The organism is Vibrio sp. RM-69-4, assembly GCF_024743775.1.
Taxonomy (GTDB): domain Bacteria; phylum Pseudomonadota; class Gammaproteobacteria; order Enterobacterales; family Vibrionaceae; genus Vibrio; species Vibrio anguillarum.
This window is the reverse complement of the sequence record NZ_JAMQXI010000051.1, coordinates 1-48,359: the sequence shown is the minus strand read 5'-3', so window position 1 is coordinate 48,359 and position 48,359 is coordinate 1. Positions and strand designations below refer to the sequence as shown.

General features: G+C 45.5%; 42 protein-coding genes and 8 tRNA genes. 11 read left to right on the top strand and 39 right to left on the bottom strand.

The window, feature by feature from the left end; all coding sequences use genetic code 11:
• Window positions 1–123: 123 nt before the first annotated feature.
• The 8 genes from fusA to fkpA all read right to left on the bottom strand — a co-directional run bounded on the left by fusA (window position 124) and on the right by fkpA (window position 6,149).
• The gene (fusA, locus tag NB504_RS07785) at window positions 124–2,220 is read right to left on the bottom strand and encodes an elongation factor G (protein ID WP_010318928.1); all 2,097 of its coding nucleotides are present in this window, start codon (window positions 2,218–2,220) and stop codon (window positions 124–126) included.
• 75 nt (window positions 2,221–2,295) lie between these two features.
• Window positions 2,296–2,766, bottom strand: a complete 471-nt coding sequence (gene rpsG / locus NB504_RS07780) for a 30S ribosomal protein S7 (protein ID WP_013857921.1) — start codon at window positions 2,764–2,766, stop codon at window positions 2,296–2,298.
• Window positions 2,767–2,862: 96 nt separating this feature from the next.
• The gene (gene rpsL / locus NB504_RS07775) at window positions 2,863–3,237 is read right to left on the bottom strand and encodes a 30S ribosomal protein S12 (RefSeq protein WP_010318930.1); all 375 of its coding nucleotides are present in this window, start codon (window positions 3,235–3,237) and stop codon (window positions 2,863–2,865) included.
• Window positions 3,238–3,419: 182 nt separating this feature from the next.
• Window positions 3,420–3,695 (bottom strand): sulfurtransferase complex subunit TusB, encoded by a 276-nt coding sequence (gene tusB / locus NB504_RS07770; protein WP_010318931.1) that lies wholly within the window; start codon window positions 3,693–3,695, stop codon window positions 3,420–3,422.
• A gap of 9 nt (window positions 3,696–3,704) precedes the next feature.
• Window positions 3,705–4,061, bottom strand: coding sequence for a sulfurtransferase complex subunit TusC (tusC, locus tag NB504_RS07765; RefSeq protein WP_013857923.1), 357 nt, complete (start codon window positions 4,059–4,061; stop codon window positions 3,705–3,707).
• Window positions 4,058–4,462: a sulfurtransferase complex subunit TusD gene (tusD, locus tag NB504_RS07760; RefSeq protein WP_010318933.1), complete on the bottom strand. Its 405-nt coding sequence runs from the start codon at window positions 4,460–4,462 to the stop codon at window positions 4,058–4,060. The genes tusC and tusD overlap by 4 nt, the downstream gene beginning before the upstream one ends.
• Complete coding sequence (locus tag NB504_RS07755) at window positions 4,456–5,175, bottom strand: transcriptional regulator (protein ID WP_013857924.1); 720 nt, start codon at window positions 5,173–5,175, stop codon at window positions 4,456–4,458. The genes tusD and NB504_RS07755 overlap by 7 nt, the downstream gene beginning before the upstream one ends.
• 185 nt (window positions 5,176–5,360) lie before the next feature.
• The gene (gene fkpA / locus NB504_RS07750; protein ID WP_010318935.1) at window positions 5,361–6,149 is read right to left on the bottom strand and encodes an FKBP-type peptidyl-prolyl cis-trans isomerase; all 789 of its coding nucleotides are present in this window, start codon (window positions 6,147–6,149) and stop codon (window positions 5,361–5,363) included.
• 139 nt (window positions 6,150–6,288) lie between these two features.
• Here fkpA and NB504_RS07745 point away from each other — a divergent pair, with 139 nt between their 5' ends.
• Complete coding sequence (locus tag NB504_RS07745) at window positions 6,289–7,269, top strand: WD40 repeat domain-containing protein (protein WP_026027456.1); 981 nt, start codon at window positions 6,289–6,291, stop codon at window positions 7,267–7,269.
• Window positions 7,270–7,271: 2 nt separating this feature from the next.
• A complete protein-coding gene (locus tag NB504_RS07740; RefSeq protein WP_010318937.1) occupies window positions 7,272–7,499 on the top strand; it encodes a SlyX family protein in 228 nt (75 codons plus the stop codon).
• A 64-nt stretch (window positions 7,500–7,563) separates the two neighbouring features.
• Here the strand turns inward: NB504_RS07740 and NB504_RS07735 are convergent, their stop codons facing one another.
• From NB504_RS07735 to tsaE, 9 genes are all read right to left on the bottom strand, one after another.
• The gene (locus NB504_RS07735; protein WP_094499552.1) at window positions 7,564–7,752 is read right to left on the bottom strand and encodes a DUF2065 domain-containing protein; all 189 of its coding nucleotides are present in this window, start codon (window positions 7,750–7,752) and stop codon (window positions 7,564–7,566) included.
• Between the two features lie 71 nt (window positions 7,753–7,823).
• On the bottom strand, window positions 7,824–8,804 hold the full coding sequence (gene hflC / locus NB504_RS07730) for a protease modulator HflC (protein WP_013857929.1): 981 nt from the start codon (window positions 8,802–8,804) through the stop codon (window positions 7,824–7,826).
• Between the two features lie 2 nt (window positions 8,805–8,806).
• The gene (gene hflK, locus NB504_RS07725) at window positions 8,807–10,000 is read right to left on the bottom strand and encodes an FtsH protease activity modulator HflK (protein ID WP_013857930.1); all 1,194 of its coding nucleotides are present in this window, start codon (window positions 9,998–10,000) and stop codon (window positions 8,807–8,809) included.
• Window positions 10,001–10,045: 45 nt separating this feature from the next.
• Window positions 10,046–11,335 carry a ribosome rescue GTPase HflX gene (gene hflX / locus NB504_RS07720; RefSeq protein ID WP_010318941.1) on the bottom strand — a complete coding sequence of 430 codons (1,290 nt, stop codon included), beginning with the start codon at window positions 11,333–11,335 and terminating at the stop codon, window positions 10,046–10,048.
• A 41-nt stretch (window positions 11,336–11,376) separates the two neighbouring features.
• Complete coding sequence (gene hfq / locus NB504_RS07715; protein ID WP_013857931.1) at window positions 11,377–11,643, bottom strand: RNA chaperone Hfq; 267 nt, start codon at window positions 11,641–11,643, stop codon at window positions 11,377–11,379.
• Window positions 11,644–11,824: 181 nt separating this feature from the next.
• The gene (gene miaA, locus NB504_RS07710; RefSeq protein ID WP_026028407.1) at window positions 11,825–12,772 is read right to left on the bottom strand and encodes a tRNA (adenosine(37)-N6)-dimethylallyltransferase MiaA; all 948 of its coding nucleotides are present in this window, start codon (window positions 12,770–12,772) and stop codon (window positions 11,825–11,827) included.
• Between the two features lie 15 nt (window positions 12,773–12,787).
• Entirely contained in the window at window positions 12,788–14,770 is a 1,983-nt protein-coding gene (gene mutL, locus NB504_RS07705) for a DNA mismatch repair endonuclease MutL (RefSeq protein ID WP_258428594.1), read from the bottom strand.
• A 2-nt stretch (window positions 14,771–14,772) separates the two neighbouring features.
• A complete protein-coding gene (locus tag NB504_RS07700) occupies window positions 14,773–16,494 on the bottom strand; it encodes an N-acetylmuramoyl-L-alanine amidase (RefSeq protein ID WP_017043316.1) in 1,722 nt (573 codons plus the stop codon).
• The gene (tsaE, locus tag NB504_RS07695) at window positions 16,488–16,952 is read right to left on the bottom strand and encodes a tRNA (adenosine(37)-N6)-threonylcarbamoyltransferase complex ATPase subunit type 1 TsaE (protein ID WP_010318946.1); all 465 of its coding nucleotides are present in this window, start codon (window positions 16,950–16,952) and stop codon (window positions 16,488–16,490) included. The genes NB504_RS07700 and tsaE overlap by 7 nt, the downstream gene beginning before the upstream one ends.
• A 220-nt stretch (window positions 16,953–17,172) precedes the next feature.
• On the opposite strand from tsaE, the gene queG reads away from it, so the two are divergent.
• Window positions 17,173–18,303 (top strand): tRNA epoxyqueuosine(34) reductase QueG, encoded by a 1,131-nt coding sequence (gene queG, locus NB504_RS07690; RefSeq protein WP_064624229.1) that lies wholly within the window; start codon window positions 17,173–17,175, stop codon window positions 18,301–18,303.
• A 659-nt stretch (window positions 18,304–18,962) separates the two neighbouring features.
• Here the strand turns inward: queG and NB504_RS07685 are convergent.
• From NB504_RS07685 to orn, 9 genes are all read right to left on the bottom strand, one after another.
• Window positions 18,963–19,039: transfer RNA gene (locus NB504_RS07685), tRNA-Met, on the bottom strand.
• 153 nt (window positions 19,040–19,192) lie between these two features.
• Window positions 19,193–19,268 (bottom strand) — tRNA-Gly (locus NB504_RS07680).
• A gap of 33 nt (window positions 19,269–19,301) precedes the next feature.
• Window positions 19,302–19,378: transfer RNA gene (locus NB504_RS07675), tRNA-Met, on the bottom strand.
• A gap of 153 nt (window positions 19,379–19,531) precedes the next feature.
• Window positions 19,532–19,607, bottom strand: a tRNA-Gly gene (locus NB504_RS07670).
• Between the two features lie 33 nt (window positions 19,608–19,640).
• A tRNA-Met gene (locus NB504_RS07665) sits at window positions 19,641–19,717 on the bottom strand.
• 161 nt (window positions 19,718–19,878) lie between these two features.
• Window positions 19,879–19,954 (bottom strand) — tRNA-Gly (locus tag NB504_RS07660).
• A gap of 33 nt (window positions 19,955–19,987) precedes the next feature.
• Window positions 19,988–20,064, bottom strand: a tRNA-Met gene (locus tag NB504_RS07655).
• Window positions 20,065–20,121: 57 nt separating this feature from the next.
• Window positions 20,122–20,197 (bottom strand) — tRNA-Gly (locus NB504_RS07650).
• 176 nt (window positions 20,198–20,373) lie between these two features.
• Entirely contained in the window at window positions 20,374–20,919 is a 546-nt protein-coding gene (orn, locus tag NB504_RS07645) for an oligoribonuclease (protein WP_010318948.1), read from the bottom strand.
• Window positions 20,920–21,073: 154 nt separating this feature from the next.
• On the opposite strand from orn, the gene rsgA reads away from it, so the two are divergent.
• The 7 genes from rsgA to NB504_RS07610 all read left to right on the top strand — a co-directional run bounded on the left by rsgA (window position 21,074) and on the right by NB504_RS07610 (window position 30,971).
• Window positions 21,074–22,135 (top strand): small ribosomal subunit biogenesis GTPase RsgA, encoded by a 1,062-nt coding sequence (rsgA, locus tag NB504_RS07640; protein WP_013857936.1) that lies wholly within the window; start codon window positions 21,074–21,076, stop codon window positions 22,133–22,135.
• A 175-nt stretch (window positions 22,136–22,310) separates the two neighbouring features.
• Window positions 22,311–23,168, top strand: coding sequence for an archaetidylserine decarboxylase (asd, locus tag NB504_RS07635; RefSeq protein ID WP_170899763.1), 858 nt, complete (start codon window positions 22,311–22,313; stop codon window positions 23,166–23,168).
• Window positions 23,169–23,381: 213 nt separating this feature from the next.
• Window positions 23,382–24,797, top strand: a complete 1,416-nt coding sequence (locus NB504_RS07630) for an SLC13 family permease (RefSeq protein WP_258428593.1) — start codon at window positions 23,382–23,384, stop codon at window positions 24,795–24,797.
• A 297-nt stretch (window positions 24,798–25,094) separates the two neighbouring features.
• The gene (locus NB504_RS07625) at window positions 25,095–26,975 is read left to right on the top strand and encodes a methyl-accepting chemotaxis protein (RefSeq protein ID WP_047688356.1); all 1,881 of its coding nucleotides are present in this window, start codon (window positions 25,095–25,097) and stop codon (window positions 26,973–26,975) included.
• Between the two features lie 112 nt (window positions 26,976–27,087).
• Window positions 27,088–27,975 carry a DMT family transporter gene (locus tag NB504_RS07620; RefSeq protein ID WP_013857940.1) on the top strand — a complete coding sequence of 296 codons (888 nt, stop codon included), beginning with the start codon at window positions 27,088–27,090 and terminating at the stop codon, window positions 27,973–27,975.
• A gap of 156 nt (window positions 27,976–28,131) precedes the next feature.
• Complete coding sequence (gene gpmM, locus NB504_RS07615) at window positions 28,132–29,664, top strand: 2,3-bisphosphoglycerate-independent phosphoglycerate mutase (RefSeq protein ID WP_258428592.1); 1,533 nt, start codon at window positions 28,132–28,134, stop codon at window positions 29,662–29,664.
• Between the two features lie 221 nt (window positions 29,665–29,885).
• Entirely contained in the window at window positions 29,886–30,971 is a 1,086-nt protein-coding gene (locus tag NB504_RS07610; protein WP_231140426.1) for a murein hydrolase activator EnvC, read from the top strand.
• A 37-nt stretch (window positions 30,972–31,008) separates the two neighbouring features.
• On the opposite strand, the gene NB504_RS07605 is transcribed toward NB504_RS07610, so the two are convergent.
• The 4 genes from NB504_RS07605 to nudC all read right to left on the bottom strand — a co-directional run bounded on the left by NB504_RS07605 (window position 31,009) and on the right by nudC (window position 35,044).
• On the bottom strand, window positions 31,009–31,971 hold the full coding sequence (locus NB504_RS07605) for a DHH family phosphoesterase (protein WP_258428591.1): 963 nt from the start codon (window positions 31,969–31,971) through the stop codon (window positions 31,009–31,011).
• A gap of 89 nt (window positions 31,972–32,060) precedes the next feature.
• Window positions 32,061–32,699 (bottom strand): TetR/AcrR family transcriptional regulator, encoded by a 639-nt coding sequence (locus tag NB504_RS07600; RefSeq protein WP_017043942.1) that lies wholly within the window; start codon window positions 32,697–32,699, stop codon window positions 32,061–32,063.
• Between the two features lie 101 nt (window positions 32,700–32,800).
• Complete coding sequence (gene hemE, locus NB504_RS07595) at window positions 32,801–33,868, bottom strand: uroporphyrinogen decarboxylase (protein ID WP_010318957.1); 1,068 nt, start codon at window positions 33,866–33,868, stop codon at window positions 32,801–32,803.
• A 249-nt stretch (window positions 33,869–34,117) separates the two neighbouring features.
• On the bottom strand, window positions 34,118–35,044 hold the full coding sequence (gene nudC / locus NB504_RS07590; RefSeq protein ID WP_258428590.1) for an NAD(+) diphosphatase: 927 nt from the start codon (window positions 35,042–35,044) through the stop codon (window positions 34,118–34,120).
• A gap of 39 nt (window positions 35,045–35,083) precedes the next feature.
• Between nudC and NB504_RS07585 the strand changes: the two genes are divergently transcribed.
• Entirely contained in the window at window positions 35,084–35,578 is a 495-nt protein-coding gene (locus tag NB504_RS07585; RefSeq protein WP_019282811.1) for an Rsd/AlgQ family anti-sigma factor, read from the top strand.
• Between the two features lie 90 nt (window positions 35,579–35,668).
• On the opposite strand, the gene rpoC is transcribed toward NB504_RS07585, so the two are convergent.
• The 9 genes from rpoC to NB504_RS07540 all read right to left on the bottom strand — a co-directional run.
• Window positions 35,669–39,871: a DNA-directed RNA polymerase subunit beta' gene (gene rpoC, locus NB504_RS07580; RefSeq protein ID WP_013857949.1), complete on the bottom strand. Its 4,203-nt coding sequence runs from the start codon at window positions 39,869–39,871 to the stop codon at window positions 35,669–35,671.
• A 79-nt stretch (window positions 39,872–39,950) separates the two neighbouring features.
• Window positions 39,951–43,979 (bottom strand): DNA-directed RNA polymerase subunit beta, encoded by a 4,029-nt coding sequence (rpoB, locus tag NB504_RS07575; protein ID WP_010318961.1) that lies wholly within the window; start codon window positions 43,977–43,979, stop codon window positions 39,951–39,953.
• A 252-nt stretch (window positions 43,980–44,231) separates the two neighbouring features.
• Entirely contained in the window at window positions 44,232–44,597 is a 366-nt protein-coding gene (gene rplL / locus NB504_RS07570; protein WP_010318962.1) for a 50S ribosomal protein L7/L12, read from the bottom strand.
• A gap of 60 nt (window positions 44,598–44,657) precedes the next feature.
• Window positions 44,658–45,146 (bottom strand): 50S ribosomal protein L10, encoded by a 489-nt coding sequence (rplJ, locus tag NB504_RS07565; RefSeq protein ID WP_026027617.1) that lies wholly within the window; start codon window positions 45,144–45,146, stop codon window positions 44,658–44,660.
• Between the two features lie 288 nt (window positions 45,147–45,434).
• Window positions 45,435–46,136: a 50S ribosomal protein L1 gene (gene rplA / locus NB504_RS07560; RefSeq protein WP_013857952.1), complete on the bottom strand. Its 702-nt coding sequence runs from the start codon at window positions 46,134–46,136 to the stop codon at window positions 45,435–45,437.
• Window positions 46,137–46,140: 4 nt separating this feature from the next.
• Window positions 46,141–46,569 (bottom strand): 50S ribosomal protein L11, encoded by a 429-nt coding sequence (gene rplK, locus NB504_RS07555; RefSeq protein WP_010318965.1) that lies wholly within the window; start codon window positions 46,567–46,569, stop codon window positions 46,141–46,143.
• 133 nt (window positions 46,570–46,702) lie between these two features.
• Window positions 46,703–47,251, bottom strand: coding sequence for a transcription termination/antitermination protein NusG (gene nusG, locus NB504_RS07550; RefSeq protein ID WP_013857954.1), 549 nt, complete (start codon window positions 47,249–47,251; stop codon window positions 46,703–46,705).
• A gap of 12 nt (window positions 47,252–47,263) precedes the next feature.
• The gene (gene secE / locus NB504_RS07545) at window positions 47,264–47,644 is read right to left on the bottom strand and encodes a preprotein translocase subunit SecE (protein ID WP_026027616.1); all 381 of its coding nucleotides are present in this window, start codon (window positions 47,642–47,644) and stop codon (window positions 47,264–47,266) included.
• A gap of 253 nt (window positions 47,645–47,897) precedes the next feature.
• Window positions 47,898–48,359 (bottom strand): EF-Tu/IF-2/RF-3 family GTPase (locus NB504_RS07540; protein ID WP_249339401.1); only part of this gene is annotated, 462 nt, incomplete at its 5' end.

Genomic DNA, 48,359 nt, shown 5'->3' with positions numbered 1-48,359 from the left:
GATCGTGTTCCTTCCTAGTTATGATTCGTCTTGAGTCACATATAGCTCAAGACGCGCCAGAAATTGCTATTTTATGCGCCAACTCTCATCAGCGCAATAGATTCGTTATTAAACAAATAACAGTTAACCACGTTCTGCAATGATTGCTTCTGCAACATTTTTTGGCACATCAGCGTACTCTGCAAACTCCATGGAGTAAGAGGCGCGACCCTGAGTGGCAGACCGTAAGTCTGTTGCATAACCAAACATTTCCGATAGAGGGACTCTAGCATGGATAATCTTAAGGCCTGCATGGCCTTCATCCATACCTTCAATCATGCCGCGACGACGGTTTAAGTCACCCACAACATCACCCATCCAATCTTCTGGAGTAGTTACTTCAACTTTCATCATTGGTTCAAGAAGAACAGGCTGCGCTTCTAAAGCACCTTTCTTGAACGCCATCGAACCAGCAATCTTAAACGCCATCTCGCTTGAGTCGACATCATGATATGAACCATCGAATAATGTCGCTTTCACATCCAGAATCGGATAACCAGCTAACACACCGTTGTTCATTTGCTCTTCGATACCTTTCGCAACCGAGCTGATGTATTCCTTAGGAATCACACCACCAACGATTTCGTCGACAAAGACAAAGCCTTCACCGAGTTCCGCAGGTTCAATCTTAAGCCAAACGTGACCATATTGACCACGACCACCAGATTGACGAACGAACTTGCCTTCTACTTCCGCTTTTCCACGGATAGTTTCGCGGTAAGCCACTTGTGGTTTACCAACGTTACAGTCCACACTGAACTCACGCTTCATGCGATCAACAATGATGTCTAGGTGAAGCTCACCCATACCAGAGATCAACGTTTGACCTGTTTCCTTATCGGTTTCGACACGGAAAGATGGGTCTTCCGCCGCCAGTTTACCTAGCGCAATACCCATTTTTTCTTGGTCAGCTTTAGAGCGAGGCTCTACCGCAATTTGAATCACTGGCTCAGGGAATTCCATGCGCTCAAGAACCACTTTGTGGTCTGGGTTACACAGCGTATCGCCTGTCGTGACATCTTTTAAGCCGATCGCAGCCGCAATATCGCCAGCACGAACTTCTTTAATCTCTTCACGTTTGTTGGCATGCATCTGTACGATACGACCAAAACGTTCTTTTTTCTGTTTCACTGAGTTGTAAACGGCATCGCCAGAGTTCACCACACCAGAGTAAACACGCATGAAAGTCAATGTCCCAACAAATGGGTCAGTGGCAATCTTAAATGCAAGTGCCGAGAAAGGTTCGTTGTCGTCAGCGTGACGTTCTACTTCGTTCTCGTTTTCATCCACGCCTTTAATGGCTGGTACATCTACCGGTGAAGGCAAATATTCAACAACTGCATCCAATACCGCTTGTACGCCTTTATTTTTAAAGGCACTACCACAAGTGGCCAATACGATTTCATTGTTAATGGTACGAGTCCGTAGCGCTTGTTTGATTTCCGCTTCTGTCAGCTCGCCGTCTTCAAGATACTTTTCCATTAACTCTTCACTAGCTTCCGCTGCCGCTTCTACTAGGTTGTTGTGCCATTCTTCGGCCAACTCAAGCATATCTTCTGGAATGTCTTCGTAAGTAAACGTCATGCCTTGATCGGCTTCATTCCAGTTGATGGCTTTCATCTTGATAAGGTCGATGACACCTTTGAACTCTTCTTCCGCACCAATATTTAATTGAATAGGAACAGGAGTCGCACCAAGACGATGTTTAATTTGGTTTACAACGCGTAAAAAGTCTGCGCCAGCACGGTCCATTTTATTAACGAACACCATGCGAGGAACACCGTATTTGTCAGCTTGACGCCATACAGTTTCAGACTGGGGTTCAACACCAGATGAGCCACAGAATACAACCACAGCACCATCAAGCACACGAAGTGAACGCTCTACTTCAATTGTAAAGTCAACGTGTCCTGGGGTATCAATGATGTTTACGCGATGATCTTGGAACTGTGCTTCCATACCACGCCAGAAGGTTGTCGTAGCAGCAGAAGTGATAGTGATACCACGTTCTTGCTCCTGCTCCATCCAGTCCATGGTTGCAGCACCATCGTGAACTTCGCCGATTTTGTGAGAAAGGCCAGTGTAGAACAGAATACGCTCAGTAGTGGTTGTTTTACCTGCATCTACGTGAGCACAGATACCGATGTTGCGGTAGCGCTCAATAGGAGTTTTCCGAGCCACGATTGTATCCTCTTACTAAGGTAATCCTTAGAGTATGAAAATGTGCTGCGAGAGAACCTCGCAGCACAGAAGGTATTACCAGCGGTAATGAGCGAATGCTTTGTTCGCTTCTGCCATACGGTGAACGTCTTCACGTTTCTTAACAGCAGTACCTTTATTTTCTGACGCGTCTAGCATTTCAGCAGCTAGGCGAGCAGCCATAGATTTTTCACCACGCTTACGCGCAGCATCAACTACCCAACGCATAGCAAGTGCGTTACGGCGAACCGGACGTACTTCTACTGGCACTTGGTAAGTTGAACCACCCACGCGGCGAGATTTAACTTCGACCGCTGGACGTACGTTTTCAAGAGCTTCTTCAAATACAGCTAAGTGACCTTTGCCAGATTTCTCAGCCATAGTGTCTAGTGCAGTGTAAACAATTTTCTCTGCAGTAGATTTTTTACCGTCAACCATAAGAATGTTAACGAATTTTGCCAGCAGTTCAGACTTGAACTTTGGATCTGGAAGGATCTTACGCTGACCAATAACGCGACGACGTGGCATGGATATTCTCCGTTGTCTTTTTCAGGTTATCCAAAACTTTTCAGTTTCTTCAAAAATTAAATAATTTAGTGTTTGGCCTTACTTAACGGAAATCCATTAAGATTTAGGACGTTTCACACCGTATTTAGAACGAGCTTGTTTACGGTCGTTTACGCCTGCACAGTCAAGTGCACCACGGATTGTGTGGTAACGCACACCTGGAAGGTCTTTTACACGACCGCCACGGATAAGAACAACTGAGTGCTCTTGAAGGTTGTGACCTTCACCGCCGATGTACGAAGTCACTTCGAAGCCGTTCGTTAGACGAACACGACATACTTTACGAAGTGCTGAGTTAGGTTTTTTAGGTGTAGTAGTGTAAACACGTGTACATACACCACGTTTTTGTGGGCACGCTTCTAGTGCTGGCACGTTGCTTTTAACAACTTGCTTTACACGAGGATTGCGGACCAACTGGTTAATAGTTGCCATTAACTAGCTCCTGAATTTACTTAAAGTAAGCTTTGTGAAAAATCTAGTCCCTAGTGCACTTAGTACAAATAGGGACGCAAAATTCTATGCAGCAGTGAGAGGTGTGTCAAGAAATATACAGATCTTTTTTAACCACCATAAGTAAAGGGTGGGTAATAGAGGGGTAATAGTGATAAGAAAATCTACCAAGTGATTGATTTTTCATGGTTAGTAGTAAGTTCAACCAAACCAGAGAAATCCACTTTGGTAATTTGTACTGAGCAGAGATCCTGCACCCCACGCGCGCAGAGATCCTCAAGTAAGACATAAACCCTGTTCAGATCGTTGAGTAGTAAAAAAGAGCCCGCACTAGGGTTACTCATATAAACTGCTTCTTCAACCAAGATAATACTATCCTCAGCCAAACAATAACGCTGCGCTAAGGCCAGTTTTGCCGTGTCTTTTACAATATGCAGCATAGGTACACCTTAGAAAGTTAGTACTTGATCGCACTCGTGAAGTAACTGAGCGATTTGCTGAGGCGATTTTTTTTCAACATCAATTACCCATTGAGCCGATGCTAACCCCAACTCTTCAACGCTTTGCTCACACAGATAAAGGTGTTCAATATCGTATAACTCAAGCAGTTTAAACGCACTGATATAATCACGGCTAAGCAGTTGTTGCGGTGATTGGTTGGCGACGATTTGCGTCACGCCAAGCCCAACAAAAAAGAGTGAGATCGCATCACAATAGGCAGAGGCTGCCAGTACAGCATCCAGCCCTTCTCTTCCAGCCGAACTAGAATGAGGCGAAGAATGAAAAACAAAACCGATTTTTTTCAAAACTGTACCACTCGATCTTGAGTTAATAACGCTTCAGCTAAGCTTCCTAACCCAGTTTGTGCAAAACCTTGTGCCAAATTATGCGCAGTGAGCTGGTGTTGCTGAGCTTCATTTTCACTGATAATGCCACGACGTAACGCTGCAGCAACACAGGTTTCTAAGCGTACATGGTGTTCAGTAGACAGCTTCTGCCATGCTTTCACAAGATCAAACTCATCGTTCGCAGGCGCGGTGATCGCAGAGCCATTGAAAACACCATCTTGATAAAAAAATACTTGCTTGAGTGAATGCCCTTTTTCTAACAATGCACAGGCAAACAGATAAGCACTACGCGCTGCCTGTGTGCCATACACTGAGCCATTGACCAATAATGTGTAACTCAATACTGGCTCCACTAACATTCATCTCCGGTCTTGCGTTGGCGAATGTAGAGATAGACAGTATGTTTAGAGATATTGAGCCGATCAGCTACGCGGTTAATCGCATCTTTGATGTCAAAAATGCCTTTGTCATACAGCTCCATCACGATCTGACGGTTCTTGGTATTGTTAGACACTGATTTATCGGCGTTGATCTCTTCAATTGTACGCTCTACCGTCTGATCCACCAGCTCTTCAACATCACTGGCAAAGTTAACCGATGAGGCGGCTTCCTGAGCTTCCTGAGTCGGCATGAATGATTGCAGAACTTGTGAGAACGGAGCATCTAAATTGACGTTGATACAAAGTAAGCCAATGACTCGGTTATCACCATTACGAATCGCGACCGTAATCGATTTCATCAACACACCACCCTTGGCGCGAGAGAAATACGATCGTGAGAAGTTACGCTCCGATCCTTCAATATCTTTCAACATACGCAGTGCAAGATCGGTGATCGGGGAACCCACTTGACGTCCCGTGTTTTCACCATTGGCAATTTTAATCGCCGAGGTATTGAGATCTTCCAATGAGTGCAGAACGATCTCACAAAAAGGACCAATCAGGCTGGCGATACCGTCAACCACAGCTTCATAAGATCGAAGAATGATTTTATCGTGATCACTAAATGGCATCACGTGCACGGATTCCATTTCAAGCAACATATCCGCGTTTAGAGTTTCTGTCGTTGTCACTGTTATCTAGCCTTAGAGCGAAAAATCAACAAATTGACGTAAGTTTATCAGAAAATTTTAATCGAAAACTCTGTTAAGTCACTAACAAGTGATTTAGAACAACTAATTAGTGAGTCGTTAGAGACAGAAAAGGCCTGATTCATCAGGCCTTTGAGCTGGTTACAACGGTTCAACAATGGCTGATATTATTTAGCCGCATCGCTACCGTTATCAATTTTTAGTAACTCCACTTCAAACACAAGTGTTGAGTTTGCTGGAATAGTCGGCGTATCTTGCTCGCCGTAAGCCAGTTGCGGCGGGATAACAAACTTGTATTTTGCTCCCACTTGCATCAGTTGCACACCTTCTGTCCAACCAGGAATAACCCGATTGAGTGGAAATGTCGCTGGCTCACCACGATCATACGAGCTATCAAATTGAGTACCGTCAGCCAGTGTCCCTTTGTAATGAACTTGAACAGTATCGGTCTCTTTTGGTGACTCACCTTTTGCTGGCGTCAGTACTTGGTACAGTAAACCAGATTCAGTTTTCTTTACGCCATCTTGTTTTTCAAATTCAGCGCGGAATTCGTCACCAGCTTTTTCAGCAGCAGCCGCTTTTTCAGCGGCTTTCGCTTGCATGGTTTCAGAAACGCGTTTATCTAGAGCTTCTAGCGCTGCGCGTGTCTCTTCTTCACTCAACTCAGCATTGCCCGCGAAGACATGTTCAATCCCTTTTAGAACCAGATCTTTATTCAGATTGATACCAATTTCGGCTGGTTTTTCAATGCTGGTGCTGAGGTAATTTGCAAAAGAGACGCCAATCGCGTAAGCCGCTTTGTCATCTTCTGTTTTAAAGTGAACCGTTTTTCCCGCTTCCGTTTGTACTTGTTCTGCTGCAGGTGCTGCTTCAGTTTTCGGGGCTTCATCTTTCTGGCAGCCAACTGCAAGCATGACGGTTGCCGCAAGCAGTGACACTTTAAACAATGATTTCATTTATTTCTCCAATTTGTAGGCAAACCTTTTGTTATTACGCACAAATTTCAGTGAAAAACTGGTGCGCTAAACAGAGTTGTACCAATATAGCGATATGTTGATAGATTGTCTTTACACTCAAAGCGGATAATTAGACTTGATGCGAATAATTTCTCATTCAATCCTAGGTTGCATTGTCATCTTGATGTTAAATGGCTGTTTTTTCTCTAACAGCGATGTACAACGTTGGGATATAGAACCAAACGGTTCGACCAGTTTCGGTTTAAGCCGCGATGGTCGTTTTGCGCTACTCTATTCCAAACAAAGACAACTCGTTCTATGGGATCTTGAACAAAACAAAACCTTAGCCGAATTGGGACCTCAAGACCCACAAGCCAATACCGTTTCTCATATTCGACTCTCCGATAATGGCCGTTTTGCCGTGACCGCTAGCCAAATTAACTTTGCTGTATGGGACTTAGGTTGGACACAAGCTCAAGGTTTGTGGTCCATCTCCGATGGGCTGATCCGAGACATTGACATTGCCAATAACGGAAAACAAGTTCTACTCGGTTTATCCAATGGTAAAGCGATTTACGTCGATTTAGTCACTGGACGTCGACTAGAGTTCCTTGCTCATCGAGAAAAAGTGAATTCTGTCGCCCTATCGCCCAATGGCCGCTTTGCTCTGACGGGAGGTAATGATTATTTTGCCTACCTTTGGGATACGCAAAGTGGGCAAATTTTACGATCGTTTGAACATGAGCAGCGGGTGAATCGAGTAGCGCTGCAGCGAGAGGGAAAATTAGCCTTTACCTCCGATGGTGGTAATCAATCCATTATTTGGGATCTCTCCTCGGGTAAGGAACAGGCGAAATTGCGCAGTTTTTCACGACAATTGATTTTCTCTACGGCGCGTTTTTCCGATGATGGCAGATTGCTTGTGACAGGGAATCCTTCAAGCCAAGTCGCGGTTTGGGATACTCAAAGTGGTAAAAAACAGCAAGGATTCGAAGTAGAACCGCTAAAAGATGCTCGCCCACCCACTGCGGTGGTGTATGATGCGGCCTTTGATCATCAGCAACGAATTATTACCGGAAGCTCTGCAGGTATTGCTCAAGCTTGGAAACTCGACGATTAGTTATGAACGATAAGTATATTCAGCAATTAGAACAGCGTGTTAGTGACTTGGAATGCCAACTTGCTTTCCAAGAACAAACCATTGATGAACTCAATCAAGCATTATCAACACAGCAGCTCATGCTGACGAAAATGCAAGACCAAATGAAATATGTGGCTGGTAAAGTCAAAAATATGGATGCCTCACATTTAGCGGATCCATCAGAAGAGACTCCACCACCTCACTATTGATAGTGATGATACTGATAGTGATAAACTGATCATAATAAATCGGTTACCACGCTATTGTGCATCACTATCGTGCGAAGTAGTACGCAATGATGCCCCCAGCAACGACGAGACAACCACCGATGCGGCGCAGTTGATGATCGGGCTGCTGGCTGAGCTCCGACACCATCTTTCTCCAGCCATTAGGGGCGATTAACGGTCCAATACCTTCTGCAATTAACACCAGCCCCACAGCAAGCCAGATTGAATTCGACATAGTGCCTTCTCTCTTAAAGCCAATAAACGACAAAGGCTCCCTGAAGGAGCCTTTGAATAAACAACGGTCAATTATTTCGTTGTCAAACCTTTGGTGTTATTCATGTACTTGAAGAAATCACTCTTAGGATCAAGCACCAAGATATCACTCTTCTCGCTAAATGATTTCTCATAGGCTTTCAGCGAACGTAAGAACCCGTAAAACTCAGGATCTTTACTGTACACATCTGAGTAAATCTTCGCTGCTTTAGCATCAGCATCACCGCGAGTTACGCGAGCCGTTTTATCCGCTTCCGCTAAGATAGTCGCCACTTCAAGTTCAGCTTGAGCACGAATGACTTCGGCTTTTTCACGACCTTGAGAGCGGTGTTTACGAGCTACTGACTCACGTTCAGCACGCATACGACGATAGATAGACTCACTGATCTCATCTGGGAGGTTGATTTTCTTAATACGGAAATCAACCACTCTCACGCCTAAATCTTTCAGTGCGCCTTTACGCGTATCTTCCAACACATTTTCCATCACTTGGTCACGCTGACCATCGATTTCCAATGCTTGTTTCGCAGCCTCAGTCGTGACGACTTCATCATCAGCACTTTCCGGCAAGACATCTTTATTACGTGGGCCTGAAACAATTTGTTTGATTTCACGAGAACCGATTTCAGAACGAAGAATGTCTGTCACTTTACGCTCTAACAGTGCTTGTGCCGTCAATGCATTGCCACCACCCGTTGCCAAGTAGTATTGACCAAAGTCTTCAATACGCCATTTGACATAGGTATCGATGATCACATCTTTTTTCTCTGAAGTCACGAAACGGTCAGAGCGGCCATCCATTGTTTGGATGCGCGCATCTAACGTTCTTACTCGATCAAACAGTGGCATTTTAAAATGCAAACCCGGTTCGTAGATTCGAGCAATTTCATTGTTATCTTTCAGAATACGACCGAAACGGACAACAATACCGCGCTCACCTTCAGGAATCACAAACAGCGACATCAACATCAATACCAGTGCAATCACTAATACTGGGATCATTAACTTACGCATTACTAGTATCTCCCTTGACGTGTATTGCTAGAGCGAGACGGTGTATTACCTGTATCACTGCTGGTTGGTGAATCAAGCTCTATCTGATCATAGGTTGATGATGATTTATCTTGACGTTTGGTGTCATTCTTACTGTCTTGGCCTGTAATTCGATCCAACGGTAGATAAAGCATATTGCCACTGGATTCTGAATCAATTAGCACTTTAGATGTGTTTGAATACACCTCTTCCATGGTATCTAGGTAGAGACGATTACGTGTCACATCTGGCGCGGCTTGATACTCAGGGAGCAGTTTTTCAAACTGTGCCACTTGACCCAATGCTTCGTTAATCGTGCGTTCTGTATAACCTTGCGCTTCTTTCTTCAAACGTTCTGCTCGGCCTGTTGCTTTAGGCAGAATTTCGTTCTTATACGCTTCAGATTCACGAATGAAACGCTCTTCATCTTCTCGCGCCGCAATCGCATCATCGAACGCATCTTTCACTTGCTCTGGCGGACGAGCCGACTGGAAGTTGACATCGACAATCATTAAGCCCATATCATAGCTATCAATGATTTGATTCAAGGTCGTTTGGGTACTTTGACGAATTTGCTGACGGCCACTGGTTAAGATACTGTCCATCAAAGAATCACCAACCACGGCACGTAATGCTGAATCAGTTGCTTGGCGTAAGCTATCGTCAGCATTAGTCACACGATACAAGTACTTGTATGGATCAGACACGCGATATTGTACATCCATGCCAACAGTGACCACGTTTTCATCTTTGGTTAGCATCAAACCCGATGCACGTAGTGAGCGAATCGCTTGTACGTTAACGGCCGTCACCTCATCAACAAAGCGAGGACGCCAGTTCAAACCTGGATCAACGATGCGATCATACTTACCTAAACGCAGCACGACGCCACGCTCAGCTTCACCAATCGTATAGAAACCAGAAAAGAACCACACCGCAACTGCGATTGCAGCAATGACTCCAAAGCCAATTGCGCTACCACCAGAGAATGAAGGGCCTTTACCGCCTTTCTTACCAAATCGTCCGCCCAGTTTCTGGCTCAGTTTATTGAAAACCTCATCCAAATCTGGCGGTCCTTGATCACGGCCACCTTTATTTTTGTCACCACGATTATTACCCCAAGGGTCATTATCGCGGCCATTGTTGCCGTTGTTATTACCGGGCTCATTCCACGCCATTAGAAAGCTCCATCATTTGATATGACGTTATACTGTAGCAGTCCTTTAAGTAACTATAAAGTCACGCAAAACTGCTTCTTCTCTTTTTTCTAGTCTAAACCAATCAACTTGCTGCATACGAATGTTAATCAACAAATTACCATCTGGATCATATTCTTCTTGTTGAATACATTTCATTTGTGAAAATGCACTACGAATGCGACCTTGGTGCAGTGGTGGAATACACAATTGATATTGAATGACTTGACTCGCTAATCGCTCTGTCAATGCTTCGAAAAGCAGATCAATACCTTGTCCATCCATGGCTGATAACCACACGGTTCTCGGTATTCCCTCATCATCTTTTTCGATGCGAGGTTGTTGGCCTTCTAGATTATCGATCTTGTTCATGACGACAAGCGTTGGCACCTCATGGGCGTCAATCTCTTCTAATACATCATGGACGGCTTTGATATTCTCACGAAAACGCTCATCACTGGCATCAACAACATGTAACAAAATGTCAGCTTCTTGAGTTTCTTGTAACGTGGCTTTAAATGCTGCAACTAAATCGTGCGGCAGATGACGAATAAATCCTACGGTGTCAGCGAGAACGGCAGTACCAACGTCCGCCAATTCGATTTTCCGCAAGGTAGGATCTAGGGTTGCAAACAGTTGATCGGCTGCATAAACCCCAGCTTCAGTAATGCGATTAAATAACGTTGATTTCCCCGCATTGGTATAACCCACTAGCGATATGGTGGGAATCTCAGCTCGATTTCGAGCTCGGCGTCCTTGTTCTCGCTGCTTAGCGACTTTCTCTAAGCGGCGTAATATCGCTTTAATACGTTCACGCAATAAACGTCTGTCGGTTTCTAGCTGCGTTTCACCAGGTCCACGTAAGCCTATACCGCCTTTTTGTCGCTCAAGGTGCGTCCAACCACGAATTAATCGCGTAGAGATGTGGCGCAATTGTGCCAGCTCTACTTGCAACTTCCCTTCATGGGTTCGTGCTCGTTGGGCAAAAATATCGAGGATGAGGCCAGTACGGTCAATCACTCGACATTGGCATAGTTGTTCAAGATTACGTTCTTGGGCAGGAGAAAGGGCGTGGTTGAAGATCACCACATCCGCTTCAACAAGTTGAACCGCATGCGCTATCTCTTGGGCTTTACCCTCACCGACATAATATTTAGGGTGTGGAGTTTGACGGCTGCCAGTAATAATTTGCAGTGTCGACACTCCAGCAGAAGAAACCAGCATTTCACACTCGCTGAGATCATCCCACTCACCCTTTTGCGTGAAGTTGATATGAACAAGTACCGCTCGCTCACCGGCTTCGTAACGGTCAAACAAGCAACCAACTCCTTTGTAAGTAAATAATACTAATCAGAGAATTACTCTTCTGATTTGTCTGATGGACGATCAGACCCAGTGCGTGGCTCAGCAGTATGGTGGCTCACTGCACGTGCAGGAACAACCGTTGAAATCGCATGCTTATACACCATTTGATTGACTGTGTTTTTCAGTAAGATCACAAATTGATCAAAGGATTCAATCTGACCTTGAAGCTTAATTCCGTTCACAAGGTAGATGGATACTGGAATGCGCTCACGACGTAGTGCATTTAAGAATGGGTCTTGTAGAGATTGCCCCTTAGCCATTTTATTTTCCTTATTTGTATTTTGTTGTAGTTATTTAGCTAGTGGTGCACTGCATTATTGGTGCGGCCTTTGCATCTGAGCTAAATGAATAAAAACCCCGTTGCTACTTGTTATGACGGCGATAATGCCAAATATCAAGTAACGGATCCTTTACAGGGTACATCACGCAAAAGCGATCACATTATACACAGCTAACTCCATCAGATGCTATGGCATTTGAGAGAGTTTCTACTGCATGATCAATGTTTTCGCTATCTAACCAAGTTAAATCATCCCAGCTGCGTAACCAGGTGATCTGACGCTTGGCCAATTGACGGGTTGCACAGATTCCACGATATACCGCTTCCTCTAACGTACAATTCCCATCCAAATAGTCCCACATCTGTCGATAACCAACACAGCGAATCGATGGCAAATCCGGATGAAGATCGTTTCGAGCATAAAGTGCTTTCATTTCTTCTTCAAATCCAGCTTCGATCATCTTTTCAAACCTGAGTTCGATTCGACGGTGGAGCTCAGCCCTTTCCTTGGGAGCTATAGCAAACTGCTTAACTCGAAATGGCAGGCTTTCACCTTTCGTTTGAGTTAACTCTGTAAGAGTTTTACCTGAAATTCGGTAAACTTCCAATGCTCGTGACAATCTTTGTGGATCATTAGGATGAATTCTTGCCGCCGAAACCGGATCAATCGTTTGTAATTGATCGTGTAACTGACCCCAACCATGCTCCAAAGCCTCTTGCTCAATTTGTTGCCGTATCTCAGGGTTAGCCGCAGGAAGTGGCGAAAGCCCTTCAAGTAGAGCCTTGTAATACAACATAGTTCCCCCAACGAGCAGAGGAATTTTACCTTGCGCGGTAATATCATGCATTGCAAGTAATGCATCGCGACGAAAATCCGCCGCCGAATAGGCTTCACTTGGATCCAAAATATCGATCAGACGATGAGGTGCGAGTGCCAGTTCATGTGCATTAGGTTTGGCGGTGCCAATATCCATGCCTTTGTAGATCAGCGCCGAGTCGACACTGATGATTTCCACTGGGTATTTTTGGCGCAAACGAATCGCCAAATCTGTTTTACCTGATGCGGTCGGGCCCATTAAAAACAGAGCCAATGGTTGTGTTTGATTCATCATTCTTTTAATTCGTTATGCCAACAAGGCCGCTATGGTGGTGGAAAAATCAACGGGGCGGACAAAACTCGCATCATGAAGAGGAAGCTGCCCTTGCCAAAGCTGTTCAAGTTCCGAAATCATTTGGATGGCTTCAGACAAAGTGTAGTCACTTTTCACCACAGTGATGTGTTCAGCCAGCCAATCGGCAACAAGATCCACCGTAATAGGTTCATCATCAGCCGTAAAATTAGCGGACACGTAAGATAGCAGATCTGGGATTAAGTTTTGCAGGTTTTGTTGCCTCAACGGTTGAGGTACGCCCATCACCATGATGCTTGAACCATGACGTTCTTTAAGCTCAATCCCTAGCGTATTCAACATCGGCTGGCAATGCGTTAACGCTTGATGTTCTTGTGCTGAGAGCTTGATGGAGAGCGGCACGAGTAAAGGTTGGCTTTTCAAGCCGCCTTGTTCGGTATGCAACTGGCCGCGAGTTTTCAGCCATGCTCCTTTGATAAGAGAAAGCAATACAACGCCCTGTTTGGACCCCATTAACAGGTACTGCCCTTTGATTACCGCAATAGCTTTACCCAACTGTTCGAGCTGCAGCATTTCACCTTGAGCTTGATGTGCGATAGGAGAAAGTTCGACTGCTGAAGCTGGCGGTTGAGTTGCCATCAGCTCTTGATAGAGCTTCACTTCCCCGCTCGAAGGTGAGCCCGTTGGCTGGCGCTCAGCTTTCGCCCGAGAAGAAGATGGAGAGCCGTTTTGCTGCCAATGGCTACGCTTTGGCGTTTCAGCTATGCCGTGCGCGGTTGTACTTTCTCGCTCAGCTTTTCGTGGATAAGCGGGAGTGTTGTCAATCGCTTGCCACACTTGCTCTGGAACGGTGTTATGCCCCTCAGTGTCTTGGCACACACTATCAATTGCAGTGTCATTCTCAATGCGATCCACAGTCGCCGCATCGGGCTGATGAAAAGCCGATGGTTTGAGCTGCGGCTTCTCAATGTGCTTGCTTTCAGCCAGTGCACTACTGAGTGCTTGATAGATAAAATCATGCACTAATCGCGCTTGATGGAAACGCACCTCGTGTTTCGCGGGATGGACATTCACATCCACTTGATGGGGATCGAGCTCAATGAAGAGTACATAAGTGGCGAACTGATCGCCTCTCAGGCTGGTTTCATAACTTTGCCGGATAGCATGATTAATCAGCTTGTCACGCATCATCCGCCCATTAACGTAACAGTATTGCAAATCACTCTGCTGGCGCGCGCCTTCTGGAGTCGTTATCCAACCATGCAAGCGAAGCCCTTGATGTTCCAACTCAATGCTTAGCATATGGCGAACAAAAGCGTTGCCACACACAGCCGCGATTCTTTTTTCCTCTTGAGCGGCCGTTTTAGCCGCTCGATATTGACGTACCATCTTGCCGTTATGGCGCACATTGATGGTGACATCAAACCGGCTCAAAGCAATACGTTTTAGTAGCTCATCAATGTGAGTAAATTCTGTTTTCTCTGTGCGTAAAAATTTGCGCCGAGCGGGCGTATTAAAGAACAGATCGAGAACTTCAACAGACGTTCCAATCGGGTGTGCGGTTGGCTGCAAATTAACCGCCATATCTCGACCTTCACTGTATGCTGCCCAAGCTTGTTCTTGCGTGGCTGGACGGGACGTCAATGTAAGCCGAGAGACTGAGCTAATACTCGCGAGCGCTTCTCCACGAAAACCTAAGCTAACGATCGCCTCTAAATCATCCAAGGTGTGAATTTTAGAAGTTGCATGGCGGCTTAAAGCGAGCGCCAATTCCTCTTTTACTATCCCTTGTCCGTTATCGCGCACACGGATAAGCTTCGTACCTCCCTTTTCGATATCGATATCGATACGAGAGGCGCCCGAATCCAAGCTATTCTCCACCAGCTCTTTAACGACAGAAGCCGGCCTTTCAACCACTTCACCTGCGGCAATTTGGTTAGCAAGACGTGCAGGTAGAATCTTAATCGTCATACTCATTACTACTTATTGGGAATGATCAACACTTGCCCTATGGCGAGCTGATCAGACCGAAGTTGGTTTACTTGGCGAATACTATTCAGACTCACTTGATATTGGCTGGCAATTTTGCTCAAAAACTCGCCTTTTTCAACTTTATGCTTACGCAGCGGCTTATCCTTCAAACTCACCGTTATCTTCAGTTTCTGCCCCAGCGTTAAGGTGTCTGAACGCAAGTTATTCTCGCGTTTAATCGCATCCACACTCACTTTATACGTGCTCGCTATCTTGCCCAAATACTCGCCAGATTTCACCACATGCGTAACAATTTCCGTTTCTACTGGGTTGCTGACCACAGGAACGCGAATCGGAGCTGACGTGGCCGGAATCGTTAAGATTTGACCAATCGACAAATTGGCATTTTTTAGTTTGTTGGTTGCGATTAATGCTTGAGTCGAAGTGCCATATTTATTAGCGATAACCGAGAGTGATTCCCCACGCTGCACTTTGTGCTTTTGCGTCTTACCGCGATTAGCAAACAGAGTGCCCTCGGGTGGGTTTTCTTCAAAATACTTGACGATGGCGGTTGCCAATGCGCGAGCCAATTTATCTTGATGCGAGCGCTGAAATAGCAATTGTTCCTCGGTAGGGTTAGAAATAAAACCCGTTTCAACCAACACCGAAGGAATATCGGGCGACTTAAGTACCGCCAAACTTGCGTTGACTGGCTCTGCTTTATGTAAGTGGGCTACTTTTCCCATTTCGCCTAGCAGATGAGTTGCCACCTTGTAACCCTCTTTTTGTGAGTGACTAAATTGCAAGTCCAGCAAGGTTTGGCTAACGTTTCGATCGCTATTGTTTTTTGCCAGCACTTCACCTGCCCCACCTAACAGTTCTGATTGCTGTTCGTGGTTCTCAACCCAGCGAGCAATTTCCGTATTCGCACGCTTGGTATTTAACACAAACACCGAGCCCCCCCTGGGTTGCGGGGTATGAAAGGCATCGGCGTGAATGGAGACAAGTAGGTGTGACTTATTACGACGCGCAATTTCAGAACGTTTATTGAGATTGACAAAGTAATCGCCACTGCGTGTCATGACCGCCTTCATTCCCGGTACGGCGTTAATTTGATCTGCGATCTTCTTGGAGATACTTAAGGTGGCATTTTTTTCATATTTTTTGGTCGGGCCAATCGAGCCGGGATCTTCTCCGCCATGACCAGCATCAATAGCCACCACGATATCCTCGGTTCCTAATAACTGCGAAGCGTCGCGGCTCACTTTAGTTTGGCTGGCCGGTTTTACTGTCGCCTTGTCACTATCCAAATTGTGGGGTAAATCAACCACCAAACGATGCCCATACTGACCACCCGGCGTTGGCGCAAGTTTAAATGGCTGAGGGTTCACTTTGCGCTGTAACTCAAACACCAAGCGATACGTCCCTTTCTCCGGAGGCGAGCTATTACGAATTTGCTTGAGAACAGGACTATCCGTGACTTTAAGCGGCAATTTTGTATTAAGCGTGGTGTTTTTTAAATCCACCACCAAACGCTCGGGGCTGCTTAAAGTGAAATAGCTATAATCCGCTTCAGTTTTGAGATCGATAACCACTCGAGTTTCATCTGGAGAAGGCCAAACGCGCACGCCTTCTAATGCATTCGCGTGCGTCGTTGAAGTAAATAAAGCACAGCCCCAAACCGCAAGCGATAGAGTTATCGTTCGTAACAAATGGATGATGTTCAACATAACTCCAACTGACTCAGCAATGAGGATCCATAGGGGCTGTTTGCACTCAGAAAAGCTTGCCTTTGTTCGCCATCGTAGCGTAGCTCAACATCAATATCTGCGGTTGGAAGTAGACCGCTGCCTTTTTCTGGCCACTCAACAAGGCAGATCGCATCCGGTGTGAAATAATCACGAATACCCATAAATTCCAACTCTTCCGGATCGGCCAATCGATAAAGATCAAAATGGTATACTTGCCAATCGGCTAGTTGATAAGGTTCAACTAAGGTATAAGTCGGGCTCTTAACGTTGCCAACATGGCCTAATGCGCGGATGAAGCCACGGCTGAAGGTTGTTTTTCCAGCACCGAGATCACCATGCAAATAAAGCGTGGTTTGCGCAGAGCATCGCTTAGCCAAAGCTGCGCCTAATTTTACCGTTTGCTGTTCGTCTTTTAAGGTAAAGATCTTAGTACTCATGAATTACCGCTCTCAAGTGTCGAAAATTGACTATATAAAAATCAAAAGAACTCGAATAGTAAACTGGGTTGGAATTGAGAGACAAGCTCTCTTCTGTAAGTAAAAGGAAAAAACTCGCTTTTTATGTCAGTTTAATCCACATCACAGACGATCATTTCCTAGATCCTCAATAAAGGATCCGTTAAGATCCTCGCCCCTTTTTGCAACGAGCTCATCGATAATGGACTACCAAGTACTGGCAGACAAAATTAAAATCTGGGCACGTGAACTTGGCTTCGAAAAGGTCGGGATCTGCGATATCGATCTCAGTGAGCACGAAGAGCCTTTGCAGAAATGGTTGGATGCTGGATTTCACGGTGAGATGGACTGGATGGCGCGCCATGGAATGATGCGAGCTAGGCCACATGAACTCCTTCCCGGCACCGTCCGTGTGATCAGCGCCCGCATGAATTACTTACCCCCAGATGCTCGGTTTGCCAGTGATTTGAATAATCCCAATTACGCTTATATCAGCCGCTACGCTCTGGGGCGTGACTACCATAAACTGGTACGCAACCAGCTAAAAAAACTCGGCGAAAAGATTGAACAAGAAGTGGGGGCACTCGGTTATCGCCCTTTTGTGGACTCCGCCCCAATACTAGAGCGGCCTTTAGCACAAAAAGCTGGGCTTGGTTGGACTGGCAAGCATTCGCTTATCCTTGATAAAGAGAGTGGTTCTTGGTTTTTTCTTGGTGAACTACTGATTGATTTGCCGCTGCCGGTCGATACACCAAGCAGTAATCAATGTGGCAAATGCACAGCCTGCATCACCTCATGCCCTACACAAGCCATCGTAGAAGACGGTGTTGTTGATGCTCGCCGATGCATCTCTTACCTCACCATAGAATATGATGGCGTAATTGCTGAAGAGTTTCGCAAGGCAATGGGTAACCGCATTTACGGCTGTGATGATTGCCAGTTGGTCTGCCCTTGGAATCGCTTTTCCGACCTCACTCAACAAAATGATTTTCATCGCCGTCAAGCACTGGATGAACCAGACTTAGTTGAACTGTTTGCTTGGGATGAGGCCACCTTCTTACGTTATATGGAAGGTTCGGCTATTCGCCGAATTGGCCACCAGCAATGGTTGCGTAATCTTTCCATCGCTTTAGGAAACGCGCCATATTCACAACGCATTATCGCAGCGCTAAACACGAGGTTAGGCTTGTCTGATTTATTAGACGAACATATACATTGGGCGCTAGTAGAACAAAAACGAAAATCATCGGAGCCAGCGAGTGCATGCTCTAGCAATAAGAAGCAGCAGCGCTTAATTCGAATTGTCGAGAAAGGGTTACCGCGTGATGCGTAAAAAATGAGGTAATTGCATAACTAATGAACACAGACTTTGATATGTATCTCAAAATACCAATTTGTGGACAAAATTTTAAACACGACACTGTTTTCTATAATTAAGAAAAGTTAGCCACATCAGCAATTAATGACAAGGATCAAAGATCTTGATATTAATGATCATACAGTTAGTTGACACAATGGTGACAAAATAACAAAAATCAATTTAAAAACAATTAGTTACACAGAAAGACAGCAAGATTAGAGAACAGAGCCGCATTAAAAGATCTTTCACTGACACTTACCAGCACTTCACTAAAAACACGTTATACACCAACTTATCCACAATTAATTTTTGTGGATAACTCTGTTAATGAATAAGAATAAATAGCGACGAAAAGCCAGATTCTACAGAGACTAACCTGTGTATTGAAATTCAGCACGTAAGTTATCAAGACGGCAATAAATCCGCTTAGAACTGCAGATTATTTTTATTTTAGGGAGTTATGCTTCACAGCATTAAAGAAAGAGCATAAACCAAATACTGGTTTGAGTTCAGAGAGTACTCTGAAAGAAGCTGGAGCGACACATAACCGTTACCTCAACCTTGGTAAGATTGCGCTCTACCAACTGAGCTAGTGTCGCAATGATTAATCGCATTCACGCTTAATCTGAATTTGGTTGCGGGGGCCGGATTTGAACCGACGACCTTCGGGTTATGAGCCCGACGAGCTACCAAGCTGCTCCACCCCGCGTCCGTATTGTGTCACCGTTAAGTACGATGAAAACTTACACTCTCTAACAAGAGAATTTGTAGCGACACACGAGGTTCACTTTCTTTAAACAAAGAGGCGTGACCTCAACCTTAACTAGGTTGTGCTGCGCTATTCTTTTCTTCGAAAAGAATTTGGAGCGACACACGAGGTTCGAACTCGTGACCTCAACCTTGGCAAGGTTGCGCTCTACCAACTGAGCTAGTGTCGCAATGATTAATCGTATTTACGCTTAATCTGAATTTGGTTGCGGGGGCTGGATTTGAACCAACGACCTTCGGGTTATGAGCCCGACGAGCTACCAAGCTGCTCCACCCCGCGTCCGTATTGTGTCACCGTTAAGTACGATGAAAACTTACACTCTCTAACAAGAGAATTTGTAGCGACACACGAGGTTCACTTTCTTTAAACAAAGAGTCGTGACCTCAACCTTAACTAGGTTGTGCGGCGCTATTCTTTTCTTCGAAAAGAATTTGGAGCGACACACGAGGTTCGAACTCGTGACCTCAACCTTGGCAAGGTTGCGCTCTACCAACTGAGCTAGTGTCGCAATGATTAATCGTATTCACGCTTAATCTAAATTTGGTTGCGGGGGCTGGATTTGAACCAACGACCTTCGGGTTATGAGCCCGACGAGCTACCAAGCTGCTCCACCCCGCGTCCGTATTGTGTCACCGTTAAGTACGGTGAAAACTTAAACCTGTTCACTTTCTAATAAGAGAAAGTGCAGCGACACACGAGGTTCACTTTCTTTAAACAAAGAGTCGTGACCTCAACCTTAACTAGGTTGTGCGGCGCTATTCTTTTCTTCGAAAAGAATTTGGAGCGACACACGAGGTTCGAACTCGTGACCTCAACCTTGGCAAGGTTGCGCTCTACCAACTGAGCTAGTGTCGCAATGATTAATCGTATTTACGCTTAATCTAAATTTGGTTGCGGGGGCTGGATTTGAACCAACGACCTTCGGGTTATGAGCCCGACGAGCTACCAAGCTGCTCCACCCCGCGTCCGTGTTTCATCATTCAAAGCATGATGAGCGCTTTAAGCTTTCTAACAAAAGAAGCTGGAGCGACACACGAGGTTCGAACTCGTGACCTCAACCTTGGCAAGGTTGCGCTCTACCAACTGAGCTAGTGTCGCATTCACAACGTTTCCGTTGTTCAGGGCTGCGAATTATAAGAGCATTTTCTTATGATGCAAGCCCTTACTGGCAAAAAATCTTTTTTTTTTTTTTTTGACGAAAAAGAACGCAAATATGGCGTATTAATCACAAAAACTGGTTAACACGCCATCACCAAAAAATGCCGTTCTGAAAATTAAATACTGAATATGGTCTTACGGTAGTACTGAAGCTCAGCAATAGACTCACGAATATCATCTAAAGCCAGGTGGCTACCTTGCTTAGAAAAGCCATCCAATACTTCTGGCTTCCAACGGCGAGTCAGCTCTTTTAGCGTACTGACATCCACATAACGGTAATGGAAGTAGGCTTCCAGCTCAGGCATATGTTTATAAAGGAAGCGGCGATCTTGCCCAATACTGTTGCCACAAATCGGAGATTTACCTTTAGGCACCCACTTTTCCAAAAACGTAATGGTCTGTTCAACCGCTTCTTGTTGTGTCACTGAGTCATGACGTACTCGCTCGACCAAACCGCTTTTGGTATGTGTGGTGGTGCACCATTCATCCATTTTAGCCAATTCAGCTTCTGATTGATGAACAGCCAACACTGGGCCTTCAGCCAAAATGTTCAACTCACTATCAGTTACAATGGTGGCAATCTCGATAATTTTGTGAGTTTCAGGGTCTAAGCCTGTCATCTCAAGATCAACCCAAATCAAGTTTTGATCGCTAAAAGACATAAATACGTTGCCTATATTGGTTTGCAGATAAAAAAGGTACTATACCCAAATTCAGATCCCCAAGATACCTTTGGACATTGGATCCAAACGGTATGATTTTGAGTAAAATCTCAACGTTGGATCAAAACGTATCATAATCATGAAGTAGATAATCGTGGCAAAGAAAAAGAAGCTGACGAAAGGTCAAGTACGACGCGTTCGTAATAATCAGAGTAAACGACTCAAAAAAGAGGACACAGTTTCGTGGGATGAAGCCATGCTCGGCACCGCAAAAACTGGGTTAGTGATTACTCGTTTTGGCCAACATGCCGATGTTGAAGATTTAGAGACTCACACCATCCACCGCTGTAATTTACGCCGAGGCATTGAAACGCTGGTCTCAGGAGATCGTGTTATTTGGCGACCTGGACTCGAATCGATGGCGGGTATTTCTGGCGTTGTCGAAGCGGTTGAACCGCGCAAATCGGTTCTGACTCGTCCAGATTATTACGACGGTTTGAAACCAGTAGCGGCAAATATTGATCAGATGGTCATTGTGTCATCCGTACTGCCGGAACTGTCACTCAATATCATCGACCGTTATTTGATCGCTTCAGAAACCGTGAATATTGCGCCGCTAGTGGTACTGAATAAGATTGATTTACTCAGCGATGAATTGCGTAACCAATATCAAGAGTCGTTACGTGTTTACGAACGCATTGGCTACAAAGTGCTTTTTGTCAGCAAAAAAAGCGGTGAAGGGATTGCTGAGTTAGAAGCGGAACTTGGCGGACGGATCAACATATTTGTTGGTCAATCTGGCGTTGGTAAATCCAGCCTAGTGAACGCATTAATGCCAAATTTGGAAGATGAAATTGAAGAAGGTGAAGTTTCTCAAGCATCTGGACTTGGTCAACATACCACCACTGCGGCTCGCTTGTATCATATCCCTACAGGCGGTGATTTGATCGACTCGCCGGGAGTGCGTGAATTTGGTTTATGGCATTTGGAAGCTGAAGCGATCACCGAAGCCTTTGTCGAATTTCGTCCCTTCTTAGGCGGCTGTAAGTTTAGAGACTGTAAACACGCTGACGATCCGGGTTGCTTACTACGTGAAGCCGTGGAAAAAGGTGATATTAGTAACACGCGCTTTGAGAACTACCACCGAATTTTAGAAAGCATGTCGGAAAACAAAGCTAACCGCCAATATTCGCGTAACAAAAAAGCGGATTTATAAATAGCATCGAGTTTTACCCCGGCAAATGTCCGCAAACTTGATCGATAAATTTTTTATCTGTCGCCATCGAATAATCCGTAAGCAATGGTGACTAACTGCTGACATGGTGAGAGTTTTTCAGTAACATCTCGCGCCCAAAGTGAAGAACATACAGTTAACATTGGAATCAGAGACAATGGATAAAATTAAAGTTGGACTGCAATACTGGATCCCACAACATGGCTTAACACGCCTGATGGGTAAACTCGCATCAGCGAAAGCTGGCGGTCTAACCACTGCAGTCATTCGTTGGTTTATTAAACAATATAATGTCAACATGGATGAAGCTCTGCATTCAGATCCTAGCCATTTCAAAACATTCAATGAATTCTTTGTTCGTGAATTGAAAGCCGATGCTCGGCCAATCAGTGACGGTGATAGCTTAATCACCCATCCGGCCGATGCTTGCGTTAGTCAATTCGGGCCGATTCAAGATGGCAAGCTTATTCAAGCGAAAGGCCACCATTTTACAGCGGTAGAATTGCTCGGTGGTGATGCCAAACTGGCGCAAGAGTTTGAAGATGGCGAATTTGCCACGCTTTATTTATCACCTCGCGACTACCACCGCGTACACATGCCTTGCGATGGCGTGTTACGTCAAATGATTTATGTTCCGGGCGATCTTTTCTCGGTTAACCCACTAACCGCCGAAAATGTACCGAACCTGTTTGCTCGCAATGAGCGCGTGGTGTGTATTTTTGATACTGAGTTTGGCCCAGTGGCACAAGTGCTTGTCGGAGCGACCATTGTTGGCAGTATTGAGCTAGTTTGGTCAGGTACCGTCACGCCTCCGCGCGGCAATACCGTTTATCGCTGGGATTATCCAGCCCAAGGCAATACCTCTGTTGTACTGAAAAAAGGACAAGAGATGGGTCGCTTTAAGTTAGGTTCTACGGTGATCAATCTGTTTGCAAAAGACAAAATTCGCTTTGATGAGTCTATGCAACACAATGCTACAACGGTTATGGGTACTCCATACGCACAGCAACGTTAATCGCCATCTCTTAATGTTCCCTGCAAAATGCGTTAGCTCTGCATGTTCAGAGCTAACGCCTCTAGATATTTCGCTTTTTTTCTTTATTGATAAAAAACAAAGCTGCTGCATATTCCTTCGCTAAAACTCAAAATTTCAAGCCGCGTCTAAGACCTTCATTCACATATCATTTACGCTAGTTACTTCAAGTTAACCTAATGAAGGTCATGTGATATGCCTACCATGAATACGGGAATGCTGATAAAGCTTGCGATCTGCTTTTTGCTGCCCATCGGTGTTTTACTGATGCCCATTGATGCAATACCGATTGATGACTTAACCTTAATTCAACATCGATTACTGGCTATTTTTTTATTGGCTGCTCTGCTTTGGGTATTGGAGCCAGTTCCTGTATTTGCCACCTCCATTTTGATCATTGCGCTCGAATTGGTGATGATTTCAGATAAAGGCTTGCATCTCTTTCGTTCGCCCCCCGCTGGGCATGATATCGGCGAGCTGATGAAGTACACCGATATTTTCAGCGCTTTCTCTTCACCGATTATTATCTTGTTCATGGGCGGCTTTGCACTGGCGATTGCTGCTTCTAAATATGAATTGGACAACAACTTAGCCCGAGTTTTACTCAAACCTTTTGGTACTCAACCCCGCTTTATTATGCTGGGGCTAATGTTGATCACTGCGGTATTTTCTATGTTTATGTCCAATACCGCGACTACTGTGATGATGCTGGCGCTGCTCGGGCCGATCGTCGCTTCAGCTCCAAAAGGGGATTTAGGCATCAAGGCCTTAGTGCTCTGCATTCCGATTGCAGCGAACACCGGTGGTATTGCCACGCCTATCGGTACGCCGCCCAATGCGATCGCGCTGCAATATCTCACCGGAAGCAATAGCATTGATTTCTTTTCTTGGATGATGATGGGCTTGCCGTTTGTGATTATTCAGCTCACGTTAGCTTGGTTTTTGCTACAAAAACTGTTTCCCTCTTCAGAAAAACAGATGGTGCTGAAACTAAACGGAACATTCCAAAAAAATTGGCGTGCAATCGTGGTCTACATTACTTTTGCCGCCACCATAGTGCTGTGGATGAGCACCTCTCTACACGGCATGAACACCTATGTGGTTTCTATTATTCCTTTGGCGGTTTTTACACTCACCGGCATTATGGGCAAAGAGGAACTGAAACAGATCAACTGGGACGTCTTGTGGCTAGTGGCTGGCGGGATAGCGATTGGAATTGGGCTAGATAAAACAGGGCTCGCTTCAGCATTAGCTCACGCGATTGATTACAGTTCTCTATCGCCTATCTCGGTCGTCATCACCCTGTCGCTCGTTTGTTGGATCATGGCAAACTTCATGTCCAATACCGCGACCGCGAACTTATTAATGCCGATCGCCGCCGCGATTGGCACATCCATGGAAAGCTTGGCCAGTATTGGTGGTATACAAAGTTTGTTAGTGGTTGTCGCCTTTTCTGCCTCACTGGGTATGATTTTGCCTGTCTCAACACCGCCGAACTCACTGGCCTATTCTACCGGGCTTATTGAGAGTAAAGACATGGCCAAAACAGGTCTGATTATTGGCGTTGTTGGCTTGTGCATTGTCTATACTGCCGCGCTGTTACTGACCTAACCTTGGGTTACTGCGACTTGCATTGAGCGTCAAGACTGAATGCAGGTCGCAAAGATGAATCATTCCAGCCTAAAACTAAGTAAAAGCAAATCAACGAGATGAACAATAATCGAGCACGATCATATTAATCAAAGCTACATTCTCGTAGGATTACTCTGATTTACTTATTCATTTATCTGAAGAAACATGAAACGGCCTCATCATTTCGCTGCAACTAAGCGTAGGAGCCGTTAATTCATCTTTTCCTGATCTGAGCTATCGACACGCGGTTGTCAAACCGTTCTAGGGACATAACCCATGAGACATACCATCAAATTTAAAATTCAAGTCGCTATCGCCATCATCATCGCAATCGTCAGTGGCGTCCAAGCTTGGATCTCCGTCAGTCAATTACAGCAAGAAACGACCTATGCCATTAATAGTGAAATGGAAAACACCAGTCTTGCTACTCGCCATTACATCAGTGATTGGCTTGGGATCCGCAGCAATATGATGTTGGCCAATGAACCTTTTATTGCCAATAATAACAATGCTGACCAAGCGTTGCTGGTGACTAAAAAGAGCGGTGATTTTCTTTCTGTTTATGCTGGTTTTAGTGATGGCAGCATTGCTTATGGTGATAAAACCGAAGATTGGCCAAGTGATTATGATCCAAGAACGCGCCCTTGGTATAAAGATGCAATGGCACAATCGGGGCTTATAATTACCGAACCCTACCAAGATTTTGATGGCAGCATCGTAGTTAGCTTCGCCAAAGCTTTTAAAGGTCAAAAACAAGGCGTACTCGCCGCCGATTTAACGGTAACCAATCTCATTAAAGAAGTGCTGAATGTTAAACTGAACAATCAAGGTTTTGCGTTTTTGGTTGATGGTAATAACAACATTGTTGCCTACCAAGATGAAGCTTTAAGCCAAAAACCTTTAACCAATTTAAACAACGAATTAGATTCCCAGCACATGGCCAGCTTAGCCCGAGAAAATCGCGTGGATACCATCGCTTGGCCAAAGCAAGGCAACAAATTAATTTACGTCTCACAAATACCAAATACCGATTGGTTACTGGGCATTGTGGTAGACAAAGAGATGGCCTACGCCTCGGTTTCTGAGCAAATAACCTTTACCGCCATTGCCTCTTTAGTGCTCTACATTATTATCGCCAGCATCAGCACTTGGGTTGTAACCCGCTTACTGCAACCACTGCAGGTATTGTCGAACGCTTTAGCGCAATTAGCGCAAGGAGAAGGCGACCTCACCCAACGCATCGACATTCGACGCATGGATGAAATCGGTGAATTGGCCGAGAAAGTGAATCTCTTTTTAAGTCAAATGCAGGAGATGCTGAAAGGGATCGTCAGCCGTAGCCAACAACTTTCCCAGCAAGCACAAGATGCCAATGACCTTTCTGCTCAAGCTTCCATGCGAGTTGAGCACCAACAAAATGATGTCAACCAAATAGCCACCGCGATTCATGAGATGTCGGCTACCGCCGCTGAGGTGGCTAGCCATGCCGAACTGACCGCTAGCGCGTCACAAGCATCGGCCTCAGCTTGTGATGACGGGCAGGCGGTTATCAAAAAGAATCGAGATTCCATTACTCACTTAGCCAATCAGGTCGATAGTGCGGCCAAAGTGATCCGAGAGTTGGAGAGCAATGCTCAAAGTATCAACCAGATCCTATCCACCATTCAAAGTATTGCCGAACAAACCAATCTGTTAGCACTCAACGCAGCGATTGAAGCGGCCCGCGCAGGTGACCAAGGCCGTGGTTTTGCTGTGGTCGCCGACGAAGTTCGCGTGCTCAGCCAACGTACACATGGCTCAACGGAAGAGATCCGCACCATGATTGAAACCTTGCAGCGCAATACTCAACATGCGGTCGAGAATATGGAAGCCAGCACCAAACTGGCCGACCACAGTGTTGACTATGCCGAACAAGCTCACGACAGTTTAGTGCGGATCACGCAAGCCATTACCGAGATCAATGATATGGCCTTGCAAATTGCCAGTGCCGCTGAAGAGCAACGAGCCGTCAGCGAAGACATTAGCCGCAATACACAAGGTATCAAAGACGCTTCTGATGACCTTGCTAGTCAAACTCAGCAGAGCAGCCACAGCGCTCATGAAATGCATTTATCGGCAGAAGCCATGCGTAACGATATTCGCCGCTTCAAAGTGTAAATCCTCTTGGCTTGCCTCTTTTAATCACATTGAGGCAAGCCCATAAATTCCCTTTGTTTTCCCCTAGCGCTTAAGGCATATTGAGATCCTTCCCTCGTTCAAGGATGTTTACATGGGCTACGAATGGCTCGCGCTTGCTGCCGCGTTTCTTTGGGCAGTAGCCAGTTTACTGTCTGTTACTCCCGCTCGCCATTTAGGAACCTTTGCTTATAGCCGTTGGCGGATGGGCTGTACTTCTCTCATTTTAGTGAGCATGGCGTTGGCAACTGGCGGCTGGGCAACGGTAAACAGCGAGATGGTAACACCCATGATGTATTCGGGGTTGATTGGCATATTCATTGGCGATACGGCGCTGTTTGCGTGTTTAAATCGCATGGGGCCAAGACAAGCCGGTTTACTCTTTTCCTGCCATGCCGTTTTTTCGGCCATTCTCGGCTATTTTTTATTCAGCGAAAGCATGAGCCATGCAGAGCTAGTGGGCGCGACTTTTGTCTTTTCAGGCGTTCTAACGGCCATCTTTTTTGGCCGCCGAGGGCAAAATCATAATGCATTGGAAGCAATTAAAGGCCGAGTATGGGTTGGCATTGCACTTGGCCTTATCGCGGCTCTATGCCAAGCATTGGGTGGGATCATCGCCAAACCTGTGATGCAAACGGGGATCGACCCCATCGCCGCTTCCGCAATTCGAATGCTCACCGCCTTCACCGCACACTGCTTACTGTTGGCTACTGGTGCAAAATTAGCACGCGCCACTCAAGCCATTACGCTGCCCATTTTTACCATTACCGCCATCAACGGTTTTCTTGCGATGGCGGTCGGAATGACGTTAATTCTCTACGCACTGCGTGAAGGCAACGTGGGTATGGTGGCCTTGCTCTCCTCAACCACGCCCATCATGTTGTTGCCTATTTTATGGATGTATACCAAACAGCGGCCCAACCGCTTCGCTTGGTGCGGCGCACTGTTTGCCGTGCTTGGGACGGGAATTTTAGTTTATTAAATGGCGCTAAAAAGGCACCGATGTTGATCAATAGGCCACCTTTATAGGCATTGATAGGGAGAATCATTGATCTTAACCTACTGCAATCGCTTCAAAGTGTAGTAAAATTACGCTAATTTCTGTTTAAGTTACTTTGAATTTGACGAGGTCATAACTATGTCAGCTAAGAAGCCAATGGCTTTAGTAATTCTTGACGGTTGGGGTTACCGTGAAGATAACGCACACAACGCAATCAGCAATGCACATACTCCAGTCATGGATAGCTTAATTGCAAACAACCCAAACACTCTGATTTCTGCTTCTGGTATGGATGTAGGTTTACCGGATGGTCAAATGGGTAACTCAGAAGTCGGTCACACCAATATCGGTGCTGGTCGTATTGTTTACCAAGACCTGACACGCATTACTAAATCAATTCTTGATGGTGAATTCCAACAAAACGAAGTGTTAGTCAACGCGATGGATAAAGCCATCAAAGCGGGCAAAGCGGTTCACCTATTGGGGCTAATGTCGCCAGGTGGTGTTCACTCGCATGAAGATCATATCTACGCTGCCGTTGAAATGGCTGCTGCCCGTGGCGCTGAGAAAATCTACCTCCACTGCTTCCTTGATGGCCGTGATACGCCACCACGCAGTGCCGAAGCCTCATTGCAACGCTTCCAAGACCTATTTTCTAAATTAGGTAAAGGTCGTATCGCCTCACTGATTGGTCGTTACTACGCCATGGATCGCGATAACAACTGGGAACGCGTACAAAAAGCTTACGACCTATTGGTTGAAGCCAAAGCAGAATTTACTTTTGCTTCCGCCGTGGCAGGCCTTGAAGCCGCTTACGCACGTGAAGAAAATGATGAATTTGTTAAAGCGACAGAAATCAAAGCTGAAGGCCAAGACTCTGCTGCGATTGAAGATGGCGATGCCGTGATTTTCATGAACTACCGCGCCGACCGTGCACGTGAAATTACTCGTGCCTTCATACCAGATTTCAACGGGTTTGAACGTGCAAAGTTCCCAGCAATTGACTTTGTGATGCTAACCCAATACGCCGCCGACATTCCTCTGCTGTGCGCATTTCCACCAGCATCACTAGAAAACACCTACGGTGAGTGGCTATCAAAGGCGGGTAAAACTCAGTTGCGCATCTCTGAAACAGAAAAATACGCGCACGTCACCTTCTTCTTTAACGGTGGTGTTGAGAACGAATTCCCAGGCGAAGAGCGCCAATTGGTTGCTTCACCTAAAGTGGCAACTTACGATCTGCAACCGGAAATGAGCGCGCCTGAACTGACTGAAAAACTCGTTGCGGCAATCAAATCGGGTAAATACGATGCGATTATCTGTAACTACCCGAACGGCGATATGGTTGGTCATACTGGTATTTACGAAGCGGCCGTGAAAGCATGCGAAGCGCTTGATGAGTGTATCGGAAAAGTGGTTGAAGCGATTAAAGAAGTCGATGGCCAGCTACTGATCACAGCAGACCACGGCAATGCAGAAATGATGGTGAACCCAGAAACAGGGGGCATTCATACCGCACATACCAATCTGCCAGTGCCGCTTATCTACGTCGGTAGCAAAGATCTTAAGCTAAAAGATGGTGGTAAGCTTTCTGACCTAGCACCAACGATGCTTGCTCTATCGAACATGGACATTCCGGCAGAAATGTCTGGTCAAGTGTTGTTTAAATAACTCACCAACCACGTGCTATTGAGCCTCGATAAATATCGAGGCTTTTTTTCGCCCAAGAACTCGATTTGATTGCAAGTTTTGACATAGGGCTTTCGCCTCGCGGATGGCTTTGAGTATACTGACTCACTAATTTGTCGATAGAGACTTGAAAACGGATGAGAAACAAGCCTTCACCACACCCACTTACTATAACGACTTGGTGGCATGCACTTAGCCTAGTGATGGTGTTAGGGCTAGCTTGCCTCTCCAGCTCACCGTTAATGGCTGCCACACAACAAGAGCTAAAAGGGGTGAAAGGCGAAATTTCTCGTCAGCAGCAAGCGTTAAATAATCGACAAAAAGAGCTCGATTCGTTGCAAAATGCGCTTAAAAAGCAAGAAGTGGGTATTTCAAGTCTAGAAAATCAGATCAAAAACACCAAATCAGAATTAGTAGTGGCCAACGCTAATATCGCTAAACTCAAGCAAAAGATCACGGCCTTAGAAACACAACAAACACAACAAACCGCCAAATTAGCTCAACTGATCAAAACCTATTACGCCACTCAGCGAGCGACAGCCTCATCCAACATACTCAATAATGGCGTGGAAGAAGATCGCATCAGCCAGTATTACCAACACTTAGCTAAGGCACGCAGCCAAACCATCCAACAGCTTGAACTTACGCAAAAAGAACTCAATGAAAGTGAAAAACAGCTGCGACTTGAACGAGACCAAATCGCTTCTCTATTAGAACAGCAGACCCAAAAGCGCGCTACATTGGCAAAAACGCAGTCAGAACGACGCAGTACGGTGGGTAAAATTCAAAAAAGTATTTCCGGTGATAAAGTCTACTTAGCGGAATTGCAACGCAATGAAACGCGATTACAAGCGGAAATCGCCAAAGCAGCAAAACGTAACGCTGTACTAATGGATGGGTTAGCGCCGCAAAAAGGCAAGCTACCTTGGCCAGTCAAAGGCAAAATCCTGCATGCTTTTGGTACACGTCAAAGTGGACAAATTGACTGGAAAGGTCTAGTCATTGACGCCAATTATGGTCAAAACGTCAAAGCGGTTTATTCTGGCACGGTCGTGTTTGCTGAATATCTACGTGGTTATGGGCTGGTGGTTTTGCTCGATCATGGCAAAGGCGATATGACCTTATACGGCTTTAACCAAAGTTTGCTCAAAAAAGAGGGCGATAAAGTCACCGCCGGTGAAACCATTGCTTTAGCGGGAGACACTGGCGGTCAATCTCAGCCAGCGCTCTATTTCGAAATTCGTCGCAACAGTAAAGCCGAAGACCCAACACGCTGGCTCAGTCGCTAGCAAAACACATCCATCACCCTGTTAATCCGAACGAGCGTTAGTGTGATGAATAGTACGCTTCTACTTGAGTAATGAATTGGGTCAATTGTCTTTTATCCAACGAATTAATACCCGCCGCCGCTTCTCGCCCGCCTCCGGTTGCAAAGGCGCTGCATAACCTATCCGCTCCCTGTTTATTGGCTAATGGAGCACGTAGCGAAACGGTATAACCACCCGATGAATTTACCGTTAAAACCATATGTGCCGCGGCAGGTGCTTGATTGGCTAGCCAATTACTAAAAACACCACTCACTCGCTGTGATGATGCACAGTCTGGCAGCTCGTATACGCTCAAACAGGCACTTTTATAGATAGGCTCTAACGACTGAGCGAGCTGCATATCTTGCTCATAAGCGTGCTGCAAATGATAAAAAGGGGAGTTGTCATCCTTCATTAAATCAAACGGTGAAGGATAAACTAGCAAGGCTTGGTACAAATCAGCGGGGTGATAATGAAGCTGCTCTATCGTCTCTCCATAACCGTTATAGTTAATCAAGGTGCCTAAGTTTTTTAGTTGTTCAGCTTGAGTGGTAGTTAGCCCCGCGTTGCGCGCTAAAGTATCCGCTTTAGCAATCAAATTATCGCCATAAGCTGCCACAATCGCCCACTCATGGAACGGACCACCTAACCACTGATCAATAATTAATGCCGTACAAGTATTAGGGTCCAAATCAATATGGGCGTCAAGCAGCGGAGTCTCGGGGATTGAGCCTACATAGTGATGATCGGCATAAAACACCGTCACCCCCGCCGCAAGAGCCTGCTGTAAAGGTTGCTGATTCTTCTCCATCGAAATATCTAACACGGTCAGACTATCTCGGGATTGAAGATTAAGACGCTGGAGCAATTTGATATCACGCTTAACCCCAGTAACTAGGGTCGTCGTGCGAGGGTAAGCAAGCCGCAGCTGAAGAAGAGAGATGATGCCATCAGCATCACCGTTAAAAACGTCATAGTGCATATCAACACCACCCTTAGAGATGTATAGCTAAGAAGCTAACAGCTTCAAAGGATTAAGAACAATACTCAAAGGTTATAACTAAGCACAGATTATGATGCGTGCATCGCCCGCACACCTTCCTCTAATAATAGAAGCTGTTCAAGACCTTGTTCCGTTGCTTTGGGTTTAACGACTGCGATCATCTGTAGCATGCCTTGATGAATCACTTGCTCGGTGATCTGCGTTTTGGAAAACATCGCTGACTGATAACTCAACCAACACGAAGCCGTCATATGGAGAGTGGTCACTAAAGATTGCATCTCTTCTTTCCCGACAGACAGCAATTTCAGCTCAACAAAAGCGTGCATAATATTAATGAGATTAGTTTGCAGCTTTTCTTGTACTTGAATGTACTCACCATGTAGTACTTCATCACGCTGCAGGATTTCCGGTAAATTGGCATAGAAAAAACGGTATTTCCACATCAAAGTGAAGATCGAATCAAGATAATGCTTTAACAGAGTTAAGCTTTCGCGCTGTGCCGCAATCGGCTGAAAACGTTCGAGTAACTCTGCTGAATAGAGAGCAAAAATATCACGAACAATTTCTTGTTTATTACGAAAGTGATAATACAAATTACCTGGGCTGATTTCGATATGTGCTGCGATATGGTTAGTGGTCACCGTTCTTTCACCATGTTCATTAAACAGCGCTAATGCAGCATAAACGATCTTATCTTTGGTCTTCATCTTGTCTTATTACCTCTTTACCTCTGTGAACCTGCTCCTATCAAATAACAGGATGAGAGTGAGAAACGGTGCATTATCGGCGATAAGGCACCGCAAACCTATTATTGATGGTACGGTTTAGACAAGGCGTGCACCGCATCAACAAATATGCCCGCATTTTCCGGTGGCACATCTAAATGGATACCGTGTCCGAGGTTAAAGACATGGCCCGTTCCACCATGACCGAACCCTTCAAGAATGGTCGCCACTTCTTGGCGAATACGATCATGCGGAGCATAAAGCATAGATGGGTCCATATTACCTTGCAGCGCCACCTTGTCACCGATACGCGCTTTGGCGTCGGCAATATTGATGGTCCAATCAAGCCCTACAGCATCACAACCCGTTGCAGCAATCTGCTCCAGCCACATGCCACCGTTTTTGGTAAACAGAGTGACGGGCACGCGGCGACCTTCATTTTCACGAATTAAACCATCCACAATTTTGTGCATATACTGTAGTGAAAAGAGGTTGTAGTCGCGCGGCGTCAGTACTCCGCCCCAAGTATCAAAAATCATAACAGACTGAGCACCCGCTTTGATTTGTGCGTTAAGGTATTCAATAACACTGTCTGCCAGTTTATCGAGCAAGGCGTGCAGCACGCTAGGATCGGCGTACATCATTTTTTTGATCTTAGTGAAGGCTTTTGAGCTGCCACCTTCCACCATATAAGTCGCGAGTGTCCATGGGCTGCCTGAAAAACCGATCAATGGAACTTCACCTTGTAGATCTTTGCGGATCTGGCGTACGGCATTCATCACATATTGCAGTTCGCCTTCCGGATCCGGTAAGCCAATTTTATCGACATCGGCTTTACAAGTGATCGGGCGTTCAAACTTTGGCCCTTCTCCCGCTTCAAAATACAAACCCAATCCCATGGCGTCAGGAATGGTTAAAATATCAGAAAATAAAATAGCGGCATCTAATGGAAAGCGACGTAATGGCTGTAATGTCACTTCAGAAGCTAGCTCAGCATTTTTACACAGCGCCATAAAATCGCCTGCTTCGGCACGCGTTGCGCGATACTCTGGCAGGTAACGTCCTGCTTGGCGCATCATCCATACAGGGGTGCAATCGACAGGTTGTTTTAACAGTGCACGCAAGTAGCGATCATTTTTTAATTCAGTCATTCCGTCTTCCAATTTAAAGCTTGTTATTTTTTGTGGCGTTATTCTAGCACTGAATAAGCGCCAAAAACGGTGTGCTTTGCAAGCGAGATCATGTTATTAACTTTTAAATCAATGGTTAATTTGCAAGCAACCTTTAACGGTGTTAAAAATTTGTTCGCTAGCGAAAACTATAATTATAAACTGAGTACTCTGTACTCGGCATCTCATAACGACATCTTACTTACCCCCTCCTTCACCGGAGGGTTTTTTTTAGCAATGCGGCAGTGAATCTTTCTCGATTTCGCTTAACGTGTGCTCTATTAATGCTCTGGCTATCGTCCCTTCGGGCGCAACAGGAGGCAAAGCACTTGCTAAAAACCATTGCGCATCACTCAATTCACTATAGTCGGGTTTTATCGTGCCAGAGTCATATTCCGCCACAAAGCCCATCATCATACTCGATGGAAATGCCCAAGGCTGGCTACCAAAATAGTGAATATTTTTCACATGAATCCCCGTTTCTTCAAGCACTTCACGTGCCACGCACTGCTCTAACGTCTCCCCGACCTCTAAAAAACCAGCAATAACGGTATACATGCCGTTACGATGCCTTGGGTGCTGGGCCAATAAAATTTTATCCTGATTTCGTACCGCGACAATAATGCAAGGAAAGATACGCGGATAATGTAACGTTCGACACTCAGAACATTGCATCGCCAATTGGTTATGGTTTAGGTAATTTCGCCCACCACATTGTGGGCAAAAACGTAACGTTTGGCTCATGTGACCATATTGAAGCGCTTTGCTGATCGCCAAAAACAGTTCTGGTTTGAAATGCAACAATTCGCGTAATGAAGTCATTTCTCGCTCGCCATCAAGATCGGCATCATTAACCCACATCACTGGATAACCATCACAACTATCTACCACCACCGCTTTTTCTAAAGGCAGGGAATGTTCGCCCGCAGATCCTAGCGGTAACTCACCATTTATGGTCCAGATCTCACTTCCGGAAACTACACACCAATAAGCGATTTTTGTATCACTATTTTTCAACATGTTGCGACCTCTCTTCTTGCAGTTACCCCATTTTACTGGCAATCTAAATTCATACCAGAATTTGTAACGTTCCAAATTTAGTTCTATAAATTCTAGTAAGGACAATGAGTTGTATCTACGAAGTGCAACCCTACGCAAAGGAAACGGTCACCAGCTTTGTGACCCGATCATGAGGGCATGGTCATGCTAAAAAAACTAAAACGCACACAAGAGCAATGGGGCGGTTACAGTGACGTTATTGATCACTGGTTAAACACGCGACAAACCTTAATTGTAGAGTATTGCAAATTAGCCGCGCTGCAACCTTGCACCGCCAAAACGAATGTTAACGGGCTTCCCTCGCCAGAAGAGCTGCAACGTTTTTGCCAGCAACTGGTCGATTATATTTCCGAAGGTCACTTCAAAATCTACGATATGGTGATGGATAAGTGGCGTGCAACCGGCTTTGAAGCCACCGATGAAATTAATCAGACTTATGGAAAAATTATTGTTACTACCGAGCCGTTACTCAATTTTACAGATAAATACGCGGCAGTGAGTGATGAGGATGATCTCGAAAACTTTGACAACGACCTTTCGCTAATTGGTGAAATTATTGAGGTGCGTTTTGGAGTGGAAGATAGTTTGATTCAACTTATCGCGGACAGCTTGGCTATCCCTCCTGGTGCTTAATATTGAATATTTTGCTGTAATCATTCGCGTAGATTAATTAAGCGCAACAAAAAAGGCACCCGAAGGTGCCTTTTTTAATCAGCGCTGAGATTACTCTTCAGAAGAGAAACCTGCGTTTAGCAGTGCCGCTAGGTTATCTGTCGCTTGTTCAGCAGACGGGCCTTTTAGCTGTGCCGCACGTTTAGCTTGACGTTCTTGGTGGTAAGCGAAACCTGTACCCGCTGGGATCAGACGACCAACGATTACGTTTTCTTTCAGACCGCGAAGATCATCACGTTTACCAGAAACAGCCGCTTCTGTTAGTACGCGAGTTGTCTCTTGGAACGATGCCGCAGAGATGAACGATTCAGTCGCTAGAGATGCTTTAGTAATACCTAGTAGCTCACGCTCGAAACGAGCAGGCTGTTTGCCTTCGGCTTCTAGGTTACGGTTTGCAACTTTCACTTGTGAGTATTCAACTTGCTCACCCGCTAGGAACTCAGAGTCGCCAGCATGAGTAATCGTACACTTACGTAGCATTTGACGAACGATAGTTTCAATGTGCTTATCGTTAATCTTAACGCCTTGCAGACGGTAAACTTCTTGAACTTCGTTAGCGATGTAAGACGTTACAGCATGGATACCACGTAAACGTAGGATATCGTGCGGAGTCTCAGGACCATCAGCAATAACGTCACCACGTTCGATCTTTTCACCTTCAAACACGTTAAGTTGACGATGCTTAGGAATCATTTCTTCATAAGTTTCGTCACCCTCACGAGTGATGATTAGACGACGTTTACCTTTGGTTTCTTTACCAAAGCTCACAGTACCTGTGTGCTCAGCAAGAATCGCAGGCTCTTTTGGTCGACGAGCTTCAAACAAGTCAGCTACGCGAGGTAGACCACCCGTGATGTCTCGGTTACCGCCAGATTTTTGTGGAATACGCGCTAATGTGTCACCAATACCAACTTCAGCACCATCTTCGATGTTAACGATCGCTTTACCCGGTAAGAAGTATTGAGCTGGCATATCAGTACCAGGGATCATGACATCTTTACCTTTCGCATCAACAAGTTTGATAGCTGGACGCATATCTTTACCTGCTGCTGGACGAGCGGCAGCTTCGGTTACTTCGCTTGAAGATAGACCCGTTAGGTCATCTGTTTGGCGAGAAACCGTTACACCATCAATCATATCAACGAATTGGATGCGACCAGCCACTTCAGTGATGATTGGCATGGTGTGCGCTTCCCAGTTAGCCACTGTTTGACCAGCTTCAACCGCGTCGTTATCACCTTTACTCAACACAGAGCCGTAAGGCAGTTTGTGTTTTTCTTTCGTGCGACCAAATTCGTCAATGATAGTCAGCTCTGATGCACGAGATGTGATAACCAGCTTCTTATCTTTGTTGATAACGAACTTAGCGTTGTGAAGTTTCACAGAACCTTTGTTCTTCGCTTGGATGCTGTTCTCTGCCGCAGCAGTAGAAGCCGCACCACCGATGTGGAACGTACGCATCGTTAACTGTGTACCCGGCTCACCGATAGATTGAGCAGCAATAACACCGACTGCCTCACCTTGGTTCACTAGGTGACCACGAGCAAGGTCACGACCGTAACATAGCGCACAACAGCCGAAGTCCGCATCACATGTTACCACTGAACGTACTTTCATATTATCGACAGAGTTCTCATCGATAATCTGACACCACTTCTCATCAATCAGAGTATTACGTGGAATAAGTACTTCTTCAGTGCCTGGCTTCATCACATCCTCAGCCACAACACGACCAAGAGCCAGTTCAGTTAAAGAAACTTTAACATCACCACCCTCGATATGAGGCATCATGTCGACACCTTCTTGAGTGCCACAGTCATGCTCTGTCACCACAACGTCTTGTGCAACGTCTACTAAACGACGAGTCAGGTAACCTGAGTTCGCTGTTTTAAGTGCAGTATCGGCTAGACCCTTACGTGCACCGTGGGTAGAGATAAAGTACTGTAGTACGTTCAGGCCTTCTTTAAAGTTTGCTGTGATAGGCGTTTCGATGATTGAACCATCTGGACGCGCCATCAGACCACGCATACCTGCAAGCTGACGAATCTGAGCAGCAGAACCACGAGCACCCGAGTCAGCCATCATATAGATGCTGTTAAACGATTCTTGTTGTTCTTCTACGCCATCACGGTTGATCACAGTTTCAGAAGATAGGTTATCCATCATCGCTTTCGCAACACGGTCGTTGGTAGACGCCCAGATATCGATAACTTTGTTGTAACGCTCACCCGCCGTAACAAGACCTGATTGGAACTGTTCTTGGATTTCACGTACTTCTTCTTCAGCTTCAGCAATTTCAGTGTATTTCGCTGCTGGTACAACCATGTCGTCGATACCAACTGACACGCCTGACAGTGCTGCATAAGCAAAACCGGTGTACATGATTTGGTCAGCAAATACGACCGTATCTTTCAAACCAAGCTTACGATACGCTTCGTTTAATAGATTTGAGATCTGTTTCTTACCAAGCTTCTGGTTCACGATGCTGTATGGCAGGCCTTTAGGCACGATTTGCCATAGCATGGCACGACCGACAGTCGTATCGACCATCTTAGTCTCAGTTGTGCTGTAACCATCTTCATCAACAACGGTTTCAGTGATACGTACTTTAACGCGTGCGTGTAGCGCCGCTGTCTTAGTACGGTATGCCTTCTCAGCCTCTTTAGGGCCAGCCAGGTACATACCTTCACCTTGTGCGTTGATTTTTTCGCGAGTCATGTAGTACAGACCCAAGACCACGTCCTGTGAAGGTACGATGATAGGGTCGCCCGATGCTGGCGACAGAATGTTGTTCGTCGACATCATCAGTGTACGAGCTTCAAGCTGTGCTTCTAAAGTTAGAGGCACGTGAACCGCCATTTGGTCACCATCGAAGTCCGCGTTATACGCCGCACACACAAGTGGGTGCAGTTGAATCGCTTTACCTTCAATCAGTACAGGTTCGAACGCTTGAATACCAAGACGGTGCAGTGTTGGTGCACGGTTTAGTAGTACTGGGTGTTCACGAATCACTTCGTCTAGGATATCCCAAACAACCGCTTCTTCACGCTCAACCATTTTCTTAGCTGCTTTGATCGTCGTGGCCATGCCGCGAGTTTCTAACTTGCTGTAGATAAATGGTTTAAATAGCTCAAGTGCCATCTTCTTAGGAAGACCACACTGGTGCAGACGTAAATATGGACCTACTGTGATTACAGAACGGCCTGAGTAGTCTACACGTTTACCAAGTAGGTTCTGACGGAAACGACCTTGTTTACCCTTGATCATATCAGCAAGAGATTTCAGAGGACGCTTGTTAGAACCTGTGATCGCACGACCGCGACGACCGTTATCAAGTAGCGCATCAACAGACTCTTGCAGCATACGCTTTTCGTTGCGTACGATGATGTCCGGAGCTGCTAGCTCTAGAAGACGCTTCAAACGGTTGTTACGGTTGATCACACGGCGGTACAAATCGTTCAGATCAGATGTCGCAAAACGACCGCCATCTAGTGGTACTAGAGGACGTAGATCTGGCGGAAGTACCGGAAGCACAGTCAGGATCATCCACTCAGGGTTATTACCTGAGCTGATAAACGCTTCAACAAGCTTCAGACGCTTAGTCAGTTTTTTGCGTTTAGTTTCAGAGTTAGTGGTTTGTAACTCCTCACGCATCATCTCTGTTTCAGCGACAAGATCCATTGAACCCAATAGGTCTTTGATCGCTTCTGCGCCCATCTTCGCCGTGAACTCATCGCCCCACTCTTCTAGACGGTCAAGATACTCTTCTTCAGTAAGCATCTGACTCTTTTCTAGATCCGTCATACCCGGCTCTGTTACTACATACATTTCGAAGTAAAGAACACGTTCGATATCACGTAGAGGGATATCCATTAGCAGACCGATACGAGACGGTAGCGATTTTAGGAACCAGATGTGAGCAACCGGTGATGCAAGCTCGATGTGGCCCATACGGTCACGACGAACTTTAGTTTGTGTAACTTCAACGCCACATTTTTCACAGATCACGCCACGGTGTTTCAGACGCTTATATTTACCACAAAGACATTCGTAGTCTTTGACTGGACCAAAAATACGCGCACAGAACAGACCATCACGTTCAGGCTTGAACGTACGATAGTTGATCGTTTCAGGTTTTTTAACTTCACCAAAAGACCATGAACGAATCATGTCAGGTGAAGATAGACCGATTTTGATTGCATCAAATTCTTCGGTCTTATGCTGTGCTTTTAGAAAGTTTAATAAGTCTTTCACAATCAGCTCCTGTAAGGAGTTAAAAGGCGCTCGGCGAGCGCCTTTCTACCAGGATAATCCAGAGGGTTTACCGCCAAGATTACTCTTCGTCTTCTAGCTCGATGTTGATACCTAGCGAGCGGATCTCTTTCAGCAATACGTTGAAAGACTCTGGCATGCCAGGTTCCATGCTATGGTTACCATCAACGATGTTCTTATACATCTTGGTACGACCGTTAACGTCATCTGACTTAACAGTAAGCATTTCTTGTAGTGTATATGCAGCACCGTATGCTTCTAGTGCCCACACTTCCATCTCACCGAAACGCTGACCACCGAACTGAGCTTTACCACCAAGTGGTTGCTGAGTTACTAGGCTGTACGAACCTGTTGAACGAGCGTGCATCTTGTCATCAACAAGGTGGTTCAGTTTGAGCATGTACATGTAACCGACAGTTACAGGGCGCTCGAATGCATCACCAGTACGACCATCAAACAGTGTTAGCTGACCAGAAGTTGGTAGGTCGGCTAGGCTTAATAGTTCTTTGATTGATGCTTCTGACGCACCATCAAATACTGGAGTTGCAATCGGTAAACCACCACGAAGGTTGTTCACAAGAGTACGAACATCACCATCAGACAGAGCAGCAATATCTACTTTCTGACGCGTATCGCCAAGATCATAAACCTTCTGTAAGAACTCACGCTGCTTAGACAGCTCTTGTTGTTCTTTAACCATTTGGTTGATCTTGTCACCAATACCTTTTGCAGCCAGACCTAAGTGAACTTCAAGGATCTGACCGATGTTCATACGTGACGGTACACCTAGTGGGTTTAATACGATATCAACCGGCTGACCGTTTTCATCGTAAGGCATGTCTTCAACAGGGTTGATCTTAGAGATTACACCCTTGTTACCGTGACGACCTGCCATCTTATCACCAGGCTGGATACGACGTTTCACCGCTAGGTAAACTTTAACAATCTTCAGAACGCCAGGCGCTAGATCATCACCTTGAGTGATTTTGCGACGTTTCGCTTCGAACTTCTTATCGAAGTCAGCTTTTAGCTCATCCCACTGCTCAGCAAGCTGTTCAAGTTGAGATTGTAGCTCGTCGTTTTCTAGTGTTTGTTCTAGCCATTTCTTACGATCGATCGCATCAAGCTTCGCTTCAGAATAGCCACCATTGATCAGTACAGCTTTCACACGCGCTAGTAGACCACCTTCAAGAATTTGGAACTCTTCAGTAAGGTCTTTCTTCGCTTCTTTTAGCTGCATGTGTTCAATTTCAAGCGCACGCTTGTCTTTCTCTACGCCATCGCGAGTGAAAACTTGAACATCGATAATGGTACCTGAAACAGAGTTTGGTACACGCAGTGACGTATCTTTAACATCAGAGGCTTTTTCACCGAAGATTGCACGTAGTAGCTTCTCTTCTGGAGTTAGCTGAGTTTCGCCTTTCGGCGTTACTTTACCAACTAGGATGTCACCACCCTTAACTTCAGCACCAATGTAAACGATACCTGACTCGTCTAGTTTAGACAGAGCCGATTCACCTACGTTTGGAATATCCGCTGTGATCTCTTCAGAGCCCAGCTTAGTATCACGAGCCACACAAGAAAGTTCTTGGATGTGGATAGTCGTGAAACGGTCTTCTTGAACGACGCGCTCAGATACTAAGATCGAGTCTTCGAAGTTATAACCATTCCAAGGCATGAATGCGATACGCATGTTTTGGCCAAGCGCTAGCTCACCAAGGTCTGTTGAAGGACCATCAGCAAGGACATCACCGCGAGCTACAGGTTCACCTGGCATCACAGTAGGACGTTGGTTAATACATGTGTTTTGGTTCGAACGTGTGTATTTAGTTAGGTTGTAGATGTCGATACCCGCTTCACCAGATACAAGTTCATCTTCATTAACTTTAACTACGATACGAGACGCATCAACTGACTGCACCATACCGCCACGTTTGGCAACGGCAGTTACACCAGAGTCAACCGCTACATTACGTTCGATACCAGTACCAACCAACGGCTTCTCAGCACGTAGCGTTGGAACCGCTTGACGTTGCATGTTCGCACCCATCAATGCACGGTTCGCATCATCGTGTTCTAGGAACGGGATAAGCGAAGCGGCGATTGATACGACCTGGTTGGTCGCAACGTCCATGTAGTCAACATGTTCACGAGGGTGAAGACCAGATTCACCTTTTTGACGAGCTGTGATCAGCTCATCTGCAAACGTACCTTCTTCAGTCAGAATGGCGTTTGCCTGCGCGATAACAAATTGACCTTCTTGGATAGCTGACAAGTAATCAACTTCATCAGTCACCACACCATCAACAACACGACGGTACGGAGTTTCTAGGAAACCGTATTCGTTACAACGTGCAAATGCTGACAATGAGTTAATCAGACCGATGTTCGGACCTTCTGGCGTTTCGATCGGACATAGACGACCGTAGTGAGTTACGTGTACGTCACGTACCTCAAAGCCAGCACGCTCACGAGTTAGACCGCCAGGACCCAATGCAGAAATACGACGTTTGTGCGTCACTTCTGAAAGTGGGTTGTTCTGGTCCATAAACTGAGAAAGCTGTGAAGAACCGAAGAATTCTTTAACGGCCGCAGAGATAGGCTTCGCATTGATCAAATCTTGAGGCATGATCGCATCAAGATCGCCAAGGCTTAAGCGCTCTTTCACTGCACGTTCAACACGCACAAGACCTACGCGGAATTGGTTTTCAGCCATTTCACCAACAGAGCGAATACGACGGTTGCCAAGGTGGTCGATATCGTCCACTTCGCCAATGCCGTTACGAATGGCGATCAACTTCTTCATCACTTCGATGATATCAGTTTCGTCAAGCGTACCAAGCTCGCCGGCATCTTCACGCTCAATTGAGCTGTTGAACTTCATACGGCCTACTGTTGATAGGTCATAGCGTTCTTCTGAGAAGAATAGGCTTTCAAACAGCGATTCGGCTGCTTCTTTTGTTGGTGGCTCGCCAGGGCGCATCATGCGGTAGATTTCTACTAGTGCAGAAATACGATCAACCGTACTGTCGATGCGGAGCGTCTCAGACACAAATGGACCATGATCAAGATCGTTCGTAAATAGAACTTCAAGTTTCTTATAGCCCGCTTGTGAAAGATTCGCTAATGCTTCCAAGCTAATTTCTTGGTTTGCGCTAACGATGACTTCACCAGTTGCTTCATTGACATAATCTTTAGAAGCGACTTTACCAACGATGTACTCAACGGGTACTTCGATAAAATCAACGTTATCTTTTTCTAGTTGACGAATATGACGAGCCGTTACACGACGACCTTTTTCGACATAAACGGTACCATTTGCTTCAATATCAAATGACGCTGTTTCGCCACGCAGGCGCTCAGGTACCAACTCCATAAGAAGAGTTTGGTCTTTGACTTCAAACTTCACTTTTTCGAAGAACAGATCCAAGATCTCTTCTGTCGATTTACCAAGTGCACGAAGAATGATCGATGCAGGCAGTTTACGACGACGGTCAATACGCACGTATAGGTTATCTTTTGGATCAAACTCAAAATCTAACCATGAACCACGGTAAGGGATAATACGTGCGTTATAAAGAACTTTACCTGATGAGTGAGTTTTACCCTTATCGCTGTCGAAGAATACGCCTGGGCTTCGGTGCAGCTGGGATACGATAACCCTCTCAGTACCATTAATTACGAAGGTACCATTGTCTGTCATGAGTGGAATTTCACCCATGTAGACTTCTTGTTCTTTAATATCTTTTACAGTACCTGCTGGCGCGTCTTTATCAAAGATCACTAGGCGTAGTTTTACGCGTAGTGGCTTAGAATAAGTTACACCACGAATTTGACATTCTTTAACGTCAAAAACTGGCTCACCAAGACGATAGCTAACGTATTGCAGCTCAGAATTGCCGTTATAGCTCTGAATAGGAAATACAGAACGAAAAGCAGCCTCAAGACCGTATTGTCCTTCAGGATCCTGTTCGATAAACTTGTCGAACGAATCGAGCTGGATCGATAGCAGGTATGGAATGTCCAACACTTGTGGACGAGTACCAAAGTCCTTACGGATGCGCTTTTTCTCGGTATAAGAGTAAACCATGGGGTTCCTCAGCTCGCTGATAAGTGACCCAAACTGCCCACCAATTATTCAAAAATAAAGGGTCATAGGACAGTGACTAACAGCTGTTTACTGTAGTAACACAACATCACTCAAAAATGATAGTTTGTGTGCTTTTGCACGAGTATAAGCGTCTAAACAGCGGGAAAATTCACCCATACCCTACAGCGCAAAAAGGCCGGTGGTCAATAAACCACCAGCCATTAGCCTTGCGGCTAAGAAATTAAGTAATAATTACTTAACTTCAACAGTCGCACCAGCTTCTTCTAGCTCTTTCTTAAGTGCGTCAGCTTCTGCTTGAGAAACTGCTTCTTTAATTGCAGCTGGAGCGCCGTCAACTAGAGCTTTAGCTTCTTTAAGACCTAGGCCAGTTGCGCCACGTACTGCTTTGATTACAGATACTTTGTTTGCGCCAGCAGCAGTTAGGATTACGTCGAATTCAGTTTGCTCTTCAACAGCTGCTGCTGCTGGGCCACCTGCAACTACTGCAGCTGCAGCAGAAACACCGAACTTCTCTTCCATAGCAGAGATAAGTTCAACAACTTGCATTACAGACATTTCTGCAACTGCATCTAGGATTTGCTCGTTAGTAATAGACATAACAATTCTCTTTTAAGTCAACAATAAGTTTATTTAGCAAACAATAAAAAGCAATGCGAATTACGCAGCTTCTTTTTGATCGCGGACAGCAGCGATAGTACGTACCAGCTTGCCAGCAGAAGCTTCTTTCATGCACATCATTAGGCGTGCGATTGCTTCGTCGTAAGTTGGTAGTGTCGCTAGTAGTTCAGCGTCAGTTAATGCGCCTTCAAATGCAGCTGCTTTGATTTCAAAGTGCTTGTTCTCTCTAGCGAAGTCTTTAAAAAGACGCGCTGCAGCACCTGGATGCTCGTTAGAGAATGCGATCAAAGTAGGACCTACGAATACGTCTTGTAGACATTCGTAAGCTGTGCCTTCCACTGCGCGACGTGCTAGAGTATTACGAACAACTCTCATGTAAACACCCGCTTCACGAGCTTGTTTACGTAGAGAAGTCATCGCGCCTACTTGAACGCCACGAGAGTCAGCAACAACTGCAGAAAGTGCACCACTGGCCGCTTCGTTGACTTCAGCAACAATTGCTTGTTTGTCTTGAAGGTTTAAAGCCATCTTGGATTTACTCCTGGTTGTCGTTACACCACTCACTATTATCACAACAGTGAGAGTTATTTCGGTGCAGTCCCAGAAGAAAGTTTATCTATTCAAAAAATAAATTATGCTTTCTGTCAGTTCGGGCACCATCTACGTAGGTACGATTAAGTCATTTATCAAACAGACAAATAACGCCTACGGTCTTGGACGGAGACTGGGTCATAGTTCTAAGAACTAAAATCAGCCCCAACCACAAATATTAGGCGCAGAATTATACACAAATTCCACACCTAATCAAATGTATTATTACGCTTGAGCGTTTAGCGTGTTCTGATCAACAGCAACACCAGCACCCATCGTAGTAGAAATGCTTACTTTCTTCAGGTAAGTACCCTTAGCAGAAGAAGGTTTCGCTTTCTTAAGTGCAACTAGAAGAGCTTCTAAGTTCTCTTGAAGTTGGTTAGTTTCGAAAGAAACTTTACCGATAGTTGTGTGGATGATGCCGTTTTTGTCGTTACGGTAACGAACCTGACCTGCTTTAGCGTTCTTAACCGCTTCAGCAACGTTAGGAGTTACAGTACCAACTTTAGGGTTTGGCATTAGACCGCGAGGACCAAGAATGGTACCTAGTTGACCTACAACGCGCATTGCATCTGGAGAAGCAACAACAACGTCAAAGTTCATTTCGCCTTTCTTCACTAGCTCAGCTAGATCTTCCATACCCACTAAATCTGCACCAGCAGCTTTAGCCGCTTCAGCGTTTGCACCTTGAGTGAACACTGCAACACGTACTTCACGACCAGTACCGTGTGGCAGAACAGTTGCACCACGTACGTTTTGGTCAGATTTACGAGCATCAATGCCAAGGTTCACAGCAACGTCTACAGACTCAACGAATTTAGCCGTTGCAAGTTCTTTAAGAAGAGCTACAGCTTCGTTGATTTCGTATTCTTTAGTTGCGTCAACTTTCTCACGGATAGTGCGCATACGCTTAGTTAGTTTTGCCATGATATTAACCCTCTACCACTAAGCCCATTGAACGAGCAGTACCCGCAATAGAACGTTTCATCGCTTCAATGTCAGCACCAGTCATATCAGCCGCTTTCGCTTCTGCAATTTCTTGGATTTGAGCATCAGTAACCGTGCCCACTTTTTCAGTGTTTGGACGGCCTGAACCAGACTTGATGCCTGCAGCTTTCTTCAGAAGAACAGCAGCTGGAGCAGTCTTAGTTACGAACGTGAAAGAACGGTCGCTGTATACAGTGATAACAACTGGAGTAGGCAAGCCTTTCTCCATTGATTCTGTTCTTGCGTTGAACGCTTTACAGAATTCCATGATGTTAACGCCACGTTGACCTAGTGCAGGACCAACTGGTGGACTTGGGTTCGCCATACCAGATGCAACTTGCAACTTGATATAAGCTTCAACTTTCTTAGCCATGATATTTCCTAAATGTGGGTACAAACGCCAATCAGCTGATCAGCTCCCCGGTTACTTTGTCATAAAGACGTGTAAATAAGGCGCGAAATTATAATCACATTTCACGCCCTTAACAACCCTAAAAGATGTTTTTTTAATCAAGCTTATCGACTTGGCCAAACTCAAGTTCAACAGGAGTTGCACGACCAAAGATAGATACTGACACTTTAATGCGGCTCTTCTCGTAATCCACTTCTTCAACGGTGCCGTTGAAATCAGCAAATGGACCTTCATTAACACGAACCACTTCACCTGCTTCAAACATCGTCTTAGGACGCGGAGCTTCGCTCGCTTTCTCTAGACGATTAAGAATCGCATCGGCTTCTTTGTCAGTGATAGGTGCAGGACGATCGGAGGTTCCACCAATGAAACCCATTACACGAGGAACACTACGAACTAAGTGCCAGGACTCATCATTCATGAGCATCTGTACCAATACATAGCCTGGGAAGAACTTGCGCTCACTTTTACGGCGTTGACCTGCACGCATTTCAACAACTTCTTCGGTTGGAACAAGAACTTCACCGAAGAATTCTTCCATTGCGTGCATCTTGATATGCTCACGCAGCGATTGCGCTACGCGGCCTTCAAATCCAGAGAAGGCTTGAACTACATACCAGCGTTTTTTAGGAGCTTCACTCATGTATTAAACCCTCTATACCCCAGTCACGAAAGCGACAAGACGAACCATAATGCCGTCGATGCCCCAAAGTGCTAGAGCCATTACGATACTTACAGCTAAAACGATTAATGTTGTTTGCATGGTTTCTTGACGTGTAGGCCATACCACTTTGCGAACTTCCATACGAGATTCACGCGCAAACGCAATCGCCGCTTTTCCTTTTGTGGTTGTCGCAGCAACACCGAGTGCTGCAATAATCAGCGCAACCACACCTGCAGCGCGAAGCACTACAGACATTTCACCATACAGGTAATTACCCACAACAGCGGCAGCTAACAGAGCAAAAGTGACAATCCACTTAAATGTGTCTGCTGCACTTGAGCTATCAGGAATTTCAGCATTGTTTGCTTTCATAAACCAACCTGTTACAAGTCTTAACATAGACGACAACAACCCCGCTGTTGCAGGGCAAATCCATAGCACAGGTAAAGCTACCTATACATACTCATCAAGATAGAAATGTCTCTATCTTAAATCCTTTGCACTGGCTTTATCGACCAACAAATCGACAACGGCCAAATTTAGTGCAGAAAAAGGGCATCAAATGATGCCCTTTTTGGTAGTCGTTAGTCAAATACTATTCGTATTTAAACGGCTAAATCAGCAATTAAGCGATAACTTTAGCAACAACACCAGCACCTACTGTACGACCGCCTTCACGGATCGCGAAACGTAGACCTTCATCCATCGCGATTGGAGCGATTAGCTCTACAACCATTTGGATGTTGTCACCTGGCATTACCATCTCTACGCCTTCTGGTAGAGAGATATCGCCTGTTACGTCCGTTGTACGGAAGTAGAACTGTGGACGGTAGCCTTTGAAGAACGGAGTATGACGGCCGCCTTCATCTTTAGACAGTACATACACTTCTGACTCGAACTTAGTGTGTGGAGTGATTGAACCTGGTTTCGCTAGTACTTGACCACGTTCTACTTCATCACGCTTAGTACCACGTAGAAGTGCACCAACGTTCTCACCTGCACGACCTTCGTCAAGCAGCTTACGGAACATCTCAACACCTGTACAAGTCGTTGTGATTGTGTCTTTGATACCAATGATCGCAACTTC

Excerpts from the sequence above, each read along its gene's own strand:
- NB504_RS07700 (WP_017043316.1), bottom strand. The coding sequence starts at position 16,494 with ATGTTGAACATCATCCATTTGTTACGAACGATAACTCTATCGCTTGCG.
- queG (WP_064624229.1), top strand. The coding sequence starts at position 17,173 with ATGGACTACCAAGTACTGGCAGACAAAATTAAAATCTGGGCACGTGAA.
- tsaE (WP_010318946.1), bottom strand. The coding sequence starts at position 16,952 with ATGAGTACTAAGATCTTTACCTTAAAAGACGAACAGCAAACGGTAAAA.
- rplJ (WP_026027617.1), bottom strand. The coding sequence starts at position 45,146 with ATGGCTTTAAACCTTCAAGACAAACAAGCAATTGTTGCTGAAGTCAAC.
- orn (WP_010318948.1), bottom strand. The coding sequence starts at position 20,919 with ATGTCTTTTAGCGATCAAAACTTGATTTGGGTTGATCTTGAGATGACA.
- NB504_RS07630 (WP_258428593.1), top strand. The coding sequence starts at position 23,382 with ATGCCTACCATGAATACGGGAATGCTGATAAAGCTTGCGATCTGCTTT.
- NB504_RS07600 (WP_017043942.1), bottom strand. The coding sequence starts at position 32,699 with ATGAAGACCAAAGATAAGATCGTTTATGCTGCATTAGCGCTGTTTAAT.
- hfq (WP_013857931.1), bottom strand. The coding sequence starts at position 11,643 with ATGGCTAAGGGGCAATCTCTACAAGACCCATTCTTAAATGCACTACGT.
- secE (WP_026027616.1), bottom strand. The coding sequence starts at position 47,644 with ATGAAAGCAAACAATGCTGAAATTCCTGATAGCTCAAGTGCAGCAGAC.
- miaA (WP_026028407.1), bottom strand. The coding sequence starts at position 12,772 with ATGAATCAAACACAACCATTGGCTCTGTTTTTAATGGGCCCGACCGCA.
- NB504_RS07740 (WP_010318937.1), top strand. The coding sequence starts at position 7,272 with ATGAACGATAAGTATATTCAGCAATTAGAACAGCGTGTTAGTGACTTG.
- hflK (WP_013857930.1), bottom strand. The coding sequence starts at position 10,000 with ATGGCGTGGAATGAGCCCGGTAATAACAACGGCAACAATGGCCGCGAT.
- rpsL (WP_010318930.1), bottom strand. The coding sequence starts at position 3,237 with ATGGCAACTATTAACCAGTTGGTCCGCAATCCTCGTGTAAAGCAAGTT.
- mutL (WP_258428594.1), bottom strand. The coding sequence starts at position 14,770 with ATGAGTATGACGATTAAGATTCTACCTGCACGTCTTGCTAACCAAATT.
- hflC (WP_013857929.1), bottom strand. The coding sequence starts at position 8,804 with ATGCGTAAGTTAATGATCCCAGTATTAGTGATTGCACTGGTATTGATG.
- gpmM (WP_258428592.1), top strand. The coding sequence starts at position 28,132 with ATGTCAGCTAAGAAGCCAATGGCTTTAGTAATTCTTGACGGTTGGGGT.
- tusB (WP_010318931.1), bottom strand. The coding sequence starts at position 3,695 with ATGCTGCATATTGTAAAAGACACGGCAAAACTGGCCTTAGCGCAGCGT.
- hemE (WP_010318957.1), bottom strand. The coding sequence starts at position 33,868 with ATGACTGAATTAAAAAATGATCGCTACTTGCGTGCACTGTTAAAACAA.
- NB504_RS07745 (WP_026027456.1), top strand. The coding sequence starts at position 6,289 with ATGCGAATAATTTCTCATTCAATCCTAGGTTGCATTGTCATCTTGATG.
- rplK (WP_010318965.1), bottom strand. The coding sequence starts at position 46,569 with ATGGCTAAGAAAGTTGAAGCTTATATCAAGTTGCAAGTTGCATCTGGT.
- NB504_RS07610 (WP_231140426.1), top strand. The coding sequence starts at position 29,886 with ATGGTGTTAGGGCTAGCTTGCCTCTCCAGCTCACCGTTAATGGCTGCC.
- rpoB (WP_010318961.1), bottom strand. The coding sequence starts at position 43,979 with ATGGTTTACTCTTATACCGAGAAAAAGCGCATCCGTAAGGACTTTGGT.
- NB504_RS07625 (WP_047688356.1), top strand. The coding sequence starts at position 25,095 with ATGAGACATACCATCAAATTTAAAATTCAAGTCGCTATCGCCATCATC.
- fkpA (WP_010318935.1), bottom strand. The coding sequence starts at position 6,149 with ATGAAATCATTGTTTAAAGTGTCACTGCTTGCGGCAACCGTCATGCTT.
- NB504_RS07605 (WP_258428591.1), bottom strand. The coding sequence starts at position 31,971 with ATGCACTATGACGTTTTTAACGGTGATGCTGATGGCATCATCTCTCTT.
- nusG (WP_013857954.1), bottom strand. The coding sequence starts at position 47,251 with ATGAGTGAAGCTCCTAAAAAACGCTGGTATGTAGTTCAAGCCTTCTCT.
- NB504_RS07620 (WP_013857940.1), top strand. The coding sequence starts at position 27,088 with ATGGGCTACGAATGGCTCGCGCTTGCTGCCGCGTTTCTTTGGGCAGTA.
- rplA (WP_013857952.1), bottom strand. The coding sequence starts at position 46,136 with ATGGCAAAACTAACTAAGCGTATGCGCACTATCCGTGAGAAAGTTGAC.
- rplL (WP_010318962.1), bottom strand. The coding sequence starts at position 44,597 with ATGTCTATTACTAACGAGCAAATCCTAGATGCAGTTGCAGAAATGTCT.
- tusD (WP_010318933.1), bottom strand. The coding sequence starts at position 4,462 with ATGTTAGTGGAGCCAGTATTGAGTTACACATTATTGGTCAATGGCTCA.
- rpsG (WP_013857921.1), bottom strand. The coding sequence starts at position 2,766 with ATGCCACGTCGTCGCGTTATTGGTCAGCGTAAGATCCTTCCAGATCCA.
- asd (WP_170899763.1), top strand. The coding sequence starts at position 22,311 with ATGGATAAAATTAAAGTTGGACTGCAATACTGGATCCCACAACATGGC.
- NB504_RS07735 (WP_094499552.1), bottom strand. The coding sequence starts at position 7,752 with ATGTCGAATTCAATCTGGCTTGCTGTGGGGCTGGTGTTAATTGCAGAA.
- NB504_RS07585 (WP_019282811.1), top strand. The coding sequence starts at position 35,084 with ATGGTCATGCTAAAAAAACTAAAACGCACACAAGAGCAATGGGGCGGT.